Below are 57,671 nucleotides of genomic sequence, written 5' to 3'. Positions count from 1 at the left end.
CTCAGCAGGCTTATACTCAGCGTTTGATCAGCGCGTGTATGCTGATTGAAGACGCCGCTTAAACGTTAATCTGAATCGGGAATATCGCTCAATCGGTGACGGTGGAGCGAATATCACCATCGGCCAGTGTGGTTTTCAGTGTATCGCCGGTTTTCACCTGAGCAGCACTGCGGATTACCTGGCCGTTGTCATTTCTTGTGATGGAGTATCCGCGCGCCAGGGTGGCCAGCGGACTGACCGCATCCAGCGTTTCGGTCGCGATGGCGAGCTGGTGCCGGGCGTTGACCAGTCGACGGTCCATGGCATCCAGTAAGCGGCGCTGTTGCGCGTTCAACTGTGCAGACAGCTTTTCCAGTCGCTGTGCCGGCGTGTGCAATGCCAGTTGATACTCGCAGCGGTGAAGGTGTTGCTGACGATCGGCCACCTGCTTGCGTATGGCACGTTCCAGACGGTTTCTTAACTCATCCAGGCGCTGACTTTGCTGATTCAGCTGTACCTGCGGATGCTGGCGATCCAGGCGGTGCTGCCAGCGCACAAGCTGGCTCTGACGACCTGACAGATAATGGCGCATCGCGTGTCGCAGGTGCTGCTGACGCTGGTTGATTTTCTGAAGCTGAGCACTGAGATCACGGCTCACCAGTTCTGCCGCGGCAGAAGGTGTTGGCGCACGCATATCGGCCACAAAATCAGCAATGGTGACGTCCACTTCATGCCCGACGGCACTGATAATCGGAATTTGGCTGGCTGCAATTGTCCGGGCGACAATTTCCTCGTTAAAAGCCCATAAATCCTCGAGAGAGCCGCCCCCGCGTCCGACAATCAGAACATCGCACTCCTGTCGGGCATTGGCCCGGCCGATGGCCTGCGCAATGGAAATTGCAGCGCCGTCACCCTGAACCATGGTCGGGTAAATCACAATGGGTAACCCGGGATCCCGGCGTTTGAGCACATTGAGAATATCGTGCAGTGCTGCACCGGTTTTGGAGGTGATAATACCGACCCGTTTCGGTTCTTCCGGCAAGGGCTGTTTGAGATTCTGTGCAAACAAACCTTCTGCAGCCAGCTGCATTTTCAGTTGTTCAAACTGCTGCTGCAGGCGGCCATCGCCTTCTGGCTGCATGCTTTCGATAATCAGTTGGTAATCGCCACGCGGCTCATACAGAGAAAGTCTGGCTTTCACCAGAACCTGATTACCATTGGCCGGACGGAAGGTCACCCGCTGATTGTTGCCACGGAACATGGCGCATTTCACCTGAGCCCGTGCATCTTTGAGCGTGAAGTACCAGTGCCCGGAAACAGGCGCTGAAAAGTTAGACAGCTCGCCGATCAGCCAGACAACCCCCATCTCATTTTCCAGTAACAGACGCACCTGTGCGTTGAGGCTGGAAACAGTGAAAATACGCTTGTTCTGAGATGAAGCAGTCGGGTATAGACTCACGGCAACGGGACCTGTAATTGCAGGAATAGACTTAGCTGAGGATGGTGCCCGAAATTGGCAAGAGTATCAAATGAATGTCGTGAAAGGGGGGCTTGAAAAGTCGGCAGACGCAATGAGGGCAGGGAATTTGGCCCGCAGCTCGGTCACTTAACCGGAATATATTACTTATCAAGTAAAAAGTGTCAATTAAATTTTTTAATTTTTTTCTAGCCAAACGTTTGCTTGGTACGTATAATTCGTCCGCAATATTTTATCCCTTCTTTAAAACCTTACATGGTGTGAGATATTGCGATGTTACGTATCAAACAAGAAGCTTTGACCTTTGACGATGTCCTGCTGGTTCCGGCACATTCGACTGTACTTCCTAACACTGCGGATCTGCGCACCCGTCTGACCAAAACAATCTCGCTGAACATTCCGATGGTGTCTGCATCTATGGATACAGTCACTGAAGGCCGTCTGGCGATTGCGTTGGCACAGGAAGGGGGCATTGGCTTTATTCACAAGAATATGTCAATCGAGCAGCAGGCACGTGAAGTGCGCATGGTGAAGAAATTCGAAGCGGGTGTGGTTCAGGAGCCGGTGACGGTAAAACCTTACCAGACCATTCTGGATGTGAAGCGCCTGACCGAAGAAAACGGCTTTGCCGGCTATCCTGTTGTTGATGATAATCACGCGCTGGTGGGGATTATCACGGGTCGTGACGTCCGTTTCGTGACGGATCTGTCACAGACCGTTGAAAGTGTGATGACCTCTAAAGAGCGTCTGGCCGCTGTCAAGGAAGGCGCTTCCCGTGAAGAAGTGGAAGCTGTGATGCAGGCGCACCGCGTCGAAAAAGTGCTGGTTGTGAACGACAGTTTCCAACTGAAAGGCATGATCACTGCAAAAGACTTCCAGAAAGCAGAACGTAAACCGCATGCGTGTAAAGATGCGCAGGGACGTCTGCGTGTCGGTGCTGCCGTTGGTGCGGGTGCCGGTAACGAAGAACGTGTGAAAGCACTGGTTGAGGCGGGTGTGGATGTACTGCTGATTGATTCATCACACGGCCATTCTGAAGGTGTCCTGCAACGTATCCGTGAAACCCGTGCCGCTTTCCCTGAACTGCCGATTGTCGGCGGTAACGTCGCGACAGCCGATGGTGCGCGTGCCCTGATTGAAGCCGGTGTGAGCGCAGTGAAAGTGGGTATTGGCCCGGGTTCAATCTGTACAACTCGGATTGTGACTGGTGTAGGCGTGCCACAAATCACAGCCATTGCTGAAGCCGCTTCGGTTGCGAACGAGTACGACATTCCTGTGATTGCCGATGGCGGTATCCGCTTCTCTGGCGATATGTGTAAAGCGATTGCAGCCGGTGCATCCTGTGTGATGGTGGGCTCGATGTTTGCCGGTACCGACGAAGCACCGGGTGAAGTTGAGCTGTATCAGGGCCGTGCTTATAAATCTTACCGTGGCATGGGCTCCCTGGGTGCGATGTCCAAAGGTTCTTCTGACCGTTACTTCCAGACGGACAATGCAGCCGACAAACTGGTGCCGGAAGGTATCGAAGGTCGCGTGGCTTACAAAGGCCACCTGAAAGAGATCGTTCACCAGCAAATGGGTGGCCTGCGCTCCAGCATGGGTCTGACCGGATCGGCAACGATTGAAGATCTGCGCACCAAAGCTGAGTTTGTTCGTATCTCTGGTGCCGGTATGCAAGAGTCACACGTTCATGATGTGACCATTACCAAAGAAGCACCGAACTACCGTCTGGGCTAACCAGCGACAGACAGACCGGTTGCTCAGGCAGCCGGTCTTCGTTAACACGACAGATTTTTTCCGGAGCGGGTAGCCGCTCCTTCAGATTCAATTGATATTTGAGACTGCCCAATGACCACAAATATTCATGCGCAACGTATCCTCATTCTGGACTTCGGTTCTCAATACACACAGCTGATTGCACGTCGTATCCGTGAAATTGGTGTGTACTGTGAACTGTGGAGCTGGGATGTTGAAGAGGCGGATATCCGCGATTTCAATCCGAACGGTATCATCCTGTCTGGCGGTCCTGAGAGCGTGGCAGCAGAAAACTCACCGCGTGCCCCACAATACGTGTTTGAAGCGGGTGTGCCTGTTCTGGGTGTGTGCTACGGCATGCAAACCATGGCAGAGCAGCTGGGCGGTAAAGTTGCCGGTTCCGACATGCGTGAATTTGGTTATGCTCAGGTTGAAGTCGTTGAGCCAACCGCACTGCTGAAAAACATTGAAGATGCTGTGGCAGAAGATGGCAATGCGCTGCTGGATGTCTGGATGAGCCACGGTGATAAAGTGGTTGAAATCCCGGCTGACTTCGTGAAAGTCGCAGCAACAGAAACTTGCCCTTACGCAGCCATGGCAAACGAAGAGAAGCGTTTCTACGGCGTTCAGTTCCACCCGGAAGTCACCCATACCCGTCAGGGACAGCGTCTGCTGGAAAACTTCGTGATGAACGTCTGTGGCTGTGAAAAGCTGTGGACGCCGTCTTCTATCATTGACGACGCAGTGGCCCGCATCAAAGCGCAGGTCGGCGATGACGAAGTGATTCTGGGACTGTCTGGCGGCGTGGATTCCTCTGTCGTTGCGATGCTGATCCACCGTGCGATTGGCGACAGACTGACCTGTGTGTTCGTCGACAATGGTCTGCTGCGTCTGAACGAAGGCCATCAAGTGATGGAAATGTTTGGCGACCACTTTGGTCTGAACATTGTTCATGTCAATGCTGAAGATCGTTTCCTGTCTGCACTGGAAGGTGTGGATGAGCCGGAAGCGAAGCGTAAGATCATCGGCCATGTGTTTGTGGATGTGTTCGATGAAGAATCGAAGAAACTGAAAAACGCCAAGTGGCTGGCACAGGGCACCATTTATCCGGACGTGATCGAATCTGCGGCGTCGAAAACCGGCAAAGCGCATGTAATCAAGTCGCACCACAACGTTGGTGGTCTGCCAGAAGACATGGCCATGGGCCTGGTTGAGCCGCTGAAAGAGCTGTTCAAAGATGAAGTGCGTAAGATTGGTCTGGAACTGGGTCTGCCGTACAACATGCTGTACCGTCACCCGTTCCCTGGACCAGGTCTGGGTGTGCGTGTGCTGGGCGAAGTGAAGAAAGAATACTGTGACCTGCTGCGCCGTGCGGATGCAATCTTCATTGAAGAACTGCATAAAGCCGACCTGTACAACAAGGTTTCTCAGGCCTTCACTGTCTTCCTGCCAGTCCGCTCTGTGGGCGTGATGGGCGATGGCCGTAAGTACGACTGGGTTGTGTCGCTGCGTGCTGTTGAAACCATCGATTTCATGACCGCACACTGGGCCCACCTGCCATACGATTTCCTGGGCAAGGTATCTAACCGCATCATTAACGAAGTGGACGGTATCTCCCGCGTGGTTTACGACATCTCCGGTAAGCCACCAGCAACGATTGAGTGGGAATAACCCACATCATCAATTGCGAATCAAGCGATTTAGCTATTTGAATGAAATGCCAGTCAGTTTTGACTGGCATTTTTTATGGCGCTAAACATTCACGCTTTTCTGTGAGCAGCTGGCTCAGAAAATCAGCGACAGCTCTGATTCTTCGGGAGTGCGCCAGATCGGCATGAATCGCGAGCCAGATGGGCTGATCGCAGCCCAGATCACGCTGTACGCAAACCAAATCTTTGGCTTGGGCAATAAAATGAGGCAGTACCGCCATGCCAATGCCAGATTGTACGGCGCTGAGCTGAGCGGACATGCTGGTGGTGGTGATGCGGCAAGGTTTTCCGCGCAGCGTGCGTTCCAGCCATTGGGCGGCAGGGAGGTGCTGTTGGGTCTCTGACCAGCCAATAAAATCATCCTGTTCCAGAGAACTGCGTCGCTCGGGATCGGATCGGCGTTCTAAGTAGCTTTGGGATGCGTACAGGCCAAATCCCAGTTCGCCTAATCGCCGGATACTGACATGACCGCGTTCGGGTCTTACCATCCGTAAGGCCATATCGGCATCGCGCCGGTGTAAATTCACAGTCGAAACACTGGTCACAATTTCCAGCGTTAAGTTTGGATGGGCTTCAATGAGTCTGGGCAGTGCCGGGATGATGAGGTGGTCAGCAAGCCCTTGCGCTGTTGCCAGACGAACGTGCCCCATCACACTGTCATTCGGGCCGCGTGCGGCATCGCTCAAGGCATAGCCCGCCAGCTCAAGTGCCTCAGCCTGAGGCATGAGCGCGGCACCTTCATCGGTGAGTTTATAGCCCAATTGATCTCGGGTGAACAGCCGGACACCTAATGCCGATTCCAGTCGCTCCAGACGTCTGGAGGTTGTCGCAATGCCAAGCTTTAACACCTTTGAGGCGCTGCTCAGTGTGCCTTCTCTCGCGACTGCTAAAAAGATTCGCGTGTCATCCCAGTTCAAGTGCGGGCTGCCCGCTGGTTTTCCGTTATCGGAAAACTGATTGCGATTTTCTGCCATATCAAGCTCCATTTTTGGGAAATATACTGAAATACGTTGAACAAACCAAGGGAGAATCATGATGAAAAAACGCATCTTAGGGAACGGGCTGGAAGTGTCGGCGATTGGACTCGGCTGCATGGGAATGAGTGAGTTCTATGGCCCGCGAGATGATCAGGCATCCATGCGGGTACTTCATCAGGCCGTCGAACTGGGGTGTACGCTGCTGGATACTGCCGATACTTACGGCAACTTTCATAATGAAGCACTGATTGGTGATTTTCTGAAAGAAAACCGTGCTGAAGTTCAGATCGCCACGAAGTGTGGCATTGTGCGTCAACCCGGACAGTATCAACGGCGTATCGATAACAGTCCTGAATATATCCGAAGCGCGTGTGAGCATTCGCTTCGCCGCTTAGGCGTGGAGTGCATTGATCTGTATTACATTCACCGTTTAGATCCAAACGCGGCCATCGAAACCACGATGCAGACACTTGCGGCTCTGGTAGCCGAAGGAAAAATTGCGCACATCGGGCTGTCGGAAGTCAGTGCGAGCACGCTGAGAAGAGCGCATGCGGTTCACCCGGTTACTGCCGTTCAAACGGAGTATTCGCTGTGGACGCGTGATGTGGAAGCTGAAATCCTGCCAACCTGCCGCGAATTGAATATCGGCTTCGTGCCATACTCACCGCTTGGCCGGGGATTTCTGACCGGTCGTTTTCATTCACAGAGTACTTTCGAGGCCGATGATTCCCGAAAAGCATTACCGCGTTTCACGCCGGATAACCTGAAAGCCAACAGTCCACTTTCTGAAGTGGTGATGCAGATGGCGCATACCAAGTCATGTACGCCCGCACAAATCGCACTGGCCTGGTTGCTGGCGCAGGGCAATCACATCGTACCGATTCCCGGAACCAAGAGAATCGCGCACCTTGAGGATAATCTCGGTGCCGTCAATATCACGTTAACACCAGCGGATTTAGCACAAATCGAACGTGCACTCGGAGATTTTCAGCCTGCCGGGGCGCGCTACACCGAAGAAGGAATGAAAGGTGTGAACGTATAGGTCCATTTCTTCATGCCTGTGGAATAATTTTTTATTCAATCTGAGTCATAATTATTGCAAAAGGCGTCTGGAAAGACGCCTTTTCTGCACATCAAATCCAGGGAAAGAGCAGATTTTTCCTGTAGTTTAACAATCCATTCATAAAATCACGTGTGGATAATTATTCTGTAATTATTTATGAATCCAGTGCCTGTTGCTGATTTTTTGGCTCATATTAGTTTTACTGAATTATGACAATCGAGTAATCTCAAATCCTTTCATAACTCATTCGATTCATAAGGAAGTACAACTATGAGTGAGACCCTGAATCCGGCGAAGCATTCGCGGGGGGTGATTGCGTTCATTGAACGTGCGGGACAAAAAATACCGGATCCGGTTGTGATCTTCATGTTTCTGTTCGCTTTTGTACTGGTTCTGACCAGTCTGATCGGTGGGATGCAGTTTGAGGTCATGGGCGCTGATGGAAACGGCGTAACGCATACCATCAAAAGCATGACGGAAACAGAGCATGTCCGCTGGCTTTTCGATAACGCTTTGCTGCAGAACTGGCTGGCGTTCGGCCGCGGTGTACTGGGCGTGATTCTGATTGTGATGCTGGCTGTGGGCATTGCGGAGCATTCCGGTCTGCTATCGGCGCTGATTAAGAAAATCGGCCTGCGGATCAGCGATCGCTGGTTGCCTTACATGGTGGTTTTTCTGGGGATTATGTCCTCGATTGCCAGTGATGCGGGCTATCTGGTTCTGGTTCCGCTGGCAGGCCTGTTATATGCCGGTTTGGGTAAGAACCCGCTGATTGGTATGGCTGCGGCATTTGCTGGCGTTTCTGCCGGTTTCAGTGCGAACCTGATCCCCGCAACACCTTCTGATGTCATTCTTGGGGTCAACGCACGCATTTTTGCCGAGTCGCAGGGCGTTCCGTTTACAACGGCCAGCGGTGAACCGCTGAACCCGGCGACCATGCACTATTACTTCATTTTTGTGTCGACCATTGTGCTGACTGTGGTGGGCGGCTGGATCACCAATCGCTTTATCGCCCCGCGCTTGTCGGACATGGCGTTTCAATTGCCGGATGATCTGAAACTGGATGATTTCCAGCTGTCATCTCAGGAACAGAAAGGACTGCTGATGGCGGGTCTGGGCCTGCTGGCTGCACTGCTGGGGGTTTATCTGCTGGCAACGGGGCCACTGGCTCCTTATACCCATGCTGACGGACACAAAGTCACCCCGTATCTGGACAATGTGATTCTGCTGATTTCTTTTGTCTTTGTGGTGGTTGGCCTGTGCTATGGCATCACAACCCGGAAGTTTAAGTCGCTGCAGGACGTGGTGAAGGCCATGGTGAAGCAGATGAACACCATGGGTTATATTCTGGTGCTGACTTTCTTCTGCTACAACTTTCTGGCGATGCTGAGCTACTCAGGGCTGGGGACTTATGTGACTTATCTGGGCGCGACTTTCCTGGGCTCACTGGGTTTGCAGTCTTTCCCGATTGCACTGATTATCGGGTTTATTCTGACCACGGCATTGATCAACCTCTTTGTGGGTGGCATGACATCCAAATGGATGCTGCTGGGGCCGATTTTTGTCCCCATGCTGTATCAGGTCAACCCGAATATGACGCCGGATCTGGTCACGGCAGCGTTCCGGGTTGCGGATTCATCCACCAACATCATCACGCCGATGATGACATATGCAGGGGTGATTCTGGCCTTTATGCGGAAGTACAAACCTGAACTGAAGTTTGGGGATGTGATCAGCATGATGGTGCCTTACTCTGCGGCCTTCCTGGTTCTGTGGTCGGCGCTGCTGGTCGGTTTCTTTGCTTTCGGCCTGCCTTTGGGCTTCTGATTGTGTTCAATGTATTCATGGCTACGAAGACGCCCGGCATTTGCCGGGCGTTTTTTCGTGACGTCTGCAACCGTTAATGATCAAACCACTGGGCATGAAATCTCAGGTGTTCTTCGATAAAGCTGGCAATAAAGTAATAGCTGTGATCATAGTCCGGCTGCATCCGCAGACTGATGGGATAACCGGCCTGTTCTGCGGCCTTGAGGAGCGCGCCCGGTTTGAGTTGCTCGCTCAGGAATTGATCAGCCGTGCCCTGATCGATCAGTACCGGGAGGTGTGGGGTGCTGAGGGCCAGCAATTCGCAGGCATCATACCGCTGCCAGGTCATGCCGTCATCCGGTCCGAGATAATGGGCAAAGGCTTTCCTGCCCCAGGGACAGTCACTTGGGTGACTGATCGGACTGAAAGCCGACACTGAGCTGTAACGCTGCGGATTGCGTAACGCAATGACCAGCGCCCCATGGCCGCCCATCGAATGTCCGGCGATCGCCCGTTGTTGTGTGACCGGAAACTGCGATTCAATCAGGCTGGGGAGTTCATCGGCGACATAGTCATACATCTGATAATGTTGGTTCCAGGGCGGCTCGGTGGCATTCACGTAGAACCCTGCACCCAAGCCAAGATCGTCGGCCTGATTGGGATCATCCGGCACGCCCGCACCGCGCGGACTGGTGTCTGGTGTCACAATGGCAATGCCGAGGTCGGCAGCAATGCGTTGTGCGCCGGATTTTTGCATGAAATTTTCATCGGTGCAGGTCAGTCCGGAGAGCCAGTAAAGGACAGGCACCCGGCTGCTGTTTTCGATCTGCGGCGGTAAGAAAATTGCAAAACGCATGGAACACTGCAGATCTTCAGACGTATGCTGCCACTGCTGATGCCATCCGCCGTAGCATTTGTTACTGCTGACCAGTTCCGAAATCATGTCTGCCTCTAATAATGAATGACGGAGCGAATACTCTTGCCCTGATGCATTAGCTCAAAAGCCTGATTGATATCGTCGAGCGGCATGGTATGCGTGATGAAGTCATGCAGTGCAAACTCGCCCTTGAGATAGCGCTCGACGATATCCGGTAACTGGGTGCGGCCTTTCACGCCGCCAAATGCAGTACCGCGCCATACCCGGCCGGTAACCAGTTGGAAGGGGCGGGTTGAAATTTCCTGTCCGGCACCGGCCACGCCGATGATCACTGATTCGCCCCAGCCCTTGTGACAACATTCCAGGGCAGAACGCATTACATTGACATTGCCGATGCATTCAAACGAAAAGTCGACGCCGCCATCGGTCAGGTCGACGATGACTTCCTGAATGGGTTGATCGTAATCATTCGGGTTGATGCAGTCGGTCGCACCGAGTTTTTTCGCCAGCTCAAACTTATGCGTATTGATATCAATACCGATGATCCGGGATGCACCCGCCATGGTTGCGCCAATTATGGCAGACAGGCCAATGCCACCCAGTCCGAAAATAGCGACGGAATCTCCTTTGTGGACTTTGGCTGTGTTGAGTACCGCGCCCATCCCCGTGGTGACCCCGCAGCCAAGCAGGCAGATCTCTTCCAGTGGCGCGGCGGGATTGACCTTGGCCAGCGAGATTTCAGGTAAAACCGTGTATTCTGAAAAGGTTGAGCATCCCATGTAGTGATAAATGGGTTCACCGTTGAGTGAAAAGCGGGAGGTGCCATCGGGCATCAGTCCCTGTCCCTGCGTCGCCCGGATCTTCTGGCACAGATTGGTTTTGCCGGACAGGCAGAATTTGCATTCGCCGCATTCCGGCGTATAAAGCGGAATCACATGATCGCCCACCTGAACTGTGGTGACGCCGGGGCCAACCTGCTCGACAATACCACCACCTTCATGGCCCAGAATGGCGGGGAAAATGCCTTCCGGGTCTTCGCCGGATAAAGTGAACGCATCGGTATGGCAGACGCCGGATGCGACAATGCGGACCAGCACCTCGCCAGCTTTGGGCAGTTCAACATCGACGGTTTCGATCGTCAGGGGCTGATTTGGCCCCCAGGCCACGGCTGCCCGGGATTGAATGGTTTTCATCATTATGCTCTTCAGTCATGAAACTATTTCTATAAAGTAGGTGAGAATGCGCTGATCTGCCTCCTGATGATGGGACAGATGCTGGTGAGGGGCGAGTGCTTGGCTTATAATCGCCGACCTCGGAAAGCAGGACAGAGATTCAAAGTGAGTGACCTAAACAGCCAGGATGAAATCTTTATGCAGCGGGCCATTGAACTGGCCAGCCAAGCGGAAGCGGAGGGCGAAGTGCCGGTCGGCGCGGTCGCTGTGCTGAATGGTGAGGTTGTGGGTGAAGGCTGGAACCGATCGATTGGCCAGCATGATGCTACGGCCCATGCCGAGATGATGGCTTTACGTCAGGCGGGAAAAGTCTGTGCCAATTACCGTCTGTTGGACGTGGTGCTTTATGTCACGCTGGAACCCTGCCCGATGTGTGCCGCTGCCATGGTGCACAGCCGGATTGGCCGGGTTGTGTATGGTGCGCCGGACCCGAAAACAGGGGCTGCTGGCAGCGTCATGAATCTGCTCAGTTACGCTGGGGTCAATCATCATGTTGATTGCCAGTCTGGCGTGCTGGAGACCGAATGCCGCTACCAACTGCAGGCATTTTTCAAGCGACGCCGGGCAGAGAAAAAAGCCCTGAAAAAGCAAACCGTAGCCGGTGAGCCCCCTGCGGAATCGTCCGGAAAAAAATCTCAGTCAGAATAAAAAAAGAGTGGCGGTTGCCACTCTTTTGGTTTGGTTTACCGGCTGACACTCTTGCCGGATTTGGTGTTTTCGATCACCTCGTTCAGAGCCGACTGGACCTGATCTGTGGTTTCCGCTTCATCTGCCGTTTCATCGACCGGGGTAATGGTCTGCCAGTCATCGACCAGACGGATGCCATCGCCGAGAATCGGCTGGCTATGGGCCTGTTCATAGCCAATGATGCTCTGGTAGTAGCGGCGAATGTTCTCCACATACAGCAGCGCTTCGTCACCACGGGCATAGCCATAGTGGGTCTGGCGATAATATTTGCGCTGGCGCAGTAATGGCAGACGCTGTTTCACATCACTCCAGGCATCCGGATTCCCGCCCTGCTTTTTGGTCAGGCGGCGGGCGTCCATCATATGGCCAAAGCCGACATTGTATGACGCCAGCGCAAACCAGACTTTTTCATGGGGTTCGATGCTGTCCGGTACCCGTGCCACCATTTTCCTCAGGTATTCCGTCCCGCCGCGAATGCTCTGGTCCGGATCCAGCCGGTTCTGAACCCCGACCGATTTCGCGGTTGGCAGTGTCAGCATCATCATGCCGCGCACGCCGGTCGGAGACACGGCCCGTGGATTCCAGTGCGACTCCTGATAGGAAAGTGCTGCCAGCAAACGCCAGTCGAATTCATTCGCGTACTTCTTGAACATGCCTTCCCAGCGTGGGAGCTTTGTTTCTAAAGCGCGCAGGAATGCCCGGGTGTCCACATAGTCGAACTGATCCACGTGGCCAAAATATTTCTCTTCCAGTTTGGCCAGTTCACCGCTTTGTTTGAGTTCACCGAAAAATTCAATCAGCAGGGCATACAGGCTATCGTCATTACTCTGATGCAGATACCAGCCAATCGGCTGATCTTCTGTCAGTTCCAGGGCAACGGCGATATCCGGATGAATCCGCTGGCTGAGGGCGACATCCACAGAGTCGGCCACGGTGTAATCCACTTCCCCGACGGCAACCTGACGCAGCAGCTCTTCACTGTCGATTTCATCGACAGTCTGCCAGGTCAGGGTGGGGTATTCTTTCTTGATGGCCTGCAGACTTTTCTCATGGCTGGAACCGCGAACGACGGAAAGCGTCCCTTTATTCTGAGCCAGATCTTCCAGATCACGGGGGCGCCACTGCCCTTTTTTGTACACCAGAATCTGGCTGGCATAGTAATAGGCCGGGGCCGCCCGGAACGATTGAGTACGTTCTGGCGTCATGGTCAGTCCGGCTGCCAGCATGTCGACATCGCCCCGGGTGAGCGCAGGAAAGAGCCCGGACAGTGAAAACACGGGCTGCATCTCCAGCTTCACGCCCAGCTTGTCAGCAAAGCGCTGGGCCAGGTCATAATCCAGCCCGGTCGGGCCATCCGGACCAATGTAATAGGAGATTTGATTGTTCAGTGTCCCGACGCGCAATACACCACTGTCGCGGATCCGCTCCAGCTCCGTGCGGGTGTCACTTTCCCACTGGCAACCCGATAACATCAATGTTGTCAGTAGGATAACGACACAGTGCCGCAACGCTGCGGATAAAACTACTCGTCTCAATAATCTATGCTCATCTGTTTCATTAGTCGTTCTTTATACCAAAGGTCGCATTCAGGGCAAAGCAGAGCCCCTGTTGATCTTATCTGCCGGTCACAGACTGGGCGAAAATTTGCTCAATTTTGAGCGGGTAGTCAAATATACCTGCGTTTTGGCTGCCGAAAGAAAAAAAATAACGCAAACGGTTGCGTCAGGTGTTACGTCGTCCTTCGTTTTCCCTTATACTAGCGCCCGTTGTCATTTTCCTTTTCGGCAAATGAGAGAAAAAACAGTGCAGAACAAGGTGACATTGACGTGGCTCCCGAGCTGGGGTTCAGGCCAATATCACCTTCATTCAACTGCTAATCGAGAGTCGTACGCACATGGAAATTTTGCGTGGTTCACCCGCACTGTCTGAGTTTCGTGTCAACAAGCTGCTGGCGCGTTGTCAAGAATCTGGTTTGCCTGTCACGGGCATTTATGCCGAGTTCGCACACTTTGCAGAACTGACTTCGCCACTGAGCAGCGAAGCACGTGACACCCTGACCAGCCTGCTCACCTATGGCCCGACGATTGCCGAACATGAACCTGCCGGCACCCTGCTGCTGGTGACCCCACGTCCAGGCACCATTTCTCCCTGGTCGTCAAAAGCGACGGATATTGCCCATAACTGTGGCCTGAAACAGATCAAGCGTCTGGAGCGCGGTACCGCCTACTATGTGACGTCTTCAACTGATCTGAATGCGTCGCAACTGGCCGAGCTGAAAGGCCTGCTGCACGACCGGATGATGGAAGTCATGTTTGAGGACTTCGCTCAGGCTGAAGCTTTGTTCAGTCATGCTGAGCCAGCACCGGTGCAGAGTGTGGATATCCTTAGCGGCGGCCGCAAGGCACTGGAAGCGGCGAACCTGTCTCTCGGACTGGCGCTCGCTGAAGATGAAATCGATTATCTGGTTGAAAACTTTACCAAACTGGGCCGTAACCCGAACGACATCGAGCTGATGATGTTTGCGCAGGCAAACTCTGAGCACTGCCGGCACAAAATCTTTAACGCAGACTGGACGATCGACGGTGTTGATCAGGAAAAGTCGCTGTTTAAGATGATCAAAAACACTTACGAACAACACGGTGACTACGTGCTGTCGGCGTATAAAGACAATGCGGCAGTGATGGTCGGTTCTGAGGTGGGTCGTTTCTTCCCGGACGCAGAAAACCGTCAGTACAACTACCATCAGGAAGCTGCGCATATTCTGATGAAAGTGGAAACCCACAACCACCCGACGGCGATCTCGCCATGGCCAGGCGCATCTACCGGTTCGGGCGGTGAAATCCGAGATGAGGGCGCAACCGGTATCGGTGGTAAACCGAAAGCGGGTCTGGTTGGATTTACCGTGTCTAACCTGCGCGTCCCTGGCTTTGAGCAGCCATGGGAAAGCGATTTCGGCAAACCGGGCCGTATCGTCACTGCGCTGGATATCATGCTGGAAGGCCCACTGGGCGGCGCTGCATTCAATAACGAATTTGGCCGTCCGAACCTGTTGGGATACTTCCGGACTTACGAAGAAAAAGTCACCTCGCATAATGGCGAAGAGATTCGCGGTTATCACAAGCCGATCATGATCGCGGGTGGTCTGGGTAATATTCGTGAAGACCACGTTCAGAAGAAAGAAATTCCTGTCGGTGCCAAGCTGATCGTGCTGGGTGGCCCGGCGATGAACATCGGTCTGGGCGGTGGTGCGGCATCATCGATGGCATCCGGCCAGTCTGCTGAAGATCTGGATTTTGCATCTGTACAGCGTGAGAACCCGGAGATGGAACGTCGCTGTCAGGAAGTGATCGACCGCTGCTGGCAGCTGGGCGATGACAACCCGATTGCCTTCATTCACGATGTGGGCGCTGGTGGCATATCGAATGCATTGCCAGAGCTGGTGAACGACGGTGAGCGCGGCGGGAAGTTCCAGCTGCGTGATGTCCCGAATGACGAGCCGGGCATGAGCCCGCTGGAAATCTGGTGTAACGAGTCGCAGGAGCGTTACGTGCTGGCGGTTGCACCGGAGCAGATGGCCGTGTTTGATGCCATTTGTCAGCGTGAACGTGCCCCTTATGCCGTCGTGGGTGAAGCAACAGAAGCGCGCCACCTGACGCTGGATGACAGTCATTTCGACAACACGCCGATTGATATGCCGATGGATATCCTGCTGGGTAAGCCGCCAAAAATGCATCGTGACGTGACGTCTCAGAAAGTGCAGGGCACGGCACTGAACCGTGACGGCATTGATCTGACTGAAGCGACTCATCGCGTACTGCGTCTGCCGGCTGTTGCTGAAAAAACCTTCCTGATCACCATTGGTGACCGTACGGTGACCGGCCTGGTCGCGCGCGATCAGATGGTTGGCCCGTGGCAGGTGCCTGTCGCAAACTGTGCAGTGACCGCGGCCAGCTATGACACCTATCATGGTGAAGCCATGTCGATGGGTGAGCGCACGCCGGTTGCACTGCTGGATTTCGCAGCATCGTCCCGTCTGGCAGTGGGAGAAGCCATTACCAATATTGCCAGTGCAGACATTGGCGATCTCAAGCGAATCAAACTCTCTGCTAACTGGATGTCTCCGGCGGGTCATCCGGGCGAAGATGCGGGCCTGTATGAAGCGGTCAAAGCGGTCGGTGAAGAACTCTGTCCGGCACTGGGTCTGACGATTCCGGTCGGCAAAGACTCCATGTCCATGAAGACCAAATGGGAAGAGAACGGTGAAGCAAAAGAAGTCACGTCACCGCTTTCTCTGGTCATCACAGCCTTTGGCCGGGTGGAAGATGTCCGTAAAACAGTCACGCCGCAACTGCGGACCGACAAAGGGGATTCCAGCCTGCTGCTGATTGACCTGGGCTGTGGTCAGAACCGTCTGGGTGCGACCGCGCTGGCGCAGGTTTATAAACAACTGGGTGATCTCCCGGCGGATGTCGACAGCCCTGAACTGCTGAAAGGTTTCTTCAACGCGGTTCAGCGTTTGGTTCGTGAAGAGAAGCTGCTGGCTTACCACGACCGTGGTGACGGTGGTTTGTATGTCACGCTGGCTGAAATGGCGTTTGCCGGCCATACCGGTGTGGAAGTCGACCTGAACACAACGGAGACAGATGCCTGCGACGATGTTCTGGCAGCATTGTTCAGCGAAGAGCTGGGTGCTGTGCTGCAGGTGCGCACGGACGATCTGGCTGCCGTTGAGCAGACGCTGGCGGAATTTGGTCTGGCTGATTGCAGCCATGTGATTGGTACTGTGGTCGACGAAGATGTGGTTCGTATCTGGAACGGCAATGATCTGGTGCTGGCGCAGAGCCGAACTGAACTGCGGACTATCTGGGCGGAAACGACCTACCAGATGCAGGCACTGCGGGACAACCCGGCAGGCGCGCTGCAGGAGTTTGAAGCCAAGAAGGACAGCAATGATCCGGGCCTGAACACCCAACTGAGTTTTGATATCAACGAAGATATCGCAGCACCGTTTATTGCAACGGGTGCGCGTCCGAAGATGGCGATTCTGCGTGAGCAAGGGGTGAACTCTCATGTAGAAATGGCCGCGGCGTTTGACCGTGCCGGCTTTGATACCCGTGACGTTCACATGAGCGATATTCTGTCGGGTCGCACTGCACTGGAAGGTTTCAATGGTCTGGTTGCCTGTGGTGGTTTCTCTTACGGTGACGTGTTAGGTGCCGGTGAGGGCTGGGCGAAGTCTGTGCTGTTTAACGGCATGGCCCGTGACCAGTTCGAGCGTTTCTTCCATCGTGAAGATACATTCGCACTGGGTGTGTGTAATGGCTGTCAGATGATGTCGAATCTGCGTGATTTGATTCCGGGTGCAGATTTGTGGCCGCGCTTTGTCCGCAATGAATCCGAGCGTTTTGAAGCGCGCTTCAGCCTGGTTGAAGTGCAGCAGAGTGATTCGCTGTTCTTCAATGGCATGGCAGGCTCGCGGATGCCAATCGCTGTTTCTCACGGTGAAGGCCGTGTTGAAGTGCGCAACGGAGAACACCTGTCTGCCATTGAGCAGTCCGGTACGGTGGCACTGCGTTATCTGGATAATTACGGCAATGTCACTCAGAATTATCCGGCCAACCCGAACGGTTCACCAAACGGAATCACCGGCCTGACGACTCGTGATGGCCGGGTGACCATTATGATGCCGCACCCGGAGCGTGTTTTCCGGACCGTGGCGAACTCTTGGCATCCGGATGACTGGAATGAAAACAGTCCGTGGATGCGGATGTTCCGCAACGCAAGGAAGAATCTGGGCTAAGCGTCAGCTCTGACAGATTTCCCTTCATCCAAGGCCGCTGCTTCAGACTGCGGCCTTGTTGTCTGTGCCGCAGAAAATCGGTACGGATCCTCGGGTTGAACAGGATGAGCCGTTGAGTTTTCAGTCATAAATCGGTGATAATGAGGCTCTTTTCCGAGTCGGTCTCCGGTCTACAGACCTGAACCTGCCGACCCACGTCTGCTGCGAAGCAAAGGATATTGTGATATGAAAAAAATCGAAGCCATTATTAAGCCATTCAAACTGGATGATGTGCGTGAGGCCCTGGCAGAGGTGGGAATCACAGGGATGACAGTGTCAGAAGTCAAAGGGTTTGGACGTCAGAAAGGACATACCGAGCTGTATCGCGGTGCAGAGTACATGGTCGACTTTCTACCGAAGGTGAAGCTGGAAATTGTCGTCAGTGATGATGTGGCAGAGCAATGCATTGATACCATTATCGAAACGGCACAAACCGGTAAAATTGGTGACGGTAAGATCTTCATGTTCGACATTGAACGTGTGGTTCGGATTCGTACCGGGGAAGAAGACGAAGACGCGATCTGATCGGTGCCATCCAATCGCTTCAACGGCTGCCAGGCCACCTATACAGCCCCGTGATTGAGCGGGGCTGTTGTTTATGGAGCGATCTCTTATTGTTAAATTGATTATTTAATATTCAATTCTGCCCGCCGCATAGTTGCCATAAATGCTTATTTTTTCAGTGATTCCAAATCTGGGATCGGCTGATCCTTCATTTATTGTCTTCAAGGAGAGTCACTATGAATCACGTGTCATTGTCGACCTATGGCGGGCTGATTTTCTCCATGCTGGCAGCAACGGTTGTGGCGTTCGTTTTGTCGCCACTGCTCATCAGTACACATCAACACATCATCACTCTTTATCCTTCCGTGAACCTGCCGGGCTTGCCCGATCTTCTGGCCTGGTGGCCTTGGTATGCGGTTGCTGCCGTGGTGGCACAGGGGCTGAGTTTGTGGCTGCTGAACCGAGCTGTATTTCTGGGGAAATGTCTGACCTTGTTTGCCACTCTGGCCTTGTTTCCATTTGGCCTGTTTTTCCACATCTGCTATTGGCGCGATGCGCAGCGCATTCGGTTTGGCATGTTGCAGGAAGTCCCGTCTGAGCTGAAACCAGAACATCCACAGTTCGGCTTTTGCGATGAGGATCCACTGGCTTTCGGGCTGGCGGGTGTTGGGTGTTTGCTGCTGTTTGTTGGCGTGCCGTTTGGCATTCTGGCGCTGTTGGCCGGGATGATTATTTTTGCCCGGAATCTGGCCGGAAAGAAGAAAACTGCACTGCTGGTGACTTCTGATGCGCTTTACATCACGCCGAATCCCTGGCTGGGCTGTTACCGGATTCCATTAACACAGATTGCTCAGGTGTCTGTGGTGAAAAACCAGCTGAAGCTGGATATTCGCAAGGAAAGCGGGGAGCAACTGACATTACCAATCAATATCAATGTGCTGGATCGTGACTTACGCCGACAGGCGAGGCATATCTTGCTGGACAGGCTGGCCCACGCAGGCTTGCTGCATGAGCCAGTGGCCGTGTCTTAACCGTCACGGAAAGCGTACGAATCAGCTGTCCCCGACGGCAGGATCAGATAGGGTTCTGCCGTCGTTATACCGCCCCGGTTTATGGTTCATTGCCAGTACCAGGTTGAGCATCACCGCACCCAGTAAAGAGAGCATCAGAATGGTTGGCGTCATCAGGAAGAATGAGCCTACCAGAATGCTGATATCAATCCCCATCTGAAGTTTCCCTGCTGAAATCCCGAACTTTTCCTGAAGAAACAGCACCAGCACGTTAAATCCGCCCAGACTGGTATTGTGTCTGAACAGGATCAGCATCCCTAAGCCCATCAGTAATCCGCCAATTACGGCGCAGTACACCGGATCAAAGTGACTGATTTCCACCACACGATGCAGATTGTCCGTAATGATCGAGACCAGTCCGCCGCAGCAAATGCTGGTCAGGGCGAAACTCCGGTTCATGCGGAACCAGGCCATGATGTAAAAAGGAATATTCATGACGAAGTACAGCTGCCCGAAACTGAAATCAACAAAATGAGTGAGCAGCAATGCCAGGCCTGTGGTGCCGCCTGTCAGTAACTGTGCCTGTTGTAAGAAAAAAACGCCTTGTGCGACGATGAAAGTGCCCGTAAGAATGGCGATTAGGTTTTCCTTGCGAGAATGACCGCTGTGTTTCAATCGATACCTCCAAAAGATGCCCTGCACGGACCGGATATTGCCGGGAAGGGGTAAATGCGCGCGATATGATATAGAGCAGCCAGCAAAAAAGAATCCCGCGGCTGAACAAAAGAAAAGACAGCATGTAGTGAATAGTTTACGGTGATGTAAATTATTATTTTCGAGTCAGGGTTGCGTTCACAGATTTACTGTAACTGATTTGATGCAAGTTTGCGCTAACTTGAAATAGATTCATCTTCCCAATGAGAAAAACGAACAAAAAAGGGGATAAAAAAGCGGTTCAGGGGCTATCTGCGAAGGCGCAATTTCGTTAAAATACAGACCAATCAAGCGATGCAACGAAAACGTTTGCGTTCCCGTGGTGACTGGGGTTGTCTTTTCAGCATAAATCGGGAAAAATGCAAAATATTCCACGTTCACCTAAGCGTCTGACGCTGTCAGATACTTAGGTGAACGATTTTGAGAACTATCTGAGTCAGGAGAGACTGATGCTAAAGCGTGATATGAATATTGCCGATTATGATGCAGAATTGTTTGCTGCTATTCAGGAAGAAACGGCCCGTCAGGAAGAGCATATTGAACTGATTGCTTCTGAAAACTACACCAGCCCACGGGTGATGGAAGCTCAGGGTTCCCAACTGACGAACAAGTACGCTGAAGGTTATCCGGGCAAGCGTTACTACGGCGGTTGCGAGTATGTCGACAAAGCAGAACAACTGGCGATCGACCGTGCTTGTTCGCTGTTTGGTGCTGAATACGCGAACGTACAGCCACACTCGGGTTCTCAGGCGAACAGTGCGGTTTACATGGCGCTGCTGAACGCTGGCGATACCGTGCTGGGGATGAGCCTGGCACACGGCGGCCACCTGACTCACGGTTCTCCGGTGAACTTCTCCGGTAAGCTGTATAACATCATTCCTTACGGTATTGATGAAGCCGGCCAGATTGACTACGCAGAAGTGGAAGCGCTGGCGCTGGAGCACAAGCCGAAAATGATCATCGGTGGTTTCTCTGCCTACTCTCAGATCGTTGACTGGAAGCGCATGCGTGACATCGCAGACAAAGTCGGCGCTTACTTCTTTGTGGACATGGCGCACGTTGCCGGTCTGGTTGCTGCGGGCGTGTATCCGAACCCGGTTCCACACGCACATGTGGTCACCACCACCACGCACAAAACGCTGGCTGGCCCACGTGGTGGCCTGATTCTGTCGAATGCGGGTGAAGACCTGTACAAAAAGCTGAACTCAGCTGTTTTCCCAGGCGGTCAGGGTGGCCCGCTGATGCACGTGATTGCCGCAAAAGCTGTGGCGTTCAAAGAAGCCATGGAGCCAGAATTCAAAGCTTACCAGCAGCGCGTGGTAGACAACGCGAAAGCTATGGTTGGTCAGTTCCTGGAGCGTGGTTATAAGATCGTGTCCGGCGGGACTGAAAACCACCTGTTCCTGGTTGACCTGATCGACAAGAACATCACAGGTAAAGATGCGGATGCAGCACTGGGTGCCGCAAACATCACTGTGAACAAAAACAGTGTGCCGAACGATCCGCGCAGCCCGTTTGTGACCTCTGGTATTCGTATCGGTACGCCAGCGATCACCCGTCGTGGTTTCACCACTGAAGATGCAAAAGCATTGGCAGACTGGATCTGCGACGTGCTGGACAACATCGACAATCCTCAGGTGATTGAAGCGACCAAAGCGAAAGTTCTGGAAATCTGTCAGCGTCTGCCGGTTTACGCATAAGTTGGCACGACACAGATTTCTCAGCGCATATCGCGCTGATGGCGAGACGGCATCCATTGGATGCCGTTTTTTTGTCGATAAAAAATTTGGTTCCGGATCTCTCAAGGCGGTTGATTTGGGTTACACTGATTCGACGAAATTGAGGAGGCAAGATGCATTGTCCGTTTTGTGGTGCGAACGACACCAAAGTCATCGATTCCCGTCTGGTCGCGGATGGTCATCAGGTTCGCCGTCGTCGCCAGTGTCTGGCGTGCAGCGAGCGCTATACGACCTTTGAAACCGCCGAGCTGGTGATGCCACATGTCATCAAAACCAACGGCAGCCGTGAACCCTTTCATGAAGATAAACTCCGTGGCGGGATCGAGCGTGCGTTAGAGAAACGCCCGGTCAGTGCGGATGATATTGAGCGGGCGATTAATACGATTAAATCCCGCCTGCGTGCGACCGGTGAGCGTGAAGTGAAAACCGACATGATCGGCAATCTGGTCATGGATGCGTTAATTGAACTCGATAAAGTGGCCTATATCCGCTTTGCGTCGGTTTACCGCTCGTTTGAAGATCTTCGAGAATTTGGCGAAGCCATCGCTAAACTGGAAAAATAAATCAAAATGTTTACGCCAACCGATCACGCCATGATGCGCCGGGCACTCAGTCTGGCCAAGCGTGGCCGTTTTACCACTGCCCCAAACCCGAACGTGGGCTGTGTGATTGCCAAACATGACACCATTCTCGGGGAAGGCTTCCATTACCGTGCCGGCCAGCCGCATGCTGAAGTGTTTGCACTGCGTGCTGCGGGCGATCAAGCCGCGGGCGCAACCGCTTATGTCACGCTGGAACCCTGTTCCCATTATGGCCGGACCCCACCTTGTGCCGAGGCACTGATTCAGGCCGGTGTTGCTCGTGTGGTGTGCGCTATGGTCGATCCGAATCCTAAGGTTGCCGGACGGGGCGTTGAGATGCTGAAAAGCGCTGGGATTCAGGTAGAAACCGGTTTGCTGGAAGCTGATGCACTGGCCCTGAATCCCGGATTTATCTGTCGGATGAAAATCGGCCGTCCTTATGTTCAGCTGAAGCTCGCAGCCAGTCTGGACGGGAAGACGGCGCTGGCCAATGGTGTCAGCCAATGGATTACAGGGCCGCAAGCCCGTGCGGATGTACAGCGGTTTCGGGCGCAGGCGGGTGCGATTTTGTCGACCAGCGCCACTGTGCTGGCTGATGATCCGTCGCTGAATGTCCGCTGGGAAGAGCTGGGGGAGTCGGTGCAGGCTGAGTATCCGCTTTCTGAGCTGCGCCAGCCAGTCCGGGTCATCATCGACAGTCAGAATCGTTTATCCCCGTCTCAGCGTCTGTTCTCGCTGCCCGGCAGGATTATCCTTGCCAGAGCAAAGGCCGACGCACAGCGCTGGCCGTCGCATGTTGAGCAACTGGAGATCCCGCTGGATGAGCAGGGTCAGCTAGACTTATCGGCATTGATGCACGCCTTAGCGCAGCAAGATATCAACCACCTTTGGGTGGAAGCCGGTGCCTCTCTGGCTGGTGGTTTGATCAATGCTGGTCTGGTGGATGAACTGCTGCTGTATCAGGCACCCAAGCTGATGGGCAGCGGCAGCCGGAGTTTAATTGATTTGCAGGCGATGACGGCCATGTCGCAAGTCCCTGAACTGGTGCTCAACGACGTGCGGCAGGTCGGGCAAGACATTCGGATTCGTGCGACGATTGCCCCGGCTGCAACCAAGGAATCATAGAAAAATGTTTACAGGAATTATTGAAGCTGTTGGCCGCATTCAGGCGCTGACGGCGAAAGGGAAAGATGTATCCGTGACCGTGGAAAGCGGCAAACTGGATCTGTCTGACGTCAAACTGGGTGACAGTATTGCGACCAATGGCGTGTGTCTGACTGTGGTTGCCCTGACCGGAAAAGGCTATGTGGCTGATGTCTCGGTGGAAACTCTGAACCGGACAGCGTTTCGCGATTATCAACCCGGCCAGAAAGTGAACCTGGAAAAGGCGATGCTGCCGACCACGCGATTCGGTGGTCATATTGTTTCGGGTCATGTGGATGAGACCGGAGAAATTATCTCCCGCACCCTGACCGGCCGCGCCATTGAGTTCTGGATTAAAGCACCGGATCACCTGGCGAAATACATTGCCGAGAAGGGCTCGGTGACCGTGGATGGGATCAGCCTGACGGTCAATGCCATTCGAGGTGCCGAATTTAAGCTTACCATTGTGCCGCACACGGCGTCGGAAACGACCATGGATGATTTCCAGCCGGGTCGGAAAGTCAATCTGGAAGTGGATGTGATTTCCCGGTATCTGGAGCGTTTGATGCTCGGAGAAAAAGCAGCGCAACCGGAAGCCACAGACATCAGCATGTCATTGCTGGCCCGCAGCGGCTTTCTGGGCTGAGTAAACACATCAGTTAACATCGAATGAAAAAGAGGGATGGAAGATGGCGTTGAGTAGCGCGCAGGAAATTATCGAAGAGATTCGTCAGGGCAATATGGTGATCCTGATGGATGACGAAGATCGGGAAAATGAAGGCGATTTAATCATGGCTTCGGAGAAGATTACGCCGGACGCGATTAACTTCATGGCGACCCACGGTCGCGGCCTGATTTGTCTGACGCTGACAAGTGCGCGTTGCCAGCAACTGAAGCTGCCCCTGATGGTGCAGGACAATACTGAACAGTTCAGTACCAATTTCACGATTTCAATTGAAGCCGCCAGCGGTGTTACAACCGGGATTTCTGCAGCCGATCGTGCCCGAACCGTACAGGCAGCCGTCGCAAAAGATGCATCGCCGGCGGATATCGTGATGCCGGGTCATATCTTTCCGCTGATGGCGCAGGAAGGTGGCGTGCTGGCGCGTGCCGGTCATACCGAAGCTGGCTGTGATGTGGCGCGTTTGGCCGGGCTGGAAGCATCCAGTGTGATTGTTGAAATCCTGAACCCGGATGGCACCATGGCCCGTCGTCCGGATCTGGAAGTCTTTGCGGCTCAACATGGCCTGAAACTGGGCACCATCGCGGACTTGATTGAGTACCGCAACAATAACGAAACGACCATCGAGCGCGTAGCCGAAAGTCCGATTCAGACGGAGTTTGGTGAGTTTGATCTGATTACTTACCGCGACACCATTGATAATCAGGTGCACTATGCACTGCGCAAAGGCGATGTCACACCAGCCAATCCAACGCTGGTGCGCGTGCATCTGCAAGATACCTTTAAAGATATTCTGCACTCCGGCGCGTCTCAGTGGACCTTGCCTTCTGCGATGGCGCGCATTGCCGAGGAAGGCGGCGTCATGGTGATTCTGAACCGTCACGAAACGCCGGAAGGGATGCTGACCCGGGTGAAAAATATGGCGGCGCAGTCTGCAGGTCAACCGGGGGTGAAGCTGAATCCGAAGAATCCGTCCCGTCAGGTGGGTGTGGGTTCACAAATCCTGTCTGATCTGGGCGTTAGCAAAATGCGTTTGCTTTCTTCCAGTAATCAGCGTTACCACTCCCTGTCCGGTTTTGGGCTGGAAGTGGTGGAATATATTTGTCAGTAGGGATCCGCCGGACGGATTCCAAACTTAACCTTTTGTTTTTAATCATCTCTGGACCGGAATCGAGATCGCATTTTATCGGGGGTTCTGGCTTGACAGTCAAGTCAATTGGTATCACTCATAAATTGTGATAGACTCCCGCGGTTTCTCAATCCGGAAAGAAAAGACATAGTCACAGGAAGGCCCATGAAGGTAATTGAAGGCGCCATTGCGGCACCCAACGCAAAAATTGCTATTGTTATCAGTCGCTTTAATAGTTTCATCAACGAGAGCCTGCTGGAAGGTGCGCTGGACGCACTGAAACGTCAGGGACAGGTGAGCGACGACAATATTACTGTTGTTCGTTGTCCTGGTGCTTATGAGCTGCCGCTGGTTGCTCAGCAAGTCGCAAAAAGCGACCGTTATGACGCCATTGTGGCGCTGGGCTCTGTGATCCGTGGCGGTACGCCACACTTCGATTATGTTGCCGGTGAATGTAATAAAGGTCTGGCACAGGTTGCTCTGGAGTACAACACTCCGGTTGCATTCGGTGTTCTGACTGTTGATACCATTGAACAAGCCATCGAGCGTGCCGGTACCAAGGCTGGTAATAAAGGGGCAGAGGCTGCACTCAGCGCGCTTGAGATGGTAAATGTCCTGTCCCAAATTGAATCCTAATGGGGGTTAGTGTGAAACCAGCCGCACGTCGTAACGCACGACACTTTGCCGTCCAGGCCATCTATTCCTGGCAAATCACCAAAGAAAATGCTGCCGATATCGAGCTGCACTTTCTGTCTGGCGAACCGTTTGAAGAAGAAGCCCATCAGGCAGAGGCGCCGGTTCTGGCTGCCCCGCATACTGATGTGGAATACTTCCGTGATCTGTTCACCGGTGTGGTGCTGAATCATCAGGAACTGGACAGCAAGATGCGTCCATATCTGTCCCGTCCGCTGCAGGATCTGGATCAGATGGAGCTGGCGCTGCTGCGTCTGGCCGTGTACGAAATCATGAAACGTGAAGACGTACCTTTCAAAGTTGTGATTAACGAAGCCATCGAACTGGCAAAAGTGTTCGGTGCCGAAGACAGTCACAAGTTTGTGAACGGTGTGCTGGATAAGCTTGCACCTGTTCTGCGTAAAAAAGGATAATCGTTGATTCATCTGTCAACGAATGGAGGCCAGCGTTGCTGGCCTTTTTTCTGAGTTGAGCGACCTGATACCAATCGCAGTCAATCACGGGTCTTCCTAGCTTGTTCAAATGCTCGATAACGACGTTAGATTTTTTGATTGTAGCGTGACGACTTATCTAAAAAATCTGCCTTGTTCTCAAACATTTTTCCTGCGCTATGTCTGATCACTGACTGACTTTGATTGGTATGAAGCCAATCTGAACCGGCACCGGTTTCGCAAGACGACATCTGCGTGCAAGGGAAAACACTGATTCTGACCTTTTATGGCTAGTAATGAATTCGATCTGATTGCCCGATATTTTGCCCGCCAGCCTGTGCATCGACGTGATGTCGCGCTGGCGATTGGTGATGATTGTGCGCTGCTTGAGGTGCCTGTTGGCAGTCAATTAGCGGTGAGTACAGACTCCCTGGTCTGCGGCAATCACTTCCTGCCAACCATGGATCCGGCGCTGGTGGCTAAAAAAGCGCTGGCGGCCAATCTGAGCGATCTGGCGGCGATGGGGGCAACACCGGCCTGGGTGTCTCTTGCGCTGACGATGCCATCCGCTGACGAGGACTGGCTGGCCCGGTTCTGCGACGGCTTCTTTGAAATGGCCGAATACTATCAGGTCCAGCTGATTGGTGGCGATACCACCAAAGGCCCGCTCAGTCTGACTTTAACCGTTCAGGGTTTGGTGCCTCAGGGGCAGGCATTGACGCGCCACGGCGCCAGCGTGGGCGATCTGATCTATGTCACCGGAAATCTGGGGGACAGCGCAGCCGGTCTGGCGGTGCTGCTTGAGCAAGCACCGGACATTCCCGCGGCGCTGGCCACACACATGCTGAACCGCCATTATCAGCCGCAACCGCGCGTGCTGGCGGGTCAGGCATTGCGGGGTATTGCTTCTGCGGCGCTGGATGTTTCCGACGGACTGATTGCTGATCTCGGCCATATTCTGGAGCGTTCTGGAGTTGGCGCTGTGATTGAGCCGGATCTGTTGCCGGTTTCACCTGAACTGCTGGCGTTTTGTCAGGACAATCTGAATCAGGCGCTGAAGTTGGCTCTGACCAGTGGTGAAGAATACGAATTGTGCTTTACTGTGCCAGCTCATCATCGCGGGGCACTGGATGTTGCATTGTCTCATAGCGGGGTCAAAGCGACCTGTATCGGCCAGATCCGGACCGGAGACAGCATCGTGCTTGAAAGAAACGGGCAGCCCCTCGACTGGCAGCTGCATGGATACGATCATTTTTCGGGGTAAGTTGTGCGAGATCCCAAATTGTATATCAAATTAACCAACCCTTGGCATTTGCTGGCGACCGGGTTTGGCAGTGGCTTGTCACCTGTCGTGCCGGGTACGGTCGGCACACTGGCGTCGGTGCCTTTTTATTACCTGCTGATCCAGTTGCCTTATCCGGCGTATCTGGGGATTACTGTGCTGGCGGCGGTCCTCGGTGTGCTGATTTGTCGCAATACCGCGCAGGACATGGGAGTCCATGATCACGGCAGTATTGTCTGGGATGAGTTTGTCGGCTTTTGGATCACCATGGCCATTGCGCCGCCCATGGGTATCCACTGGGTGATCAGCGGCTTCGTGTTGTTCCGTTTTTTCGATATGGTCAAGCCCTGGCCGATCAGCTGGCTGGATAAAAATGTTCATGGCGGGCTGGGGATCATGGTTGACGATATTCTGGCCGGGTTTATGGCCATGATCTCCCTTTGGGGGCTGGGTCATTGGATGGGCTGGTAAGTCAGCTGCTGTGATTGCAGAAAAAGCCGCTCGGGAGCTGAACGGCTTTTTTGTCCGGTATTGAATCATGCTCAGGTGATGAAACCACGCTAAGCTAAACTGAATCCCGCCGGTTCAGGGGCTGACGTGTTGCATGAAACTTCGACCTGTTTTTGTTCTGTTCTTTTCCTTTTTAAGCTGGGCCGCCGCGGCGCAAATCTATCCTTCGACCGGTGCCGCCTGGATCGATCCCGGCCAGTGGGAAGAGCCCATGGCGACCACACGTTTTGATTCGGCGGATGCGGTCCAACGCTGGGAAAGCCGCCATGCCGATCTCGTGATGGGGAGCTGGGCGTCGCCGGAACTCAATTCAAAAAGATTGGTTCTGTTACCGCTGCGCCCTCAGTATCTGAGTTGTCAGCCGGATGCGCAACAAGCCTTGCTTGCGCAGCAGACTCTGCGGGCCGGACTGGATCCGGAAGCGCTGTATCTGCATTATGCGGAAGATACCCGTCTGTCTCTGTCTGCCAACAATCTTGCCCTGAACCAACGCATCGAGGCCCGCCCGAAGCTCTTTGTTCAGGCACAGAATGGCACTTTGTCGCCAGCCGTTCTGCCCGTTTCCATTCCAGCCGATCAGCGTCTGGTTGTTTTCACGGATCACCCGTTTACCCGCTTTGAACTGGCTGCAGAGGTGCTGCCCAGTGAGGTTTCCTGGCATGATGAAACCCAAGTGTTACAGCCACTGGAAGTGATCTGGCAGCCTGATCGTCCGACGGCGGTGAGCGGGAGCTTTACCTTTCCCGAAGGGTGGCAGGCCCGTGTCTGGCCCGGTCTGGGAGAGTCACAGTGGGCGCTGACTTTGCAGTGGCCGCAGGCCGTGACTGTTGCCGCTCTCCATCCGCAGCCATGGCTGATCCGGGGATCTGAAACGCTGACGATTCCGGGGTGGGATCCCCGGAACGACAGGGACAATAACGGCATACTGAGTGATGAGGAATTCGAACAACGCGCCAATGCGGCCGCGAGTGCACGGTTTCCGTATCAGGCGCGGGTGATCACAATTGACGACGCTGCCCCCGCTGACTGTGTCTACCAGACCAATCTGACGGATCCGGCGGTCCGAAATCTGATTCAGGGATGGTATCGATACCATTGGCAGCGTGAAGCCGCTGCGGGAGGGGATTTATCGCCCGTTCGTCCCTGGCTGGGCAGATCGCTGCAACGGATTCTGAGCGGCGGTAAGCTCCTTGAATTGCCTCAGATTGCCGGGACTGCCGAAGCGGAACAGGCCTATTTTGATGGGATGATGGACATGCTGACACAAATGAAGCGTCAGTTGTCTCCGCCGCTGCTGGGAACGGATGTCTCAGGGCTGTCGCTCTGGCAGGCCGGTTCGCCGGGTGCCCGTCTGCGCGAGGTCGTGGATGTCTGGATCCGGCCACGCTATTTGTCGCCGGCCATGGGCCTGGCCAGGTTGCAACGCAGCTGGCGGCACTTTGCACTCAGTGCGCAGGGAGTACAGAGCGTGTTGATGGTGGCAATGGAGGATGGGCACAGCCGATTGCATCCGGGAGATGCTGGCGCTTGGTACCGGGATGTCGAAACCGGATTGGCGCTTTATTACCTGTTCAATCTGCCGCAGCAAACCTATTACCACAACTGGGGGTACAGCCGCCGGTATGACAGCGCCAACACGACGATGCGGGACTGGTATCGTCCCGGCTTGCCGAAAAACTGGGTCTATCAGCCGACAGGGATGCTGAAGGTGGATCTGGGTCAGCCTGTGGCTGCGCCGAAAGGATACAAAGCGGTCTGGTGGCAGGGCGATGATGTGATTGGAAAGAGCGGGGATCGCACATTTGGGGACGAGCCGGTTCTGCCCGCGCACTGGTTCTGGCTCTACCGTAGTGGCTGGTTTGGAAAAATGCCAGCAGAAGGCGTGATTGCACGCCGTTATGAACATGGGTTGGTTGTATATCGCGCGGTGCAGCAGGCCGGAGAAAGTCGTTTTCTGGAAGCCAGACCGATCCGGATCTCATTGCCCGGCACGTTTGAGCGGATCTTTTATGATGGCAGCGTGAGCGAGCCGCTGAACTATCTGGAACTGGGAGGCTATGAAGGGGCAGTGTTGCACGACGTCGGGGAATAAAAAGTGTGGCAAGGTGCTTCTGAAGCAACGGAGCATTTTAAGACGGCTGGGGAGCCAGTCAGATTCAGTTTCACATGAAAGAGAATCTGACTGGTTGGACGGGTGGACTGAACCTGCTTAACTGAGCAGCAGGCTGTCGTCTGTCAGTTCTTCTCCCCGGACTTTACTGAACATGTCGAGCAGGTGCTTGACGTCCATGTCGGCCCGTTCCTGACCCGCCACATCCAGTACAATATTGCCCTGATGCAGCATCACGGTACGATCCCCGTAAGCCAGTGCATCCTTCATTGAGTGCGTCACCATCATCACGGTCAGGTCAAATTCTTCAACCACTCGGTTGGTCAGTTCCAGCACGAATGCAGCCATGCGAGGATCCAGTGCCGCGGTATGCTCATCCAGCAACAGCAGTTTGCTCTCTGCCAGCGTCGCCATCACCAGACTGACCGCCTGACGCTGCCCGCCGGACAATAAGCCGATGCTGTCGCTCAGACGATCTTCCAGGCCCAGGCCCAGAATACTGATGCGTTCCTGAAACAGTTTCCGGCGCTGGGAAGACAAGGCCAGCTTCCAGGTCCGGCGGCTGCCCCGTTGCATCGCCAGCGCCATGTTCTCTTCAATGGTGAGCGACGCACAGGTGCCCGCCAGCGGATCCTGAAACACGCGTGCGGCATACTGAGCACGTTCATGAACAGACTTACGGGTGACGTCGACCCCAGCGATAACCACTTTGCCGTCAGACATTGGGGTTTCGCCGCTGATCGCACCAAGTAATGTTGATTTTCCTGCACCATTGGAGCCGATGACAGTGACAAACTGGCGTTCCGGCACGGTCAGGTTGACCCCACGCAGGGCCTGATTCTCAAGGATTGTGCCTTCATTGAAGGTAACGCGGATGTTATTCAGTTCAATCATGGTGTTCCTACCTTCTCCGTTGGCTTACGCGAGCTTCTTTGCGGTCAGGGCCTGTTTCTTTTTGCGCTGAAAATTACGTTTGAGTTTCGGCGCAATCAGGGCCAGCGCGACCAGTACCGCAGTGATCAGGTTCAGGTCAGAAGCCTGCAGACCAAACATGCCGGTGCTGAGTGCAAATGCGACCGCCAGACGGTACAGGACAGAACCCAGAATCACCGCCACGACAGCCACCCAGATTTTCCGGCCTGGGATCAGGGTCTGACCCAGAATGACCGCAGCCAGACCCACCACAATCGTCCCCACCCCGGAGGTGACATCGGCAAAGTTGTTGGTTTGGGCAAACAGGGCACCGGAAAAGCCAACGAAAGCGTTCGACAGAGCCAGTCCAAAATAGGTATACAACGCCGTGCTGCCACCCTGCGCACTCACCATGCGGCTGTTAACCCCTGTGGCACGCAGGCCAAGACCAAAATCACTTGCCAGCAGACGAACCACAAACCAACCACTGAAAATGACCAGTGCCAGCACCACGGCCAGGCGCACCAGCCCGGCATCGATACCGGTTTCAAAGGCGAAATTTTCGAATGGCGTCAGAATGGTTTCATCCCCCAGCAGTGCCAGGTTCGGACGGCCCATAATCCGAATGTTGATAGAGAAAGCCGCAATCATGGTCAGAATACTGGCCAGCAAATGCAGGATCCCGCAGCGCACGGCCAGAAATGCAGTCACCAGACCACACAGGCCACCGGCCAGAATCGCCATCATGGTCGCAATCCATGGATTCACACCCGCGATGATGGCTGTCGCAGCCACAGCCGCTCCCATCGGGAAACTGCCGTCGACCGACAGATCAGGAAAGTCCAGCACACGGAAGGTCAGATAAACGCCCAGAGCGACCAGACCATAAACCAGACCGATTTCAAGCGTACCGATCAAAGCAAAGAAAGACATCTACAACTCCTTATTCCTTGCCGACACCGGCTGAACGCCGGTGTCTGAGAGAGACGGGTGGGATTATTTGGCAACCGAAGTTGCACGGCTGAGCAGATCCTGAGAGAAGGTGATCTTCAGTTTGGTTGCGGCTTTCTCATTCAGCGCCAGATCTGAGCCCATCGCCACTTTTACTGGCAGCTCAGAAACTTTCTTTCCTTTCAGCAGGGCATCGACATAATCGGCAGTCTGGACACCGACCTGATAGTAGTCGAAGCCCAGGGCAGCCAGGGCACCGCTTTCAATATAAGTGGTGGATGCACCGATGACCGGAATCCCAGCCTGATTGCCTGCATTGACCAGGCCTTCGACTGCACTGGCAACTGTATTGTCTGTCGGAGCGTAAAGTGCGTCTGATTTGCCAGCGACGATTTGTGCTGCAGACTGTACATCTGCGCTCTTCAGCGCTGTGCCTTCAACAACTTCCATGCCATTTTCCTTGGCCGACTGACGCAGCAATTCAACCAGCGCAACTGCGTTCGCTTCGCCTGGGTTATAAACCACACCAATCCGTTTGGCATCGGGCAGAATTTCTTTGATTAATTTGACGTGCTGGCCGACCGGTGAAAGGTCAGATAATCCGGTGACATTGCGTTCAGGCTGTTCGGTATTGCGGACCAGCTTTGCGCCAACAGGATCAGTCACAGCGGTAAAAACGACAGGAATAGAGCGGGTCGCTGCGGCTAAAGCTTGTGCGGTAGGTGTGGCAATGCCCACCAGAACATCGGGCTGATCACCGACAAACTGCTTGGCGATCTGAACGGCGATGGCTGGGTTCCCTTGCGCGGTCTGATAGGTAAATTCCAGATTTTTACCTTCTTCGTATCCTTTTTGTTTCAGACCATCCAATAAGCCCTGACGGGTCGCATCCAGTGCCGGGTGTTCTACGATCTGAGACACAGCAACTTTTGCCACGTCAGCAAAGGCTGGTGAAGCGCTCAGGGCCAGGGCAGCGGCGATGCAGGCCGCAGAAAGCAGTTTGGTTCCCTTCATACATACAATCCTTGTTCTGGTGATGACCGGAATGGGAGCAGGACAATGTCTTTGATGACCCCCATCATTGGCATAATGTTTTAGCTCAATGAGAAAAGAAAGAACATCCAAAAATTAACAACAATGTAACAACTGTTAGGTCTATCAACCTGTCGTTCATATCAATACTAGACTTTTATTTTATGAAACTGCTGTATTTTTGGTTAGAAGTTAGACGATTTCTGTATGTGGTAGCGGTATGTTTTAAATTCGGATTTTTGTGACTGTCGCAATGCATGGCGGGGAAATGGCAAAAATGAACGAAGCTTTGACTGTTTTATGAGCAGTATCAGAATGGAGGACACATCAAGGACGGGTCTGTGCAGGCAGCCCCATCAGACTGCCTGCGAGGAAGTTTTATTGAGTCTCGCCGAGGCATTGAAGCTGGCTGTTGCGCTGACCCATCTGGGCAAATGCCGCTTTCATATTGGCTTCCTGGACATAACGGGGCGGCAGTGGCTGGACTTCAACCTGATAATCCGGGGCACCGGCTGGCAGCGGACTGTCTTTGGTGACCGGGGTGACCATGACCACATTCAGCGCCGGATTTCGGGCCAGAATCCGGGATGCTGTGCCTAGTCCTTCTGCGGTATGGAAGCGGCCGGCGACATGCAGAATCTGGTGGCCGGGATGGGTTTGAAGGTAATTGACCATGCTCTCGGCCATGGTGTCGTCCCAGCTGGTTTGAGCTGCGAATTGTCTTTCTGTTTGGGCTTCATCACCATGGTGCATTGACTGAGTGAATTTCTCTTTATACGGGTCATTTTCCAGCGTAAGTGACTGAGCCACCCATTGCCGTTCGGTTGCTGGCAGCCGGTTTAAGTAGTCCGCGCCGTAACGTCCTACACAGCGGACAATGGATTTCGGGGCATTGGCTGCGATCACATCTAACTGATTCAGCCGGGCAAATTCCACCAGCGGGCGATAGTCAGATTCATAGTTCGGCCAGGCATTGCCTTGCTTGATCAGCACCTGTTCCCCAATGTCGCCCTGAAGATATTCATCCAATAGCGCCTGATTGTCCCGGGTGAACTGCTCCATGGATAAAGCCAGGTTGGGTTGGTTGGCGTAGAGTGCAGCCAGCAGTCGGGTTTGCATCAGGTGCGTTCCGGGATGGCTGTGCCATTCACCGACCAGGACAATATCCGCTTGCGACAGGGCATCAGCAAGCTGTTGTTCCGTCAGAGGATTCCCTTGCGGGGAGCGGATGCTGTAGTCATATAAGGTGGACGGAAGTGGTTTACCGGCCGAGGGCGTCTGAGCGGCGCAACCACTCAGCAGGGCTGCCAGCAGAAAGGCGTAGCCAGTCTTCATGAATTTTTCCTTATCGCCGAAGCTTCAGTGCTGTAAGTCCCTGAGAAATAACATTGGGTATCAACAGCCATCCAAGATTTCAGTATGGCTTTGTAAGAAGGGATCGGACAATGTTATCGCGTCAGTTTCTGATTTGTCGGCGATATGATAGTGAAGACTGGCAAAAGACTCAATAGTAATGAGAATTAATTTCAATTACATGGACGGCGAGATCAGGCCGACGGCACCCGGTACACCCGCAGGGTAAAATCAGCCTCGCAGTGAAAATCCTGTTGCTGTTTCAGATGCGTCCAGACCGATTCCGGGGTTTTCCAGGCAAATGGCGTCATTTGCATCAGGGCTGTGGCTTCATCCCCATTGAGGGACATTTCATAATGCAGCTGAGTTTCGTGCGCCAGTGTCAGTCCCGGTAACGCTTCCGGCTGAATATCATGCAAGCGAACGTCCTGATAAATCAATGCCTTCAATTGATACAGATGACGGGCGGCCGGTGTGACGGTCAGTAAAATCGCGCCGGGCTTCAGGGTGCGGGCAATCTCTTCTGCCTTACAGGGCGCATAAATCCGCACCATGGCATCCAGGCTGTGCTCGGCAAAAGGCAGCCGGTGGCTGGATGCGACACAGAAACGGCAGTCTTGATAGCGCTTGGCCGCATACTTCACGGCAACTTTCGAGATATCCAACCCATGGATAACCAGCGACGGATGGGGTGCCTGCAATGCAGTAAACGCGGAGGTGTAATAGCCTTCACCACAACCAATATCCAGGAGTTGCTCGCTGTCCGGTGCCATGAACTGCTGGAGTAACGTCAGGACATTTTCCCGCATGGGCGCATAATGTCCGCCTTCGAGAAATTGCCTTCTGGCTTGCATCATCTCTTTGTTATCGCCGGGGTTCTTCGAGCTTTTATGGTGTGCAGGCATCAGGTTGACGTAGCCTTCTTTAGCTTGATCAAACTGATGGTTTGCTTCACAACGCCAGTGATTGCCTGCCTGATGCAGGGAATGATGACATAGCGGACATTGGTAGGACATAGAAAGCACCGAATCTTCAAACGGCGCATTGTAACGTGTTTAGGGGCAACAGAGAACATGCAGCCTGTTCGACATCAGGATGATCATTGAAAGACAGTGAAAGCTGAAAAGGGTGATCATTTTCACAAATAAATATCCTGCTTTTTCAATGACCCATAGACGTATTCTGATTAAGGATATATTCAGGTATGGCAGTTACTCTGGATGCGCATAAAGTGAATCTCTCCTCTATGCTTTGTTGGGTGATGAAATCATGAAGAATCTGGCATATCAGGATTTGGCTGCCTTTCCCCTGTCGCCCGGTTCATTGTTGTTCATCCCGATTTTTGCGTGATTATCCGCTCCATATTCAGAGCGGTGATTGACCACACACTCAAGGAAACAAAAATGAAAAAAACACTAGCAGCGGCAATAATCTCCAGTATTTTTGCAAGTGGTGCGAGCTACGCAGCAAACATTTATCAGGGCGAAGATGGTAGTGAAGTTAATGTTTATGGCCGTCTGGGCTATAACATCACGGATAAAGACACCAACGCTGACGATACCAACGGTGAATTCGATGCACGTATCGGTCTGGGTGGTTCACAACCGATTAATGATCAGTTCTCTGTGATTGGCTGGGGTGAATATCAGGTTGGTGCTGCGGAAGGCGAAAACGCGGGTGGCGACAGCCTGACACCACGTTATGTCTGGGCAGGTATCGACGGTAAAGAGATGGGTAAAGTGACCGGGGGTCGTGTGGCTTCTGGCCTGATCATGTTTACCGACATTGTGGATGTGTTTGCGCTGTCTGATATTGCTGCTGCACGTCAGGTCAGCAGTGTTGATGATACGGCTGTTCAGGTTTTCCGTCAGGACGCGACCCTGCAATATCAGAACAGCTTTAACGGCCTGGATTTCTCGGCGGGTTATATCTTCGGAAACGATGATGTGAACGCGTTTAACGAAGTTCTGGACTACGGTATGAACGTTGCCGTTCGTTATAATCTGGACCTGGGTCAGGGCGGTAGCCTGGCACCTGTACTGGCTTATCAGTACAACGAAGATAAAGGCGGTAACGAGTACAACTTCTGGGGTATCGGTGCGACCTATAAAATTGGTCAATTCTCGCTGGGTGCGGAGTACTCAGAAGATGAGCTGGATACCGGTGCTGCGAACAAGAGTAAAGACGAAGTGTGGGAAGTCGTTGCAATCTATAACCTGAACGATGACTGGACACTGCGTGGTGGTTACCGCAATCTGGAAAACACCGATGGTGATGAACTGGAACTGAAAGACACCACGCTGGAAGCTCAATATCACCTGACCAGCCGCTCTTCACTGTTTACAAGCTATGTTTTCCGTGATGGTAAAAATGGCACGAGTGGTGGATTTGGCGGCGACGCTGATGAAGATTTCTACCAACTGGGTCTGCGTTACGAATTCTAAACAGAATATACCGAACAATCGATTCGATCAGGCCGGCGCATCAGCGCCGGCTTTTTTCTGATCTCAGCCGGTTATTGTCTGGCTTTGTAATCCGCTTTGTCGAGATTGTGTTTCTTCATTCTCAGGTACAGCTTCTTGCGGGGAATTTGCAGGTAGCCGGAAACCTCGTTGATGCGACCACTGAACAGGTAGAGCGCATCTTCAATCACTTGTTTCTCGTAGCTGTCGATCAGGTCATCCAGCGGGCTGCTCATCTGCTCCAGCGGCTGTGTTCGCTCCTGACCGGCCAGCTTCACGATGCCGATGGCGTAGAGTTCTGCGACATTGCGGAGCTCCAGAACATTGCCGCGCCAGTGATGGCGGTTCAGAGTATTGATATAGGCTTTATCAATCACAGGAACGCTTTTATTCAGTTTCTGGCAACTGGCTTTCAGGAAGTGTTTGAATAATGGCGTAATATCGGTTGCGCGCTGGCGGAGTGGTGGCGCAAGGAACCGCACCTGGCTGAGGAAATAGAACAGCTCCGGAACCAGTAACTCTTTTTCGACAGCAGCTTCGGCGGTGCCTTCCAGAATCGCCAGCACACGGACTTCACGTTTCCCCAATCGCTCTTGTTCCAGCAGGAAACGACATAGCCAGCGTTGTGTGTCGGCTGGCATGGCTGGCAGGTTATTGATACAAATACTGCCGCTGCGGGCATTGATCATGGCGCGCTGCAAATCAGGTGTGCGTTCGACTTTGGTGCCACACAGCTTAATCCACGGACCGTTGGCCAGATGACTGTTACTGTGCAGAAGCCGGGCAATGGTATGACGACCGGTACCACATTCCCCTTCGATCAGGACATCTTTGTTGTTATTGGCAGCCTGGCTGATCTGTTCCCGGAGTTTGATCATCAGCGGACTGTCGCCCAGCAGCTCATCGCTGGTGGTCTGCTGCAATCTTTTCCGGTGGGCAATCAGTTGTTTGCGTTTTGGCAGATGCTTTTCAAGCAGGGTGATCAGTGCTGCAGGTTGCAACGGCTTTTGCAGGAAATCGACCGCACCACTTTTGAGCGCGTCAACCGCCATCGGGATGTCACCGTGGCCCGTGATCATGATGACCGGCAAGCTGTTGTCCAGCGATTTGACTTGCTGTAAAACTTCTTTACCGCTGGTCACGGGCATATACATGTCGGTAATGACTACCCCCGGCCAGTCTTTGTGTAACTGTGCCAGTGCCTGCGCCGGATTCGTGGCAGTTCTTGCCCGGTATCCCGCAACTTCAAGCAGATGCTGATAGGCATCAACGACATCCTGATCGTCATCAATAATCAGCACTTCAATGTTATCGGAAATCGTCATACTTCTCTAACTCCAAAACAACCATAGCCCCTCCTTGCAATGTCGAAGCAAGGTAAATATTGCCGCCCAGCCTGTTCATAATCGAACGGCAAATGTTGAGCCCTAATCCCAGTCCGACATCTTTTGTGGTGGTAAAAGGGGTGAATAATTTTTCGATGATGTCTGGTGCAAACCCGCAGCCCGTGTCACTGACTGCAATTTGCAAAATTTGGTTATCCGCCGCGGAAGTCAGGAGGGCCACCTCAATCTCACGGCGTTCATGGCCTGCAACCGCATCGCAACTGTTCATGAACAGATTAACCAGCACCTGTTCAAACTGGACCGGATCTGCGGTCACCAGATACGGGCTGTTGATTTGGCAGATTAAGTGGGTTTGCTGCACTTTCAGTCGACTTTCAATGAGTTGCCGTGCCTGATTGATTGATTGCTGGACGTCGATTCCCTGCAGGGGACGGTTGGCCGACTGTTTTTTGGCGAAATTCCGCAGGCTGGAGATAATTCTTCCCATGCGCTCGGTCAGGCTTTCCATTTTGTCCAGACTTGCGGGTAATTGCGAATAGTTGTCTTTGCCAACAGCCATTTTTGTGGCGAATAAATGAGTCGACATGGCGGAAAGCGGCTGATTCAGTTCATGGGCCAGTGAGGTCATGGTCTGGCCGACAACCGCCATCTTGGCGGCCTGAATCAATTCGTCCTGCGTTGCGCGCAGATCGGATTCAATCCGTTTCCGGTCTTCAACTTCTGCTTTCAGCTGGAGGTTGCGCTTGGTGAGTGATTCTGTTTTTTCATGGACCATACTTTCGAGCCAGCGAGCCGCATTTTCCTGCTCCGTAATATCGGTCATGGTGATAATGACCTTGGCTTCCCGGCCCTGGTTAAACTGACGGAAATCCAGCCGCAGATAACCCTGTTCCTGATGGTTGGTATGGCGGATGGTCAGGCTGCACGCGCCATTGTTCTGCAGCGGACTGCCAGGCAGAAACAGGCTCTTCAGCCGGCTTTCCATGGCCGGTGGAAAAAGTGCCCAGAGCGTATGATCGGCCGGAATGGTGTCGGTGTGGAACAGGGCGAGGGCGCTGGGGTTGACCGATTCAATCACACCGGACAAATGACAGGTAATAATGCTGGCCTGTGTGTTATTGATCAGGTTCAGCGCATTGGTTTGCTGCATTTCCAGCATTTGCTGACGGAAGTGGCGCAGACTGTTTCCCAGCAGGCCGATTTCGTCATCGCCGTCGACCTGAATGGTGGCATTGAGATCGCCCTGAGCCACGGCATACAAGTCATGGCTCAGTTGGTTCAGCCGCGTCACGATCCCCCGGCTGACCAGATAGACGGATAACAGGACGGACAACGTAATCGCCAGCAAAACCACCCCCAGCAATAGGTAGCTGCTGATGATCACCGATTGGCGGGTATGGTCGTTTAACGTCAGCAGCGAGCTGTCTGCCTGTTCTACCATGGCCTGAATGAGTTCTTCCTGATAGTGCAGACGATTTCTGATGCGCTTGTCAAAATTCTGGATGAGTAGCTCTAATTGAGCCAGTTCCTGAAGCTGGAGTTCCAGTGGCCCGCTCGGCTGAACCAGTGTGATAATCTCATCCAGATGCTGTCGGAATGCGACAGTCGACGGATAATGGCTGAGCAGATCGCTCAGCGATTTTAACTGTTTGGTTTTATGGCCGATAAAATGGAACGCATTGACAATATCCCGGCTCTGATGCTGCAAAAAGATATCTTTGACCAGCTGATTTAATTCGTTTTCTTTCACCGTGATGGATTGCAGCAGCGCAAATTCGTTGATGGTTTCCCGGATGCGCTCGCCGTCCAGTTGCTGCGGGTCAAGCCGGGTCAATTGCCATTCCAGTTCATGCCGGATCGGAGCCAGCTCTTCCACAATATTTTGATGTAACCAGTTCAGGCGCGTTTCTGACTGGGCCATCGTGAGTATTGCATTGGCTCGCCGATTCAGCAGAACGGCGTAGGTCTGAATTTCACTGAGCAGGGTTTCGTGCTCGATTTTGAGCGCAGGATAAGACGACAGGCTGGCCGTATTCGAGATGGCCTGAGAGATCTGTTCTGCCTGTATTGTAATGGCCTGATTCAGCTCAGCATGCAGGACAGGATCTTCATTGGCACTGATTTGATGAAGCGTATCTTTCAGTGCGGCGGTGTGGCGTTCCAGATGATAGCTGGCCCGCAGGGTCGGCAGGTTTTTACTGACGATGGCGTCAATCTGATCATCCAGACTTTCCCAGGTGATCAGAGCAATCAGACTGACACCGATACTCAGAAAGGCCATCAGGCTGATTGCACTGATCAGTCGGTTGCCGATTGTTTTTCGTTTCAGCATTATGGCGTCTGCCTTTGAGCCATGAGAATTTCCTGAGACAAGAGAATCGATTTCTGGAGTTGCTGGCTCATGGTTTGCTGCAACTGTTCGAAGATCTGCGCTGCGGCTGCATCGTGGATCGGGTCATTCAAAGCCGTAAACCGTGGTGAACTTGCTTGTTCTGCATTAATCACCGGCGTGGAAGCCAGCGCGACCGCGAGTGCGAGTTGCGTTTGCTGGGAGTCGGATAAATCGCCGGACTGCCGGATTTCATGAATCAGTCGCCAGGCCTGGCTCAGTAAGGGCAATTGCTTACTGATGCTCAGGTCGAAGAGTTGTTGAACCAGCATGGCCCGCTGTTGCAACAAGAGATGATCTAACGGAAACGGGGAAACGCCAAAATCGGGTTGCTGATTGCGGCTCATCTTATAAAGAGGCGCTTCATGGATACGGGCCTGAATATCGTCAGAAAGCATGAATCGAACGAAGAGCTGGCCTGCCGGATCGTCGGCACTGCGATCCAGCGCAGCGATAAAACCGGGCAGGATCAAACTTTTCGGCTGATAGCGGAATTCAACAAAAGGAAACAGCGCTTGCTGGGCTTTGGCATAGCTGTCGATCACCAGGCCAATCCCGGCCTGACCGCTGGCAATGATGTTGCTGACTCTTTCACTGTTGGCGGTCACAGCATTGAGGTTGCCACCAACCTGAAGCAGGATTTGCCAGCCCTGATCCCAACCATGGCGTTGTAACAGGTTTTCAACCATTTGGTGGGTTGTGGTGGAGCGGGACGGGCTGCTCATGACGAGATGATCGTGATACAGCGCGTTTGACAGCATCTCCCATTGCTCTGGTGGGGGGAGCTGATGACGGTCCAGATAGCGTTGATTCCAGATCATACCGCAACCCGAATAGCCTAACACCGCCACTTGCTCTGTATCATGGATCCCGCGTTCAGCGATCATGTGGCGGACCGGAACCAGGGCGTTTTGCTCGGTCAGGGGCTGAAACAGCCGGGTCGAAGAAGAAAATACGACATCAATGCCGTGATTTGGCGTGGACAGTAAAGCCAGCCCGTCTGATTCCCGTCGCTGCAATACCTGAACATCCAACTGCGGGTGTTGCTGCCTGAAACTGTCGATACTGGGGGAGAGATGCGCCGGATTATAGGTGGTCAGGATCACGAGCTGATTCTTTTCAGTGGCACCCGCAAGGCCAGAGAAAAGCAACAGTGTTGAGAGAAGCCACTTGAACATGTCGTCGTATCCTTTCCAACGTCACAAGATAGATTATGCCGCCTGTCCCGAGATGGGCTGTTTCAGGCATAAGCTGTATCGTGTTTATGCGTTTATATACAAGTTATCGAAACCGGGAAACAGTTCTTTCCGTGAGCTGTTAACTGATTTATTAATATGCTACCGCTTTTCCCGGTGACCAGAGAAACTTTGGGATTAAATTGACCCAATTCTCCATGAATGTTGCTTTGGATCACATCAATCTATCAGAGTCCCGGATTTCACCAAGGGGAAAAGTGAAAAGAACTGTGTCAATAATATGACGGCTGGCTGACAAAAAGAAGCATGCAGGTTTCAGGTGATGTTGATTGCTGCCAGATGACAGCCAGAGCTGCCACCTGATTCAGTACGGGAGAGGGGCTTTTGTCTGGGGTTAAGCGTTGAGGATCTGCTGAATTTCTGTCGCAGATAAATGATATTGTCTCGGGCATTTTTGCCATACCGTCAGCATACGGCGGTATTTGCTTTGCATCGGAACATGACTGTTGAACTGGTGCTCGGATGGCAGGAAGCCTGGATACAGATGTTCAATCTGAGTCAGAAAACGAACATAATGCATTTGCTGAGGTTCGCTTTGGGCATCAAAGCCGAGAAATAGCAGGCGCCGGCTGTCAATCTCATGATTGTTCAGCTGTTTCTGTGATTCCTGCATCGCATGATGCATTTCCATCACATTGATGATTTCTTTACACTCTGCTTCAGAAAGTGCGCCAAAGTCTTTGTCGAGTTCCCGTAACTGTAAACCGTAGCCACGCTCGACAATGGTTTGCAGCCGCTGATACTTGGCCGCGTGATCCGGCTCTAACTGAGCCATTAAGCGGTATTGGTTAGACAGAATGAGACGTTGTGCGTTTGTCATTTCCATAGCGGTGTCCTGCAATGTTTTTACTGAAGTAGCCGGTTGCTCGGAAGCTGCCCGGATATTCAGCATAGCAGGATGACCACAGCAACTTTTGATCTGACCGGGTATTCTTATTCAGTTTTTTATCAGATTGTCTTGGCGGCATCTCTGCCCGGTGAATCGCGAAACGATGCCGCATTCGAATTCAATAAAGGAAGCAGCAATGACAGGTCTCCACTGGGGCGGGTGGGCCGTTTGGCTCATCATTCTTCTCTTCACTTATCCAAAAGAGTTTTACCCGAAGTTCAGGCAGGAAAGAGATTATCAGCATCTGGTGCTGGGATCGGCCGTGGCGCTGTTTGTCCTCTGGAGCCTGAGAGCAGGGCTGGTAGATGGATTACAGGTCCATTTTCTGGCGTTAACGGTGCTGGCCTTGTCTCACGGCTGGCGCATTGCTATCTGGATCAGCGTGATCCCAAGTTTGTTGCTGGCTGCTTTTGGTCTGGTGGACTGGCAGGATCTGGGCATGATGAACCTGACGGGGGTTATTGCGCCCGCGATGATCAGTTACGGTATTTTCCTGCTGAGTTACCGGTTTCTGAACCGACATTTGTTTGTTTACATCTTTGTCGCGGCATTTTTCAACGGCGCATTATCACAAGTGGTCTATATGCTGCTGACCGGGGGATGGGTGTGGCTGGAAGGAGACTTCAGCGGTCAGTATATCGTGGATAATTTCCTGATACTGATCCCGTTGCTGCTCTTCCCGGAGGGGTTGCTCAATGGCATGGCAACGACGCTCTTGGTCGTCTACAAACCCGAGTGGGTCAGGACGTTTTACGAGCGGGATTATATCTACAACAGGGATAAGTAACAGCAACAGTGCAGGCGGGCATTTCAGAAGCATTGCGCTCCCGCCTGCATCGTCGCAATGCGAGTCACGATGATAGTCAGGGTCTTCCCTTCTCTCTGCACCGACATCAGTACATCACATTGGGGTGATATTCCGATAAGATCGCTTTCACCTTTTCCATCACCTCTTTCGACGGCGGTTTCACGCCTTCCAGCGGATAGTCGTAGCCCATGGCTTCCCATTTATGGGCCCCGAGCTGGTGGTAAGGCAGTAACTCAATTTTTTCGATGTTATCCATGTCCTTGATGAATTCGCCCAGCAAGCGGACTGAGGTTTCATTGTCGGTAAAACCGGGAACAATGACATGACGAATCCAGGTTTTCTGACCGATTTGATGCAGGTATCGGGCAAAGTCGAGGATGCGTTTATTCGGCACTCCCACCAAATCGTGGTGAATGTCGTCGTCGATTTGTTTGAGATCGAGTAAGACGAGGTCAGTCACTTCCAGTAATTCATCAATCACTTCGGTGTGTTTACGCACATAACCGTTGGTATCCAGACAGGTGTGAATGTTCTCGGCTTTGGCGGCGCGGAAGAAATCGCGAATGAATTCAGGTTGCAGGACGGCCTCACCGCCGGATGCGGTTACTCCGCCGCCGGATGCGTTCATGAAATGCCGGTAAGACAGTGCCTCTTTCATCAGTGCTTCGACCGTGATTTCCTGTCCGCCTTCCAGATCCCAGGTATCCCGGTTATGACAATACTGGCAGCGCAGCAGGCAGCCTTGCATAAAGACAATGAACCGGATTCCCGGACCATCAACGGTGCCACAGGACTCGAATGAATGAATGCGGCCTTTTACGGACATATGCGCGCTCCAGAACAAGTATGACGAAGGGGCTTTTTGATGATAATCCCCGCGGCTCAGGAAGTCGCGGGGATTTTGGATGGCCGGACAGCAGACTGCCCGGCATGGGTGTTACAGCGAGTCAGTGAAGGTACGTGCAATGACGTCCTGCTGCTGTTCTGTGGTCAGTGAGTTGAAGCGGACCGCATAACCAGACACGCGAATGGTCAGTTGCGGATATTTTTCCGGGTGCTTCACGGCATCTTCCAGTGTGTCTCGGTTGAGCACATTCACGTTGAGATGCTGTCCCCCTTCAATGCCACGCTCGTGATGGAAGTAACCATCCATCAGACCTGCCAGATTCGCCCGGCGGGTATCATCCGATTTACCCAGTGCGTTCGGCACAATCGAGAAGGTATAAGAAATACCGTCTTTGGCGTGCGCAAACGGCAGTTTACCGACGGACGTGAGCGAGGCAACAGCCCCTTTCTCATCCCGGCCATGCATTGGGTTCGCCCCCGGTGCAAATGGCTGGCCTGCTCGGCGACCATCCGGCGTGTTCCCGGTTTTCTTCCCGTACACCACGTTGGAGGTAATGGTCAGAATCGATTGGGTTGGCACGGCATTCCGGTACGTTTTCAGCTGGCGGATCTTGTTCATGAAACGCTCAACCAGGTCGCAGGCAATGTCATCGACACGGGCATCGTTGTTACCGAACTTCGGATAATCCCCCTCGATCTCGAAGTCGGTGGCAATGCCGTTTTCGTCACGCACTGGCTTCACTTTGGCATACTTGATGGCCGACAGGGAATCTGCGGCAACAGACAAACCGGCAATCCCGCATGCCATGGTCCGGCGCACATCTCTGTCATGCAGGGCCATCAGTGCAGCTTCATAGCTGTACTTGTCGTGCATGTAGTGGATAGAGTTCAGCGCGGTGACGTATTGTTTCGCCAGCCAGTCCATGAAGGAATCCAGGCTGGTCATCACTTTGTCGTAATCCAGTACGTCCTCTGTCATTGGCGCAGAAGCCGGACCCACCTGAATTTTCAGTTTCTCGTCGACACCTCCGTTGATTGCGTACAGTAGTGTTTTCGCCAGATTGGCGCGGGCGCCGAAAAACTGCATATGTTTCCCCACGACCATAGGCGAGACACAGCAAGCGATAGCGTAGTCATCCGACTCGAAATCCGCACGCATCAGATCGTCGTTTTCATACTGAATGGATGAAGTGTCGATCGACACTTTCGCACAGTATTTCTTAAAGCCGATCGGCAATTGCTCAGACCAGAGAACCGTGATGTTCGGCTCAGGGCTCGGGCCCATAGTATAGAGGGTGTTCAGGAAGCGGAAGCTGGTTTTCGATACCAGTGTCCGGCCATCCACGCCCATACCACCAATGGATTCTGTCGCCCAGATAGGGTCGCCGGAGAACAGCTCATCATATTCCGGAGTCCGCAGGAAGCGAACCATACGCAGTTTCATGACGAAATGGTCGATCATTTCCTGCGCCTGTTCTTCGGTAATGATGCCGGCTTTCAGATCCCGCTCGATGTAAATATCAAGGAAGGTTGATGTCCGGCCCAGCGACATCGCGGCACCATTTTGTGATTTCACTGCGGCCAGATAACCGAAGTAAGTCCACTGAATCGCTTCCTGTGCGTTTTCTGCCGGACGGGAAATGTCGAAGCCGTATTTGGCTGCCATTTCTTTCATCTGAGCCAGAGCGCGGTGCTGCTCAGCGATTTCTTCACGGAGCTGCATCGTCATGTGCAGATCTTCGCCATTTTCAAATTGCGCCTGCAGCGATGTGAATTGCGCCAGTTTGTCTGCCATCAGGCGATCAATGCCGTACAGGGCCACGCGGCGGTAATCCCCGATGATACGGCCACGGCCATAGGCATCCGGCAGACCGGTCAGCACACCGGATTTCCGGCACTTCATGATGTCCGGGGTATAGATATCAAACACACCCTGATTATGCGTTTTGCGGTATTCGGTGAAGATTTTCTTCACTTGCGGATCCAGCTCGCGGTCATAGGCTTTGCAGGAGCTTTCCACCATCCGGATCCCGCCGTTCGGGATAATGGCACGCTTCAGCGGCGCTTCAGTCTGCAAACCGACAATGGTTTCCAGCGCCTGATCGATATAGCCGGCATCGTGGGCAGTGATGGTTGAGATCACTGAGGTATCGAAATCAACAGGGGCATGGGTTGCGTTCTCCTGTTTGATGCCTTCCATGACCTTGTCCCACAACTGTTGGGTTGCAGCCGTTCCTTCACTCACCAGAAATGCTTCATCGCCCTCATAAGGGGTGTAGTTGTTCTGAATGAAATCACGAACGTTGACTGCGCTTTGCCATTCACCACCGGTGAAGCTTTCCCAAGCTTTTGCAAATTGCTCTGCCATATTATACCTACCTGTTATTCGTCAGTAGAAAGTGTTCCAGGTGCTGCCTTTGTCGCGCAGCGTCTGCATATGTAACCTTTTTCACCATCCAGTGCTTTGATGTGCCGCACCCAATGGTTTGAATCTCAATTTCTTGCCGCTTATCCCAGCAAGGCCGGAATGCCGGGAATCATGCCAACAGCCAGCATGGCGCCCAGACACACCAGTAAGGTCAGGCCGGGAATGATCAGCCGGTCGGCCAGAGTCAGGTGATTCGGGCGGTCTTTGTCCCCAATCAGGCCGTTGTTATCCAGCAGCATGGTTACTGCCCAGCCAAAGACCGGATTCACGGCCATGGAGGCAAAGATACAGATCCCCGCCGACTGGCTGGATTTCGAATCTTTCACCATCTGCATTCCGGCTTCGAGCAGGGGCAGGAAAACACCGGCCAGCAGCGCGATAGTCATGACCGGCGGCCAGATCGCGATATCCATCGGATATCCGATAATCGCCACCACAATACAGATGCTGCCCAGTAAAATCGCACCTGCCGGAATCGGGCGTTTGGCAATTGCGGCCGGGATCATATAGGTGCCCCAGGACGAAGTGACATTACCGCCGCCAAATGCAGCCCCGACAATCTGGCGAACAGAGCAGCCGGTCATGGTGTCGTCGACATCCATCAGGACCTTGTCGGTTTTCTCAGGGTAGTTCATTTCCTGAAAAATTCGGTGGCCCAGAAAATCAGGCGACCACATCGCAACTGCCAGCAGTGCAAAAGGCAGGGATGCAATGAAGTGTTCAACCGTCGGCAGGCCCAGCTTCCAGCCAGTTTCAGTGGATCCCCACCAGTACGCCGGGTTCAGGTTTGGCAGGCCCGGTGTGGTGTGGAACTCAAACGGCGCGCCCAAAAGCGCAGCAATGATACCGCCAGTGACCGCGCAGACCGGAATTGCCAGCCAGCGTTTCCCAATCCGGGCAAGAAAAGCATAGAGCACAATGCTGACAAAGAGGATCAGCGCTGCGATATAACCCATATTGATCTCGCTGCCCCAGCTCAGCAGGCTTTTGATTTGCCCGGTTGACCCCACAAATCCCAGGAAAATCAGGAGTCCCCCGGCCACCCCATCGCTGGTCAGTTTCACCAGACGGGAGCCGCCTTTACAGAGACTGAGCGCCAATCCGAATCCGCCAAGCAGGATGGCCAGTGCCAGCGGGTGACCCCCGGCGGCGGCAATCATCCCGATCATCGGAATCATCGGGCCGTGATTCCCGGCCAGATTGGCTCGCGGATTCAGAAACCCCGAAACCAGAATGCAAAACAGTGAAGCGGAAACCAGCATTTCCACCCGCACGTTTTCCACCACGAATTCAGGGCCGAGACCGAAGGCTGCGGCATAGGCAGACATCACGGCGGAATACATGGCGATAATGCCGATCGTCCCGGCAACGGCGGGTACCAGATCTTCCCATTCGAACCGGAAATCACGGCCGGGCAGATTCAGTCCCCAACGGCGGGGTTTCATGATCTGCAGCTCATGATCCAGATAACGGCTCCGGTTCGGGAAAGCACTGGCAGGTTTGTGGTGGGCCGAATAGCTATCGGTTTCCACTTCGGTATGGACGTCACCGTATTGAATGTTTGATGACATAAGGGCCTCGTTCTACAAGTCAGGAATTCTTTCAACTGCACCTTTCATCGGGCCTGAATCCGGTGCGGATGCTGATGGAGCATCGAATAATGATTATGGGGTTAGTTTACGCGTGCGCCGTGCAGGCAAAATTGATCCTGATCATCAGCCATTCCGAAATGAAGGAAAACTACATCAACAACGCGTCTATCAGAGACGCGAAAAGGGTTTTTTAGAATTTACTGTAATTAAATTACGAAATTTTCGGGGGGAGAGAGAATGAAGGCCACTCATCAGAAGACGTGAAAACGTTTTCAATCGGAGTCAACTCAGGTCTCGGGCCTGATTTCTGCAAGCGTCGTCAAGTTATGGCGAATTTTCTTTGCCCTGCTGGCTTACATGAACAGTTAGAGAATCTGCATGTTTTTCCATTTTGACCGGACCGGAATCATGCCGTGGGCAAGTGTGGCGGCGAATTTTTGCATCGGCCTTCTTGCGACAGAAGATGGTGAATCTCTGTCATTCTGTCGTTCACTGAATTTCATGGTTCCCGATGGTGACTCCCTGTCCCGCATTCATTTATCGGTTCAGCACGGGCATTTCAGGCATTCGCACTGAGTAAAAGTGTGATTTAATCGTATGAAACTGGTTTTTTATTTGTTTTGTATGCGTTTTTATTGCGTCTGCGAAATAATCGTTTGTCGCGATTTAATGATTAAATATGCGATTTTTTCATCTTATAATGCTAAAATTCGAAAGTTAACAAAATGTTGTCATTGTGGGTTTGTGGTGATACCTTCGACAAAGGGCTGGCAAAACAGACTATCTCACTGCAAAGACAGGGTGAAAGCCGGAAATCGCAGAATAGCGACTAACCCGCTGATAAAAAGATAGTGTTGAGTCGTGTTGGGCGTCAGGCCAAACCGGGTCTTCAGCTTCCAGATATTGATCAACGCATTTCGGATGTTGGCATCATGTGAACGATGCTGATGGCGACGGTTCTGTCGTCGTGCATAACCGTTCGCGGGGGCAGTATTCAATCCATTCAGCCAGTTTTGCATGGTTTGATTCATCGCAACGCTGGGTTTGACAAAGCAACAGGAGACAAAGCGCATGACAGATGCAGTAGCGCTTGAAGTAAAGGAATTACATAAATCTTTTGGCCAGAACGAAGTGCTGAAAGGGATCTCACTGACGGCGCACCGTGGGGATGTGATCTCCATTATTGGATCTTCAGGTTCAGGTAAAAGTACATTTCTTCGCTGTATCAACCTGTTGGAAACGCCAACCCAGGGAGAAATCTGGGTGAATGGTGAACTCATTAAAATGAAAAATAATCGCCGGGGTGAGTTTTTACCGGTTGATGAACGTCAGGTACAGCGGATTCGCTCCCGGCTGGCCATGGTTTTTCAGGGCTTTAACCTGTGGTCGCACATGACCGTGCTGGGCAATGTGATTGAAGCGCCGGTTCACGTTTTGGGGGTTCCCAAAGCCGAAGCGATTGAAAAAGCAGAAGCATTACTGAAGAAAGTCGGTTTGTATGAAAGACGTCATTATTATCCGGGCCATTTGTCTGGCGGTCAGCAGCAGCGTGCTGCTATTGCCCGTGCATTGGCGGTGGATCCGGAAGTGATGCTGTTTGATGAACCTACCTCTGCACTGGATCCGGAACTGGTTGGGGAAGTACTTGGCGTCATGCAGGATTTGGCGCAGGAAGGCCGGACCATGCTGGTGGTGACACATGAAATGGCATTTGCCCGGGATGTGTCCAATCAGGTGATGTTTTTGCATCAGGGGCTGGTGGAAGAGCAGGGTGAGCCATCTAAATTGTTCCAAAACCCGGATTCAGAAAGATTAAAACAATTTATTTCTTCGATTTACTAAACTTAGGCTTGAGTTTTTCTCTGGCCCAACAATGAACGACGTTGCCCATACTACAACTTCGGTTCACGTATAAAGACTTGTATCGTGAATTGCAAATACAACAGGAGTAAGACAATGAAAAAATGGATTTTGGCCGCCGCAGTCGTTTCCGCTCTGGGTGCCACTTCGGTGCAGGCAAAAGAGTGGAAAGAGATTCGCTTTGGCATTGAAGGCGCCTATCCTCCATTCAGCTGGACAGAGCCAAGTGGCGAGCTGAAAGGCTTCGACGTCGATATGGCGAATGCTCTGTGTGAAGAGCTGCAGGCAAAATGTAAGATCGTAGCCCAGGACTGGGATGGCATTATTCCGTCACTGCTGGCGCGTAAGTACGATGCCATCATCGCTGCAATGTCAATTACGGACGAGCGGAAGAAGAAAGTCGACTTCACCGGCAAGTACGCGCTGATTCCGAACAAATATGTGGCCAAAAAAGGCACCGAAATTGACTTCAGCAAAGAAGGTCTGAAAGGTGTGAAGATTGGTGTTCAGCGTGCAACCACGCATGATAAATACCTGACAGATAACTATGGCGATGCAGTTGAAATCGTTCGTTACGGTTCTTTTGATGACGCTTATCTGGATCTGAAAGCGGGCCGTATTGCTGCCGTACTGGGTGATGCTTCTGCACTGGAAGAGGGATTGCTGAACAAAGATGGCGGTGATGGCTATGAGTTCATTGGTCCTTCGCTGACGGATCCGAAATGGTTCGGCGAAGGTTTCGGCATCGCAACCCGGAAGCAAGATAAAGACCTGACCGAGAAGCTGGACAAAGCCATTCTGTCGCTGCGTGACAAAGGCGTTTACAAGCAAATTCAGGATAAATACTTCACTTACGACGTATACGGTGAGTAATACCAATCGCAGTAAATATCTGGTCATCCAAGCTTGTTCAAATGCTTGATAACGGCGTTAGATTTTTTGATTGTAGAATGACTACTTATCTAAAAAATCTGCCTTGCTCTCAAACATTTTTCCTGCGCTATTTTTGACCATTGATTTACTTTGATTGGCATAAGTTCTGAACTTTACCGAGACATCGTCCGTCTCCCGGTAAAGCGATGGACCATTCAGAGTGCCGGTATCTCCGGCACTCTTCAGCCATCGCAACTCTTTGCAGTTTAAAGGAGTGACCCCTTGCTGGATTTAAAAGGATATGAATGGTCGCTGGTGGAAGGCGCATGGGTAACCTTACAGGTTGCGCTGTTGTCTTTAATACTGGCGATGGTGCTGGGCATGTTAGGTGCGCTGGCAAAACTGTCCCGATATCGTGTTGCCAGACTGACGGCGACCACCTATACCACGGTGATCCGCGGCATCCCGGATCTGGTGCTCATGATGCTGATCTTCTTTGGCGGCCAGGTGCTGCTGAACAACAGTCTCTATGGCGTCAATGAGTGGCTGAATCATTACTTCTCAGCGTCTGACCCCAATCATGAATGGACTTCCTATCTGCCGGATTATATTGAAGTCAGCCCTTTCATCGCAGGGATCCTGACTATCGGATTCATTTTTGGTGCTTATATGGCTGAAACCTTCCGTGGCGCGATCATGGCGGTGGACAAAGGTGAACTGGAAGCGGCGAAAGCCTACGGCATGAGCAGCGCGATGTCTTTCCGCCGCGTGTTGCTGCCGCAAATGATTCGTCATGCTTTGCCTGGTTTTGGCAATAACTGGCTGGTCCTGCTGAAGACCACGGCACTGGTTTCTATCATCGGCCTGGATGATATGGTCCGCAAAGGTTCACTGGCAGCGGGCACGACTCAGATGCCGTTTACCTTCTATATGGCGATTGCCGTGCTGTTTTTGGTGTTTACCTCGCTTTCTACTTCGGTGCTGAAGTGGGCAGAGCGTCGGTTCAGTATCCATACGAGGTAAGACATGGATTTTAGTATTCTGACGGAAAGCTGGCAGCTGTATCTGCAAGGGTTTTACACCACACTTTGGATGGTGTCTCTGGCGCTGGTCATTGGCCTGGTGGTCGCCATTCCGATGGGGGTTGCACGGAACAGCAAGAACCCGGCGATTTATGGTCCGGCCTGGGCGTACATTTATTTTTTCCGGGGCACCCCGCTATTGGTTCAGCTGTATCTGATTTATTACGGCATCAGCCAGTTTATGAGTGTGCAGGGCACCTTATGGGAAGAAGCCTGGTTCTGTGCGCTGGTTGCCTTTGTGTTAAACACCGCTGCGTATACTGCGGAAATTGTTCGCGGTTCGATCAACAGCATGCCGAAAGGGGAAGTGGAAGCCGCGAAAGCCTATGGTATGAGCCACTGGCAGGCGTTCAGCCGGATTATTCTGCCCAGTTCACTGCGTCGTGCATTACCTGCTTACAGTAACGAAGTGATCTTTATGATTCACGGCTCTGCTGTGGCCGGGATTGTCACCATCGTCGATCTGACCGGTGCCGCCCGGATTGTAAACTCCCGCTATTATGCGCCGTTTGAGTCCTTCCTGTTTGCTGGCTTGTGCTACATGGTCCTGACGTTCACAGTGATCTGGACATTCCGGAAGCTTGAGGGCAGATACCTGCGCCACATGAAAGCATTAAGCTGAATCCTTACCAATGAGAAATCCCGGCCTGTCCGGGATTTTTTTTGCCTGCTGAATGGTCAGGCAGGCGCTGCCAGAAAAGACAGTATGACTTGCAAGACTTGGGCTACAGGGAAGCAGCAACGGGGGAGGGACACAACGGAAATGATGACGGCAATGGCTTCCAAACGTTATGACTTTGTCTGGAATCAAAGCCGGTGCCTCAGGCACCGGCTCTATTTTTGTTGTAAGTGACCGATCAGACGGCCACGTGTTCGTAAAGAGTGATACCCGTCAAAGCAGCCACTTCATCAATGTACTGGCGAATCCGTGGTGGAAAAGTCAGTCCTTTCACAACCGTGAGATTCCGCAGCGTCGGGAACAGATTCACATCATCCAGGCTGAGCTGGTTGTTGCGCTCAGACGGCAAGGTCAGCCAGTCGAGTTCAGCCAGTAAGTGCGACATCGTTTCAATATGAGCCGCGCTGTTGGCATAGGCTTCCGCAAAGCTTTGCCCCATTGCGGCTGATTTATTGCCTTCAAACCAGTCTTTCGCTTCCTGACACTGGAACTCAGGTAAATCAATCATGAGCCAGCGCGGATAGACCAGACGGCTGTTTGCAGGGCGTGCGGCGGCGGTCCAGGCGGCAATTTGCTCTGAATGCCGGGCTTCAGTCAGACGAGGCGTGCCATCCTGCGTATCCAGATAGTGAGCAATATCCAGGCTTTCAGCCATATAGCTGCCATCCGGTTTCTGAAGAATCGGCACCATGTTGGCACCCACTTTATCGATCCGTGCCTGCACATCATGGTTCTGCAAATAAACCAGCTCGATGTCAGACTGTTTCAGACCGGCGACCATCATGGCCTTGATGCAATACGGGCAGTGATCAAAAACGAAGAGTTTCATGTTCGGACCTCGGTTGGACAAACAGCCCCGGCTTGCGGGGCTGTGAGGAGATTATACCAATCGCAGTAAATAACTGGTCATCCTAGCTTGCTAAAATATTCGAGAACTTCGTTAGATTTTTTGATTGTAGAATCACTACTTATCTAAAAAATCCGCCTTGTTCTCAAACATTTTCCCGGCGCTATTTCTGATCATTGACTTACTTTGATTGGTATTAGGATTCGCTGAAGACAGACCAGATAGGCGCATGATCGGACGGTTTTTCAATCCCGCGCAGCTCATAATCGATCCCGGCTTCCTGACAGCGTGCTGCCAGCGAAGGCGTCGCCAGAACGACATCAATGCGCAGGCCGCGGTTATCGTCAAAGCCTTTGGAGCGGTAATCAAACCACGAGAACTGGTCATCTGCGGTTGGGTGCAGTTGACGGAAGGTATCAACAAAGCCCCAGTCCATCAGTTTTTTCAGCCAGTCGCGTTCAATCGGCTGGAAAGAACATTTGCCGGTTTTCAGCCAGCGCTTGGCATTCTGTTCACCAATACCGATATCCAGATCGATCGGGCTGATGTTGATGTCACCCATGACGATCACTGCTTCATCGGCGCTGTGGTGGGTTTCAAGGTAGGTCATCAGATCGGCATAGAATTTTTCTTTCGCCGGGAATTTCACTTCGTGACTGATGTTTTCACCCTGCGGGAAATAGCCGTTCAGGATAGTGACAGGAGTTCCGTCGGCCTGCTCGAAAGTCGCCATGATCATCCGGCGCTGGGCATCTTCGTCATCGGTCGGGAAACCTTTCCGGACATGGACCGGCTCCTGCTTGCACAGCATCGCCACGCCGTAATGACCTTTCTGGCCGTGGTGATAGACCTTGTATCCCATGGCTTCCACATCAGCCAGTGGGAAAGCTTCATCATGTACTTTGATTTCCTGCAGGCCAATGACATCGGGCTGATGCTTGTCGATGACGGCTTGCAGTTGATGGAGTCTTGCTCTTAATCCATTGATATTAAAGGAAATGACTTTCATTTTTCTTCTGTTCTGTCGGCATGTGATGTGCGGTCATCCTAGCATAGTTGGATTGCGGAGCGTAAGCACCGAAACCGGATGTTCGAATATCTTGACGATCTCTGCCGGATTTTATGCGCCGACTGCGAAACAGGTCTTGCCTATAATCCAGTTCAGGTTGAAAAAATGCTGAGGTAACGATGGGAAAGCTGATTCAGGGTGTCTGGCACGATGTCTGGTACGACACAGAAAAAAGTGACGGGAAATTCGTTCGTGAAGATGCAGGATTTCGCCATTGGCTGACTGCGGATGGCCGTGAAGGGCCAGACGGACAGAAAGGATTTCCGGCTGAATCCGGTCGTTATCATCTGTATGTGTCGCTGGCCTGTCCGTGGGCCCATCGCACACTGATCCTCCGGAAACTCAAAGGCCTGGAATCACATATCGGGGTGAGTGTGGTTAGTCCGGAAATGCTGGAACATGGCTGGGAATTTAATCAGCCTGAGCCGCTGTATGGCTTTTCTTATATGCACCAGCTTTATTCCAAAGCCAAAGCGGATTACACCGGACGGGTCACGGTGCCCGTATTGTGGGATAAGCAGACTCAGACGATTGTGAGTAATGAATCTTCGGAAATTATCCGGATGCTGAACACCGCGTTCAATGCGATCACCCGCAATCAGGACGACTACTACCCGCAGGCGCTTCAGTCGGAAATCGATCAGTGGAATGATTTTATCTACCCACATATCAATAACGGCGTGTACCGCTGCGGTTTTGCAACCACACAGGCCGCTTATGAGACGGCATTCACCGACTTGTTCAGTGCGCTGGATAAAGTCGATGCCCATCTGGCAAACCACCGCTATCTGGCGGGCAGTCAAATCACAGAAGCAGACTGGCGGTTATTTACAACGCTGATCCGGTTTGATGCGGTTTATGTCGGACACTTCAAATGTAACCGGCAGCGTATTGCCGATTATCCGAATTTGCAGGGCTATCTGAAATCCCTGTATCAGGTGCCGGGCGTGGCAGAGACAGTCGATTTTTATCATATCAAGCGCCATTACTATTTCAGCCATCAGATGATCAATCCAACGGGTGTGGTTCCGGCAGGCCCAGTGCTGGATCTGGATTCTCCGCACGGACGCGATGCCAGCCGTTTCTAGTGCAATAGCGGGGCCCAGGTCTGAATCCGGACCGGGCCCAGTTCCCGACGCAGCGATCGGTATTGGCCGCTTCTGAACTGGCTTTCAGGCAAGTGGCTGATTTGCCCTCTTAACAGCGTGCGCCATTGGCTCAGGAGGGGGGGCAGCGGCATAGTACTGACGGCAGCAAGCTGCCGTGTGAAATCGCACTGAAATGCTGACTGTGGTATTCGGAGCAGGCAATCGATCTTGCCCAGATTCGCCTCAGTGCAGTCCGGGTAATCACGCAAGATTGCTTCAAACTGCAGCAGAGCCTGAGCAGGCTGAGACTGACAGGCCGATTGTGCGGCCCTGAGCGCAGACTCCAGTTTGCGAAGCGCTTCAAAGGCACAGTGGTTTTCCCGCAGAGCCTGCATTCTCAGCTGGCTGTGGCCATCGAAACGGTCTCTGTGCTTCAGCACCTGACAAATGTCGGCGATCAGGCCGGTTTCCCCGAGTTGTAACAGTAAAGGAAGGGCCTCAGCCAGAATCACGGACGGCAGTTTGTTGAGGCAGCCAAAGTAACCGGACAAACCCAGCATCAAACGGCGTTTGGCTTTCAGCGTTGCGCCCTGAGCCAGCAGCAGCCGGGCATCCATGATCTGCCGGAAAGCATTCAGAAAGGGCCGCTGCGCCGGTAAGACCCGATGATGCGCACGCTCGGTGATTTGATGGAGCTTGTGCCTGAGCTGGCGACGCACTTTCGCTTCAGGCTGGCTGAAGTAATGCTGTTCGAATGCAGCACAGTACTCCGCCAGACAGATAATCCATCCGACATCAATGATTGGCAGATGAGTCGCCAGTGTCATCCCGGCCTGAATCAATGGCTCGCCCTGTCCTGTCTTTGCCGCCAGTTGGGCGAGCTTCAGGGCACGATGGCTGGCGGCGGGATTGAGTTTGAGTGCCCGGTTTGCCGTGAGCATTGCCTCATGATACTGGCCGGTATCGGACTGATAGCTGGCCAGGAGATCCAAGGCGTCCAGACACATGGGTGATTTCTCTACCAGCCGGCGGAGCAATTGAATCGCACTGTGTTTGTCCGTGGTGTGGGCGAGCAGACGAGCTTCGGCCAGCGCCACTTTTGCCGAGGGGTGATAGGTCTGAAACAGCGCGATATAGCGTTTCGCCTGTGCCCAATCCTCTTTGTCGAGCAGCATATCCAGCAGCAGACTTTCCAGCTGATAATCCGGTCCGTGTTTGAGCAGCTGTTCTTTACAGTAGCGAATCCCCTCATCAAAGCCTTTTTCACTCACCTGATGATACACCGGTTGCCGTGCCTGACTGTTGCGCCAGGCTTGAGTGAGTTTTTCCTGCAGGGAGCGGAGTGGCATCGGCAAGGTCATGAATGCATCCGGTTCGACCGCCAATGCACTTAATACCACACGGGCACTGGCATCCGCAGAAAAGATCACCAGACCGCAATCCGCACTGAGCAGTTGTTTTTTGCGCAGCAGACTGATCAGTTCGCTGCCGTTCAGCGTGTGATCGAGATGATAATCCACCAGAATCAGCTGGTATGCCGCCTGCTGGCATTGGCTGATGGCCTCGCGGTAGTTGGAGGCTGTATCAATGTGGCGAATCCCGAATCGCAGCAGCATGCTTTTCATAAAGCTTTGTGCGCTGTGTTGATCATCAATCACCAGAACACGCAGTTTTGGCCACGGCGGGGAGGTGAGATTGATACTTTGGACTTTGTCAGGCATACCGCTGTCCTCTTCAACCCTGATGATCTGATCAATGAGATTTTTGTTTGAGTTTAGCCTTTTTTTGTGGCGGATTTTTGAGAAGCGGTGTCTCGGGTCATGAAGATCGCTGAACGTCGCAGAAGTGAGATAGGGCGGTTTGCAGGCAATAAAAAAGCCAGTGCAATGCACTGGCTGAAAAAATGGTGGAGGGAGAAGGATTCGAACCTTCGAAGGCGGAGCCGTCAGATTTACAGTCTGATCCCTTTGGCCACTCGGG

The 57,671-nt window shown here is 52.9% G+C and carries 49 protein-coding genes (1 of these 49 running past the window's edge); 27 read left to right on the top strand and 22 right to left on the bottom strand.

What is annotated here, in order from left to right:
* Window positions 1-62 carry the end of an ABC transporter ATP-binding protein gene (locus tag Q4579_RS00245; RefSeq protein ID WP_303560741.1) on the top strand. Its footprint begins 1,552 nt before the window's first position, so the window shows 62 of its 1,614 coding nt (coding positions 1,553-1,614); its start codon lies off the left edge, out of view; the stop codon is at window positions 60-62.
* Between the two features lie 26 nt (window positions 63-88).
* On the opposite strand, the gene xseA is transcribed toward Q4579_RS00245, so the two are convergent.
* Window positions 89-1,438 (bottom strand): exodeoxyribonuclease VII large subunit, encoded by a 1,350-nt coding sequence (xseA, locus tag Q4579_RS00240; RefSeq protein ID WP_303560740.1) that lies wholly within the window; start codon window positions 1,436-1,438, stop codon window positions 89-91.
* A gap of 291 nt (window positions 1,439-1,729) precedes the next feature.
* On the opposite strand from xseA, the gene guaB reads away from it, so the two are divergent.
* Both guaB and guaA read left to right on the top strand, forming a co-directional pair.
* Window positions 1,730-3,193: an IMP dehydrogenase gene (gene guaB, locus Q4579_RS00235; protein ID WP_303560739.1), complete on the top strand. Its 1,464-nt coding sequence runs from the start codon at window positions 1,730-1,732 to the stop codon at window positions 3,191-3,193.
* Between the two features lie 111 nt (window positions 3,194-3,304).
* Window positions 3,305-4,882, top strand: a complete 1,578-nt coding sequence (gene guaA, locus Q4579_RS00230; RefSeq protein ID WP_303560738.1) for a glutamine-hydrolyzing GMP synthase — start codon at window positions 3,305-3,307, stop codon at window positions 4,880-4,882.
* Between the two features lie 73 nt (window positions 4,883-4,955).
* On the opposite strand, the gene Q4579_RS00225 is transcribed toward guaA, so the two are convergent.
* Entirely contained in the window at window positions 4,956-5,894 is a 939-nt protein-coding gene (locus Q4579_RS00225; RefSeq protein ID WP_303560736.1) for a LysR family transcriptional regulator, read from the bottom strand.
* A 61-nt stretch (window positions 5,895-5,955) separates the two neighbouring features.
* On the opposite strand from Q4579_RS00225, the gene Q4579_RS00220 reads away from it, so the two are divergent.
* Window positions 5,956-6,939: an aldo/keto reductase gene (locus Q4579_RS00220; RefSeq protein WP_303560734.1), complete on the top strand. Its 984-nt coding sequence runs from the start codon at window positions 5,956-5,958 to the stop codon at window positions 6,937-6,939.
* A gap of 291 nt (window positions 6,940-7,230) precedes the next feature.
* Window positions 7,231-8,787 (top strand): AbgT family transporter, encoded by a 1,557-nt coding sequence (locus Q4579_RS00215; protein WP_303560732.1) that lies wholly within the window; start codon window positions 7,231-7,233, stop codon window positions 8,785-8,787.
* Window positions 8,788-8,860: 73 nt separating this feature from the next.
* Here Q4579_RS00215 and fghA read toward each other — a convergent pair whose 3' ends face one another.
* Window positions 8,861-9,709 carry an S-formylglutathione hydrolase gene (gene fghA, locus Q4579_RS00210; protein ID WP_303560730.1) on the bottom strand — a complete coding sequence of 283 codons (849 nt, stop codon included), beginning with the start codon at window positions 9,707-9,709 and terminating at the stop codon, window positions 8,861-8,863.
* Window positions 9,710-9,717: 8 nt separating this feature from the next.
* Window positions 9,718-10,842: an S-(hydroxymethyl)glutathione dehydrogenase/class III alcohol dehydrogenase gene (locus tag Q4579_RS00205; RefSeq protein ID WP_303561144.1), complete on the bottom strand. Its 1,125-nt coding sequence runs from the start codon at window positions 10,840-10,842 to the stop codon at window positions 9,718-9,720.
* A gap of 138 nt (window positions 10,843-10,980) precedes the next feature.
* Between Q4579_RS00205 and tadA the strand changes: the two genes are divergently transcribed.
* Window positions 10,981-11,523 (top strand): tRNA adenosine(34) deaminase TadA, encoded by a 543-nt coding sequence (tadA, locus tag Q4579_RS00200; RefSeq protein ID WP_303560728.1) that lies wholly within the window; start codon window positions 10,981-10,983, stop codon window positions 11,521-11,523.
* 35 nt (window positions 11,524-11,558) lie between these two features.
* Here tadA and mltF read toward each other — a convergent pair whose 3' ends face one another.
* Window positions 11,559-13,034 (bottom strand): membrane-bound lytic murein transglycosylase MltF, encoded by a 1,476-nt coding sequence (mltF, locus tag Q4579_RS00195; protein WP_303561142.1) that lies wholly within the window; start codon window positions 13,032-13,034, stop codon window positions 11,559-11,561.
* A gap of 422 nt (window positions 13,035-13,456) precedes the next feature.
* On the opposite strand from mltF, the gene purL reads away from it, so the two are divergent.
* From purL to Q4579_RS00180, 3 genes are all read left to right on the top strand, one after another.
* Complete coding sequence (purL, locus tag Q4579_RS00190) at window positions 13,457-17,362, top strand: phosphoribosylformylglycinamidine synthase (RefSeq protein WP_303560727.1); 3,906 nt, start codon at window positions 13,457-13,459, stop codon at window positions 17,360-17,362.
* A 225-nt stretch (window positions 17,363-17,587) separates the two neighbouring features.
* The gene (glnB, locus tag Q4579_RS00185) at window positions 17,588-17,926 is read left to right on the top strand and encodes a nitrogen regulatory protein P-II (protein ID WP_303560725.1); all 339 of its coding nucleotides are present in this window, start codon (window positions 17,588-17,590) and stop codon (window positions 17,924-17,926) included.
* 215 nt (window positions 17,927-18,141) lie between these two features.
* Window positions 18,142-18,936: a hypothetical protein gene (locus Q4579_RS00180; RefSeq protein ID WP_303560724.1), complete on the top strand. Its 795-nt coding sequence runs from the start codon at window positions 18,142-18,144 to the stop codon at window positions 18,934-18,936.
* 21 nt (window positions 18,937-18,957) lie between these two features.
* Here the strand turns inward: Q4579_RS00180 and Q4579_RS00175 are convergent, their stop codons facing one another.
* The gene (locus Q4579_RS00175; RefSeq protein WP_303560722.1) at window positions 18,958-19,590 is read right to left on the bottom strand and encodes a YitT family protein; all 633 of its coding nucleotides are present in this window, start codon (window positions 19,588-19,590) and stop codon (window positions 18,958-18,960) included.
* A 488-nt stretch (window positions 19,591-20,078) separates the two neighbouring features.
* Between Q4579_RS00175 and glyA the strand changes: the two genes are divergently transcribed.
* From glyA to Q4579_RS00125, 10 genes are all read left to right on the top strand, one after another.
* Window positions 20,079-21,329, top strand: coding sequence for a serine hydroxymethyltransferase (glyA, locus tag Q4579_RS00170; protein WP_303560720.1), 1,251 nt, complete (start codon window positions 20,079-20,081; stop codon window positions 21,327-21,329).
* 152 nt (window positions 21,330-21,481) lie between these two features.
* Entirely contained in the window at window positions 21,482-21,931 is a 450-nt protein-coding gene (gene nrdR, locus Q4579_RS00165; protein WP_211647355.1) for a transcriptional regulator NrdR, read from the top strand.
* A 6-nt stretch (window positions 21,932-21,937) separates the two neighbouring features.
* The gene (gene ribD, locus Q4579_RS00160) at window positions 21,938-23,074 is read left to right on the top strand and encodes a bifunctional diaminohydroxyphosphoribosylaminopyrimidine deaminase/5-amino-6-(5-phosphoribosylamino)uracil reductase RibD (protein ID WP_303560717.1); all 1,137 of its coding nucleotides are present in this window, start codon (window positions 21,938-21,940) and stop codon (window positions 23,072-23,074) included.
* A gap of 4 nt (window positions 23,075-23,078) precedes the next feature.
* The gene (locus Q4579_RS00155; RefSeq protein WP_303560716.1) at window positions 23,079-23,738 is read left to right on the top strand and encodes a riboflavin synthase; all 660 of its coding nucleotides are present in this window, start codon (window positions 23,079-23,081) and stop codon (window positions 23,736-23,738) included.
* 43 nt (window positions 23,739-23,781) lie between these two features.
* Window positions 23,782-24,885, top strand: coding sequence for a bifunctional 3,4-dihydroxy-2-butanone-4-phosphate synthase/GTP cyclohydrolase II (ribBA, locus tag Q4579_RS00150; RefSeq protein WP_303560715.1), 1,104 nt, complete (start codon window positions 23,782-23,784; stop codon window positions 24,883-24,885).
* A gap of 183 nt (window positions 24,886-25,068) precedes the next feature.
* A complete protein-coding gene (gene ribE / locus Q4579_RS00145; RefSeq protein WP_211647359.1) occupies window positions 25,069-25,539 on the top strand; it encodes a 6,7-dimethyl-8-ribityllumazine synthase in 471 nt (156 codons plus the stop codon).
* Complete coding sequence (nusB, locus tag Q4579_RS00140) at window positions 25,539-26,009, top strand: transcription antitermination factor NusB (RefSeq protein WP_303560712.1); 471 nt, start codon at window positions 25,539-25,541, stop codon at window positions 26,007-26,009. The genes ribE and nusB overlap by 1 nt, the downstream gene beginning before the upstream one ends.
* 304 nt (window positions 26,010-26,313) lie before the next feature.
* Window positions 26,314-27,291, top strand: a complete 978-nt coding sequence (thiL, locus tag Q4579_RS00135) for a thiamine-phosphate kinase (RefSeq protein WP_303560711.1) — start codon at window positions 26,314-26,316, stop codon at window positions 27,289-27,291.
* Window positions 27,292-27,294: 3 nt separating this feature from the next.
* Window positions 27,295-27,780, top strand: coding sequence for a phosphatidylglycerophosphatase A (gene pgpA / locus Q4579_RS00130; RefSeq protein ID WP_303560710.1), 486 nt, complete (start codon window positions 27,295-27,297; stop codon window positions 27,778-27,780).
* Window positions 27,781-27,913: 133 nt separating this feature from the next.
* Complete coding sequence (locus tag Q4579_RS00125; RefSeq protein ID WP_303560709.1) at window positions 27,914-29,911, top strand: hypothetical protein; 1,998 nt, start codon at window positions 27,914-27,916, stop codon at window positions 29,909-29,911.
* 117 nt (window positions 29,912-30,028) lie between these two features.
* Here the strand turns inward: Q4579_RS00125 and Q4579_RS00120 are convergent, their stop codons facing one another.
* The 5 genes from Q4579_RS00120 to rlmA form a co-directional block, all read right to left on the bottom strand.
* Window positions 30,029-30,823, bottom strand: coding sequence for an ABC transporter ATP-binding protein (locus Q4579_RS00120; protein WP_303560707.1), 795 nt, complete (start codon window positions 30,821-30,823; stop codon window positions 30,029-30,031).
* A 24-nt stretch (window positions 30,824-30,847) separates the two neighbouring features.
* Complete coding sequence (locus Q4579_RS00115) at window positions 30,848-31,774, bottom strand: ABC transporter permease (protein WP_303560705.1); 927 nt, start codon at window positions 31,772-31,774, stop codon at window positions 30,848-30,850.
* A 63-nt stretch (window positions 31,775-31,837) separates the two neighbouring features.
* Window positions 31,838-32,806 carry an ABC transporter substrate binding protein gene (locus tag Q4579_RS00110; RefSeq protein ID WP_303560704.1) on the bottom strand — a complete coding sequence of 323 codons (969 nt, stop codon included), beginning with the start codon at window positions 32,804-32,806 and terminating at the stop codon, window positions 31,838-31,840.
* A gap of 396 nt (window positions 32,807-33,202) precedes the next feature.
* Window positions 33,203-34,159, bottom strand: a complete 957-nt coding sequence (locus Q4579_RS00105) for a ChaN family lipoprotein (protein WP_303560702.1) — start codon at window positions 34,157-34,159, stop codon at window positions 33,203-33,205.
* A gap of 212 nt (window positions 34,160-34,371) precedes the next feature.
* Window positions 34,372-35,193 (bottom strand): 23S rRNA (guanine(745)-N(1))-methyltransferase, encoded by an 822-nt coding sequence (gene rlmA / locus Q4579_RS00100; protein WP_303560700.1) that lies wholly within the window; start codon window positions 35,191-35,193, stop codon window positions 34,372-34,374.
* Window positions 35,194-35,580: 387 nt separating this feature from the next.
* On the opposite strand from rlmA, the gene Q4579_RS00095 reads away from it, so the two are divergent.
* Window positions 35,581-36,621, top strand: a complete 1,041-nt coding sequence (locus tag Q4579_RS00095) for a porin (RefSeq protein WP_303560699.1) — start codon at window positions 35,581-35,583, stop codon at window positions 36,619-36,621.
* 71 nt (window positions 36,622-36,692) lie between these two features.
* On the opposite strand, the gene Q4579_RS00090 is transcribed toward Q4579_RS00095, so the two are convergent.
* From Q4579_RS00090 to Q4579_RS00075, 4 genes are all read right to left on the bottom strand, one after another.
* Entirely contained in the window at window positions 36,693-37,964 is a 1,272-nt protein-coding gene (locus Q4579_RS00090) for a sigma-54 dependent transcriptional regulator (protein ID WP_303560697.1), read from the bottom strand.
* Window positions 37,948-40,317, bottom strand: a complete 2,370-nt coding sequence (locus Q4579_RS00085) for an ATP-binding protein (protein WP_303560695.1) — start codon at window positions 40,315-40,317, stop codon at window positions 37,948-37,950. The genes Q4579_RS00090 and Q4579_RS00085 overlap by 17 nt, the downstream gene beginning before the upstream one ends.
* A complete protein-coding gene (locus Q4579_RS00080; protein WP_303560693.1) occupies window positions 40,317-41,552 on the bottom strand; it encodes an ABC transporter substrate-binding protein in 1,236 nt (411 codons plus the stop codon). The genes Q4579_RS00085 and Q4579_RS00080 overlap by 1 nt, the downstream gene beginning before the upstream one ends.
* 412 nt (window positions 41,553-41,964) lie before the next feature.
* Window positions 41,965-42,456, bottom strand: a complete 492-nt coding sequence (locus tag Q4579_RS00075) for a YfbU family protein (RefSeq protein WP_303560692.1) — start codon at window positions 42,454-42,456, stop codon at window positions 41,965-41,967.
* 199 nt (window positions 42,457-42,655) lie between these two features.
* On the opposite strand from Q4579_RS00075, the gene Q4579_RS00070 reads away from it, so the two are divergent.
* Window positions 42,656-43,306: an energy-coupling factor ABC transporter permease gene (locus Q4579_RS00070; protein WP_303560690.1), complete on the top strand. Its 651-nt coding sequence runs from the start codon at window positions 42,656-42,658 to the stop codon at window positions 43,304-43,306.
* A gap of 106 nt (window positions 43,307-43,412) precedes the next feature.
* On the opposite strand, the gene pflA is transcribed toward Q4579_RS00070, so the two are convergent.
* From pflA to Q4579_RS00055, 3 genes are all read right to left on the bottom strand, one after another.
* The gene (pflA, locus tag Q4579_RS00065; protein WP_303560688.1) at window positions 43,413-44,153 is read right to left on the bottom strand and encodes a pyruvate formate lyase 1-activating protein; all 741 of its coding nucleotides are present in this window, start codon (window positions 44,151-44,153) and stop codon (window positions 43,413-43,415) included.
* Window positions 44,154-44,264: 111 nt separating this feature from the next.
* Entirely contained in the window at window positions 44,265-46,541 is a 2,277-nt protein-coding gene (pflB, locus tag Q4579_RS00060) for a formate C-acetyltransferase (protein ID WP_303560686.1), read from the bottom strand.
* 140 nt (window positions 46,542-46,681) lie between these two features.
* A complete protein-coding gene (locus Q4579_RS00055; protein ID WP_303560684.1) occupies window positions 46,682-48,172 on the bottom strand; it encodes a DUF3360 family protein in 1,491 nt (496 codons plus the stop codon).
* Here Q4579_RS00055 and Q4579_RS00050 point away from each other — a divergent pair.
* The gene (locus Q4579_RS00050) at window positions 48,159-48,434 is read left to right on the top strand and encodes a hypothetical protein (protein WP_303560683.1); all 276 of its coding nucleotides are present in this window, start codon (window positions 48,159-48,161) and stop codon (window positions 48,432-48,434) included. The genes Q4579_RS00055 and Q4579_RS00050 overlap by 14 nt on opposite strands.
* 544 nt (window positions 48,435-48,978) lie before the next feature.
* Here the strand turns inward: Q4579_RS00050 and Q4579_RS00045 are convergent.
* Window positions 48,979-49,212, bottom strand: coding sequence for a hypothetical protein (locus Q4579_RS00045; RefSeq protein ID WP_303560682.1), 234 nt, complete (start codon window positions 49,210-49,212; stop codon window positions 48,979-48,981).
* 52 nt (window positions 49,213-49,264) lie between these two features.
* Here Q4579_RS00045 and Q4579_RS00040 point away from each other — a divergent pair, with 52 nt between their 5' ends.
* The 4 genes from Q4579_RS00040 to Q4579_RS00025 all read left to right on the top strand — a co-directional run bounded on the left by Q4579_RS00040 (window position 49,265) and on the right by Q4579_RS00025 (window position 52,630).
* A complete protein-coding gene (locus Q4579_RS00040) occupies window positions 49,265-50,035 on the top strand; it encodes an ABC transporter ATP-binding protein (RefSeq protein ID WP_303560681.1) in 771 nt (256 codons plus the stop codon).
* A gap of 114 nt (window positions 50,036-50,149) precedes the next feature.
* Window positions 50,150-50,926, top strand: coding sequence for an ABC transporter substrate-binding protein (locus Q4579_RS00035; RefSeq protein WP_303560680.1), 777 nt, complete (start codon window positions 50,150-50,152; stop codon window positions 50,924-50,926).
* A gap of 282 nt (window positions 50,927-51,208) precedes the next feature.
* The gene (locus Q4579_RS00030; protein ID WP_303560679.1) at window positions 51,209-51,949 is read left to right on the top strand and encodes an ABC transporter permease; all 741 of its coding nucleotides are present in this window, start codon (window positions 51,209-51,211) and stop codon (window positions 51,947-51,949) included.
* Window positions 51,950-51,952: 3 nt separating this feature from the next.
* A complete protein-coding gene (locus tag Q4579_RS00025; RefSeq protein WP_303560678.1) occupies window positions 51,953-52,630 on the top strand; it encodes an ABC transporter permease in 678 nt (225 codons plus the stop codon).
* A gap of 235 nt (window positions 52,631-52,865) precedes the next feature.
* Here Q4579_RS00025 and grxB read toward each other — a convergent pair whose 3' ends face one another.
* Entirely contained in the window at window positions 52,866-53,516 is a 651-nt protein-coding gene (gene grxB, locus Q4579_RS00020; RefSeq protein ID WP_303560677.1) for a glutaredoxin 2, read from the bottom strand.
* Window positions 53,517-53,730: 214 nt separating this feature from the next.
* Complete coding sequence (gene xthA / locus Q4579_RS00015; RefSeq protein ID WP_303560675.1) at window positions 53,731-54,543, bottom strand: exodeoxyribonuclease III; 813 nt, start codon at window positions 54,541-54,543, stop codon at window positions 53,731-53,733.
* 179 nt (window positions 54,544-54,722) lie between these two features.
* On the opposite strand from xthA, the gene Q4579_RS00010 reads away from it, so the two are divergent.
* Window positions 54,723-55,691, top strand: coding sequence for a glutathione S-transferase family protein (locus Q4579_RS00010; protein WP_303560674.1), 969 nt, complete (start codon window positions 54,723-54,725; stop codon window positions 55,689-55,691).
* On the opposite strand, the gene Q4579_RS00005 is transcribed toward Q4579_RS00010, so the two are convergent.
* The gene (locus tag Q4579_RS00005) at window positions 55,688-57,412 is read right to left on the bottom strand and encodes a response regulator (protein WP_303560671.1); all 1,725 of its coding nucleotides are present in this window, start codon (window positions 57,410-57,412) and stop codon (window positions 55,688-55,690) included. The genes Q4579_RS00010 and Q4579_RS00005 overlap by 4 nt on opposite strands.
* Window positions 57,413-57,671 lie beyond the last annotated feature (259 nt).

Source organism: Photobacterium sp. 1_MG-2023 (genome assembly GCF_030547945.1).
In the GTDB taxonomy this organism is placed as follows: Bacteria; Pseudomonadota; Gammaproteobacteria; order Enterobacterales; family Vibrionaceae; genus Photobacterium.
The sequence above is the reverse complement of the archived record's forward strand: the minus strand, read 5'-3'. Positions and strand labels throughout refer to the sequence as shown.

Excerpts from the sequence above, each read along its gene's own strand:
- guaB (WP_303560739.1), top strand. The coding sequence starts at position 1,730 with ATGTTACGTATCAAACAAGAAGCTTTGACCTTTGACGATGTCCTGCTG.
- guaA (WP_303560738.1), top strand. The coding sequence starts at position 3,305 with ATGACCACAAATATTCATGCGCAACGTATCCTCATTCTGGACTTCGGT.
- Q4579_RS00225 (WP_303560736.1), bottom strand. The coding sequence starts at position 5,894 with ATGGCAGAAAATCGCAATCAGTTTTCCGATAACGGAAAACCAGCGGGC.
- Q4579_RS00220 (WP_303560734.1), top strand. The coding sequence starts at position 5,956 with ATGAAAAAACGCATCTTAGGGAACGGGCTGGAAGTGTCGGCGATTGGA.
- Q4579_RS00215 (WP_303560732.1), top strand. The coding sequence starts at position 7,231 with ATGAGTGAGACCCTGAATCCGGCGAAGCATTCGCGGGGGGTGATTGCG.
- fghA (WP_303560730.1), bottom strand. The coding sequence starts at position 9,709 with ATGATTTCGGAACTGGTCAGCAGTAACAAATGCTACGGCGGATGGCAT.
- mltF (WP_303561142.1), bottom strand. The coding sequence starts at position 13,034 with ATGTTATCGGGTTGCCAGTGGGAAAGTGACACCCGCACGGAGCTGGAG.
- purL (WP_303560727.1), top strand. The coding sequence starts at position 13,457 with ATGGAAATTTTGCGTGGTTCACCCGCACTGTCTGAGTTTCGTGTCAAC.
- glnB (WP_303560725.1), top strand. The coding sequence starts at position 17,588 with ATGAAAAAAATCGAAGCCATTATTAAGCCATTCAAACTGGATGATGTG.
- Q4579_RS00180 (WP_303560724.1), top strand. The coding sequence starts at position 18,142 with ATGAATCACGTGTCATTGTCGACCTATGGCGGGCTGATTTTCTCCATG.
- glyA (WP_303560720.1), top strand. The coding sequence starts at position 20,079 with ATGCTAAAGCGTGATATGAATATTGCCGATTATGATGCAGAATTGTTT.
- nrdR (WP_211647355.1), top strand. The coding sequence starts at position 21,482 with ATGCATTGTCCGTTTTGTGGTGCGAACGACACCAAAGTCATCGATTCC.
- ribD (WP_303560717.1), top strand. The coding sequence starts at position 21,938 with ATGTTTACGCCAACCGATCACGCCATGATGCGCCGGGCACTCAGTCTG.
- Q4579_RS00155 (WP_303560716.1), top strand. The coding sequence starts at position 23,079 with ATGTTTACAGGAATTATTGAAGCTGTTGGCCGCATTCAGGCGCTGACG.
- ribBA (WP_303560715.1), top strand. The coding sequence starts at position 23,782 with ATGGCGTTGAGTAGCGCGCAGGAAATTATCGAAGAGATTCGTCAGGGC.
- ribE (WP_211647359.1), top strand. The coding sequence starts at position 25,069 with ATGAAGGTAATTGAAGGCGCCATTGCGGCACCCAACGCAAAAATTGCT.
- nusB (WP_303560712.1), top strand. The coding sequence starts at position 25,539 with ATGGGGGTTAGTGTGAAACCAGCCGCACGTCGTAACGCACGACACTTT.
- thiL (WP_303560711.1), top strand. The coding sequence starts at position 26,314 with ATGGCTAGTAATGAATTCGATCTGATTGCCCGATATTTTGCCCGCCAG.
- Q4579_RS00125 (WP_303560709.1), top strand. The coding sequence starts at position 27,914 with ATGAAACTTCGACCTGTTTTTGTTCTGTTCTTTTCCTTTTTAAGCTGG.
- Q4579_RS00120 (WP_303560707.1), bottom strand. The coding sequence starts at position 30,823 with ATGATTGAACTGAATAACATCCGCGTTACCTTCAATGAAGGCACAATC.
- Q4579_RS00115 (WP_303560705.1), bottom strand. The coding sequence starts at position 31,774 with ATGTCTTTCTTTGCTTTGATCGGTACGCTTGAAATCGGTCTGGTTTAT.
- Q4579_RS00110 (WP_303560704.1), bottom strand. The coding sequence starts at position 32,806 with ATGAAGGGAACCAAACTGCTTTCTGCGGCCTGCATCGCCGCTGCCCTG.
- Q4579_RS00105 (WP_303560702.1), bottom strand. The coding sequence starts at position 34,159 with ATGAAGACTGGCTACGCCTTTCTGCTGGCAGCCCTGCTGAGTGGTTGC.
- rlmA (WP_303560700.1), bottom strand. The coding sequence starts at position 35,193 with ATGTCCTACCAATGTCCGCTATGTCATCATTCCCTGCATCAGGCAGGC.
- Q4579_RS00095 (WP_303560699.1), top strand. The coding sequence starts at position 35,581 with ATGAAAAAAACACTAGCAGCGGCAATAATCTCCAGTATTTTTGCAAGT.
- Q4579_RS00090 (WP_303560697.1), bottom strand. The coding sequence starts at position 37,964 with ATGACGATTTCCGATAACATTGAAGTGCTGATTATTGATGACGATCAG.
- Q4579_RS00085 (WP_303560695.1), bottom strand. The coding sequence starts at position 40,317 with ATGCTGAAACGAAAAACAATCGGCAACCGACTGATCAGTGCAATCAGC.
- Q4579_RS00080 (WP_303560693.1), bottom strand. The coding sequence starts at position 41,552 with ATGTTCAAGTGGCTTCTCTCAACACTGTTGCTTTTCTCTGGCCTTGCG.
- Q4579_RS00075 (WP_303560692.1), bottom strand. The coding sequence starts at position 42,456 with ATGGAAATGACAAACGCACAACGTCTCATTCTGTCTAACCAATACCGC.
- Q4579_RS00070 (WP_303560690.1), top strand. The coding sequence starts at position 42,656 with ATGACAGGTCTCCACTGGGGCGGGTGGGCCGTTTGGCTCATCATTCTT.
- pflA (WP_303560688.1), bottom strand. The coding sequence starts at position 44,153 with ATGTCCGTAAAAGGCCGCATTCATTCATTCGAGTCCTGTGGCACCGTT.
- pflB (WP_303560686.1), bottom strand. The coding sequence starts at position 46,541 with ATGGCAGAGCAATTTGCAAAAGCTTGGGAAAGCTTCACCGGTGGTGAA.
- Q4579_RS00050 (WP_303560683.1), top strand. The coding sequence starts at position 48,159 with ATGTTTGATGACATAAGGGCCTCGTTCTACAAGTCAGGAATTCTTTCA.
- Q4579_RS00055 (WP_303560684.1), bottom strand. The coding sequence starts at position 48,172 with ATGTCATCAAACATTCAATACGGTGACGTCCATACCGAAGTGGAAACC.
- Q4579_RS00045 (WP_303560682.1), bottom strand. The coding sequence starts at position 49,212 with ATGCAAAACTGGCTGAATGGATTGAATACTGCCCCCGCGAACGGTTAT.
- Q4579_RS00040 (WP_303560681.1), top strand. The coding sequence starts at position 49,265 with ATGACAGATGCAGTAGCGCTTGAAGTAAAGGAATTACATAAATCTTTT.
- Q4579_RS00035 (WP_303560680.1), top strand. The coding sequence starts at position 50,150 with ATGAAAAAATGGATTTTGGCCGCCGCAGTCGTTTCCGCTCTGGGTGCC.
- Q4579_RS00025 (WP_303560678.1), top strand. The coding sequence starts at position 51,953 with ATGGATTTTAGTATTCTGACGGAAAGCTGGCAGCTGTATCTGCAAGGG.
- grxB (WP_303560677.1), bottom strand. The coding sequence starts at position 53,516 with ATGAAACTCTTCGTTTTTGATCACTGCCCGTATTGCATCAAGGCCATG.
- xthA (WP_303560675.1), bottom strand. The coding sequence starts at position 54,543 with ATGAAAGTCATTTCCTTTAATATCAATGGATTAAGAGCAAGACTCCAT.
- Q4579_RS00010 (WP_303560674.1), top strand. The coding sequence starts at position 54,723 with ATGGGAAAGCTGATTCAGGGTGTCTGGCACGATGTCTGGTACGACACA.
- Q4579_RS00005 (WP_303560671.1), bottom strand. The coding sequence starts at position 57,412 with ATGCCTGACAAAGTCCAAAGTATCAATCTCACCTCCCCGCCGTGGCCA.